Source organism: Streptomyces sp. NPDC104367 (assembly GCF_055583825.1).
Map to the genome: position 1 here is coordinate 1 of NZ_JBVJND010000020.1, position 57671 is coordinate 57671.

The following is a 57671-nucleotide window of genomic DNA, read 5'->3' on the forward strand; positions in this document are numbered from 1 at the left end:
CACCCCCCAGGTCATCCGTTCGACAGGGGGACACAGTCATGCCGGGCCCGGAGGCCAGCGGCCCCATTGCGGAGCCGCGAAGAACATAACGGGGGCGGGGGGCGGGCGCGGGCCGGACTCCGGCCGGGCCTGTGCCGGGGTCAGCCGAGGACGCGGACCGGGTCGCCGACGCGGATGGTGCCCGTGGAGCGGGGGACCAGGTTCTGGCCGAACACGAGCTGCCTGCCGAACCTGCGGTGGCGCGCCAGCGTCCGCAGCGGCTCCTTGCCGCGTGCGGCGGTGGCCTGGTCGGTCGTGGTCACGACGCACCGGCCGCACATCTTCGTGACCCGGAACTCGACCTCGCCGATGGCGATGCGCGTCCAGTCGTCCTCGGCCCAGGGCTCGGTGCCGCGCACGACCACGTTCGGCCGGAACCGGTTCATGGGCAGCGGCCCCTCGTGGGGGTGGCCGCCCTGGGCGACGAGCCCGTTCAGGGCGTCGAGGGAGGCCTGCGTGGTGACCAGCAGGGGATAGCCGTCGGCGAAGCTCACGGTCTCACCCGGCAGCGCGTGCTCCGGGTCGATCGGGCGACGGGTGGCGGGCTCGTCCATGTGCGCGAGACGGACCTCGGCCCCCAGATAGCCGCCGCACCACACATGCGCGGCCTCCGCCGCGAGCACCGCCTCCACCTTCGTGCCGAAGATCTCCACCGGGACCGTGTCCGCCGAGTCCGGGACCGGCACGGTCAGCGGCGCGCGCCCGGGCGCGGACAGGCGGACACCGCCGCCGGGCAGCAACTCGGCGGCGGCCAGCGCGAGACGCGGCTCCTCCCGCTGGGTGACGGCCCTTCCCCCGCCGTCGATCAGTACCCAGCGCCGGTCCCCGGCCAGCCCCCAGGGCTCCACGACGGCCTCCGGCGGCGTGAAGCCCCGGAACGCCTTGACCGGGTGGATGTGGATCGACTGCAGTTCGGTACGCCCCATACAGCCATCGTGCCAGGCCGCACGGACATCCCGGGCAGTCGGTCAGTAGCCGCGGTACTGCTGCTGCTGGTTGTTGTACGGGTCCTGGTACGGCGCGGCCTGCGCGGGGCGCGGCGCCGCCGGGCGCATCGCCTCGTAACCCGTGCCGCCCATCATCGGACGGGGCTGCTGCTGGGGCTGCTGGCCGGGGTAGCCCCGGGGAGCCGTCGCCTGCTGCGGGATGTACGCCGAGGGCGCCTGCTGGAGCGGCGCGGGCTGCTGCGCCTGCGGGTAGCCGTAGCCCGGGGCCTGCTGGGAGGGGCCCGCGGGGAGGGCGGGCAGCGCCGACGGCAGGGCGGGCAGGTTGCTGAGGCTGCCGCCCGTGTCGTAGGCGGGCGGTACCCGGATCGGGGCGATCTGCGGGGTGCCCCGCTCGGCCACGAGCGAGTCGTAGATCGGAGTGTCCGGGAAGGAGGCGGAGTAGTAGCCGCCGCCATAGGTGGAGCGGGGGGAGGTCATGGCACCTAAGTTAAGCCCACGATGTGCTGGTTGGGGAGACCGATAAGACGGTTGTTTTCCGTGTCGGCGGTGATGCCGGATCCCCAATCCGAGCGAACTCGGCAAAAAAGGACGGCAATCAACGTTCTGATCGTGTAAAGGCCGAGTTCCCTGCTGGTTACCGGCGGTTGTACGGCGATCTTCCTGTGCCGCTCATGGGAGTTGGCTGTCCCCGGGAATAGGTTGTGCGGGTAGGGATGACCTGGGACTGCCGGGCGCACCCGGCTCGTCGACTCGCGATGGGGGCGGACATGACAATGCCGAAAGGATCGAATGCGCCGGTGCCGACGACGGCGCTGCGCGTCGAATTGGGCTGGCGCTCCGGCCCCGGTGTCCCCGACGCGGACGCCTCGGCGCTGCTGCTGGTCGCCGGAAAAGTGCGCTCGGACGGCGACTTCGTCTTCTACAACCAGCCCGCGCACGCCTCCGGTGCGGTGCGGCACGAGGGCAAGCGGCCGTCCGGCGGCCAGGTGACCGACACCCTGTTCGTTGACCTCGCGCGCGTGGAGGCCCCGATCGAGCGGATCGTCCTCGCCGCCTCCGCCGACGGCGGTGCGTTCGGGCAGGTCCCCGGCCTGTACATCGAGGTCCGGGACGCGGCGCGGGGGGACGTGGTGGCCCGGTTCGACAGTACGGGCGCCACCGTGGAAACCGCTTTCGTCCTGGGTGAGTTGTACCGCCGCCAGGGCGGCTGGAAGTTCCGCGCGGTGGGCCAGGGCTACAGCAGCGGCCTCGAAGGCCTCGCGACGGACTTCGGGATCACGGTGGACGAACCGCAGCATCCGGCGGCCTCCGCCTCCGCCTCCGCCCAGGCGCCGGCCCCGGTCGCCCCGGCCCCGGCGGCGCCTCCGGCGGCCCCGCCGCCGCCCACGGCCCCGCCGTTCCCGCAGCCCCTGCCGCAGACCTCGGCCGGTCTCCCCGTTCCGCCCGTTCCGCCCGTCCCGGCCGCGCCGCCGGCCGCTCCCGTGCGGCTGTCCAAGGTGACGCTCACCAAGGCGGCGCCCTCCGTCTCGCTGGCCAAACAGGGCGGCACCTCGGGCGTCCTGCGCGTCAACCTGAACTGGCAGGTCCGCAAGCAGTTCGCCACCTGGGGCGGCCGGCGCGGCGCGGCCGACCTCGACCTCGACCTGTGCGCCCTGTACGAACTCGCCGACGGCCGCAAGGGCGTCGTCCAGGCACTGGGCAACGCCTTCGGCTCCCTGAACCGGCCGCCGTACCTCCACCTCGACGGCGACGACCGGACCGGGGCGGTGGCGAGCGGCGAGAACCTCACCGTCAACCTCGACCACAAGGAGGACTTCCGGCGCATCCTGGTCTTCGTGACGATCTACCAGGGCGCCCAGTCCTTCGCCGACCTGCACGCCACCGTCACCCTCCAGCCCCAGCACGGCGCCCCGATCGACTTCTCCCTGGACGAGTGCACGGTCCCCTCGACCGTGTGCGCGCTCGCCCTGCTCACCAACAACGGCGGCGACCTGGTCGTACAGCGGGAGGCGCGCTATCTGGTCCCGGAGCGCGGGGTGAGCCCGCAGCGGACGGTCGACCGCGCCTACGGCTGGGGGATGAACTGGACGCCCGGCCGCAAGTGACCGTGCGCGCGGCGGGTCAGCCCTCGTCGGCCACGGCGTCGGGACGCGCGTACGTGCGGCCCTTCCAGGCGGCCCCGCGCCCCCGGTAGTGCTGCACCGCCGAGTCGACCGTCATCAGGAGATAGAGGAAGGCGGTGAACGGCAGCAGGGGAGCGAGCCACAGCGGCTGGCCGTAGTAGCGGAGCATCGGCACGTACGTCGCGGTCATCACCAGCCAGGCCGCCGCGCCCAGGAGCGCCGCCGCCGTGTCTCCGTTGACCGCTCCCGCCGGCACCGCGGCCGGGGGCACCAGGTACACCAGCGCGAGACCGGCCACCGTACCGAGCAGCAGCAGCGGGTTGTGCCGCAGTTGCGCGTACGCGCTGCGGGAGACCATCCGCCACAGGTCGTGCAGCCGGGGATAGGGGCGCACGCTGTCCACGCGGTCGGCGAGACCCAGCCAGACCCGGCCCCCGGCGCCCTTCACCGCGCGGGCCAGCGCCACGTCGTCGATCACGGCGTGCCGGATCGCGTCCGGGATCCGCGCCCGCTCCGCCGTGCCGGCGCGCAGCAGGACGCAGCCGCCCGCCGCGGCCGCCGTCCGCGAACCCTTCCGCCCGATCCGGCGGAACGGGTAGAGCTGCGCGAAGAAGTAGACGAAGGCGGGCACCACGAGCCGTTCCCACAGGCTCTCCACCCGCAGCCGGGCCATCTGCGACACCACGTCGAAGCCGCCGGTGCGCGCCGCCGACACCAGCAGCCGCAGACTGTCCGGCCGGTGCGCGATGTCCGCGTCCGTCAGCAGCAGGTACTCGGGGCCACGCGCGCGTGCCAGGCCGACACCGTGCCGCACCGCCCACAGCTTGCCGGTCCAGCCCGCCGGCGGCTCACCGGGGGAGGCCACGGTCAGCGGCAGTCCGCCGTGGCGCGCCGCCAGCTCCCGGGCCAGCTCCCCGGTGCCGTCCGTACTGCCGTCGTCGACGAGGAACACCTCCGCCCGCCCCGGATAGTCCTGCGCCAGCAACGACGGCAGACTCAGCGGCAGGACGGCGGCCTCGTCCCGGGCCGGGACCACCACGCACACGTCCGGCCACCGTCCGGGATCGCGCCGGGGCGGCAGCCGGACGTCGGTGCGCCAGAAGAAGCCCTGACAGAGCAGCAGCCACAGCCAGGCGGCGAGGGATACGGCGGCGGTCCACGCGATGGCGCTCACGCGCGCAGTCTGCCCCACCGGACCGGCTCCCGACGGCCCATCGTCTATCGTGGCCGGGTGAAGATCGCGCTCATGGACTCCGGAATCGGCCTGCTGGCGGCCTCCGCCGCGGTACGGCGGCTTCGCCCCGACGCGGACCTGGTGCTCTCCTTCGACCCCGAGGGCATGCCCTGGGGACCGCGCACCCCCGAGGACGTCACCGCGCGCGCCCTGGCCGTCGCCGACGCCGCGGCCGCCCGCCGGCCCGAGGCGCTCATCATCGGCTGCAACACGGCGACTGTGAACTCGCTGCCCGCCCTGCGCGCGCACCTGGAGCCCGGCATCCCGGTCATCGGCACGGTCCCGGCGATCAAGCCGGCCGCGGCCGGCGGCGGTCCCGTCGCGATCTGGGCGACCCCCGCCACCACCGGCAGCGCCTACCAGCGGGGCCTGATCGAGGACTTCGCCGGCGGCGTGCCGGTCACCGAGGTGCCCTGCTGGGGCCTGGCCGAGGCCGTCGAGCACGCCGACCAGGCGGCCATCGCCGCCGCCGTGAGCGCCGCCGCCGACCTCACACCCGACGACGTGACGACCGTCGTCCTCGGCTGCACCCACTACGAACTCCTGGCGGAGCGCATCCTGGCCGCGGTGCAGCGCCCCGGCGCCGCGCCCCTCGTCCTGCACGGCTCCGCCGGCGCGGTGGCCGCCCAGGCGCTGCGCCGGATCGGCGCCCGGCCCGCCCCCGGCGCACCGGCCACCGGCACGGTGACGGTGCTCCTCAACGGCCGCGAGGGCGAACTGCCCGAGGCCGCGCTGAGCTACGCGGAGGGCCGCCTGCTGCGGGCCGCCAGTCCCACCGCGTCGCAGTGAACCCGCCGGGGCCGGGGATACCCCCGATGTGAGCAGTCACCCTCCGCGACTCGGTACCCGCGCAGCGAAACCTGAGTAATCTCGTAGTCATGAGGGACCACCCCCATGACCTCTTCCCGGACCAGGACGCCCCGCACCCGGACGTCTGGACCGGGCGTGCCACCAACCGGGTCCAGTGGCTGCTGGCCCTGGTCGGCGCGGCCTGCATGGCGCTGGGCGTCGAGCTGGCCGTGGACTCCGCCTGGACCTCGGGCATCGCCCCGCTGGTGATGTCCGTCGTGGGCTGTATCGCCGCCGGTCTGCTGGTGCTCTTCGGCACGCTCGCCTTCGTGCACGTCGACCTGAGGCTCGACAAGGAGTGCCTCGAGATCCGCTGCGGCCACATAGGGGTGCCGCGCCGGCGCATTCCCCTCTCCCAGGTGGTGGGAGCCGACTTCTCCCCGCAGATCACGCCGCGCCACTGGGGCGGCTGGGGCTACCGCTGGCGCCCCGAGAAGGGCACGGCCGTGGTCGTCCGCCGCGGTGAGGGAATCGTCCTGAGCCTGTGGGACGGCCACACCTTCACGATCACCGTGGACAACGCCGAGTCGGCGGTGCGGGTCATCAGGGAGCGGCTGCGGACGATCACACCGGGCACGGCTCACTGACGCGGACGGCGGGGCGCGGGTGCGATCCAGGCGCGCTCGGTCCGCCTGTCTATCCGCGCGGGACGTCCGCCGCCCACGGCCGGGCCGTCGCGAGGCCCGCCAGCAGGCCCGCGCCCGCCGACACCGTCGTGAAACTCAGCGCGTCGCCGATCGCCGCGACGGCGGCCAGCGCCGTCAGCGCGGCGCCCGCGGTGAGGACGACCGGGGTGGAGCGGGGCGAGCGCCACAGGGCGTAGAGGATCCAGCAGAACGCGACGGCCAGCAGCACCACCCCCACCAGGCCCTGTTCGGCCGCCTGCTGGAGGGGCGCGGAGTGCGGCTTGCCGCCGGGTGGCAGCGACTCGGACGCGGCGCCGCTCAGCTCCCCGAAGCGGCCCGGCCCGACGCCCAGGGCCGGGTTCCGCTGGGCCAGGTGCAGGGCGTCCCGCCACAGCGAGACCCGAGAGGACGCGAGCGGGCCTTCGAGGGCGGCGGCGAGCCCCGGGGGCAGGGCGTTCGCGGCGACCGCCCAGAGCGCGCCGGTCACCAGCGCGGCGGCCAGGACCAGCCCCGCGAGCCCCGGACCCCGGTGCCGCATCCGGCCGGCGGCGAGGGAACACAGCAGGACGGCGGCGCTCGCGGCGCAGCCGGCCGCCGAGCCCACGGCCGCCCCGGCCAGTACGATCACGGCGGCCAGGGCCCGCAGCCCGAAGCGCAGCGCCGGTACCGGCGTCGCCCACGCGGCACAGCAGGCGCCGCCCGTCGCGAGGGCGAGGAGCGCGGCCACGGCGCCCGCGTGGCCGAGCGGGGTCGTGAACTGGGGGCCGAGCGCCACACGGGGCATCGCCACCGCCAGCCCCAGGCCGGCCACCGCCCCGGCACAGGGCGCCGCCACCGGCACCAGCGAGCCGGACATCCGGCCGGCGGCGTAGCCCGCGGCCACGGCGAGCACCGCCAGCAGCACACCCTCGGGCCGGCCGTCGCGCCCGGCCGCCGAGATCAGCGGCCACACGGCGCACGCCCCGAGCACCACGACGCCCACCGCGTCAGAAACGTTTCGTCTGTCGATGTCCGCATCCGTACCGGCAGCGGACGTCATCCCGGTCGACCCCACCGTCGCCCCCCGTACCAGGCCCCCGACCCGTGACGGGCCCCGTTGCTTGCCTCGCCTCACCGTAACCGGTGATGCCCGCTTTGTGGACGACTTGAGCGGGAACGATGGCATTCCTGCATGACGAGACCTTGCTGTCGGCCGCAAGGCCGACCGCCGTACACTCCCGGAGTGACCGTCACCGCAACTTCCGTGGACCAGTCGGACCAGCTCACACCGCGCCCCGCGCTCCGCGCCCGCGGTATGCGGTTGCTCCACCGCCTGGTCCCGGCCGCCGCCTCCGCGCTCAGTGGAGTGCTGCTGTACGTCAGCTTCCCGCCCCGCACCCTGTGGTGGCTGGCCCTGCCCGCCTTCGCCGGATTCGGGTGGGTGCTGCGCGGCCGCACCTGGAAGGCGGCGCTCGGCCTCGGCTACGTCTTCGGGCTCGGCTTCCTGCTGCCCCTGCTGGTGTGGACCGGCGTCGAGGTGGGCCCCGGCCCCTGGCTCGCGCTGGTGGCCATCGAGGCGGTCTTCGTCGCGCTGGTCGGCGTCGGCGTGGCCGCCGTCTCCAGGCTGCCGGCCTGGCCCGTGTGGGCGGCGGCCCTGTGGATCGCCGGGGAGGCGGCACGCGCGCGTGTGCCCTTCCGCGGCTTCCCCTGGGGCAAGATCGCCTTCGGCCAGGCGGACGGCGTCTTCCTGCCGCTCGCCGCACTGGGCGGCACCCCGGTGCTCGGCTTCGCGGTCGTGCTCTGCGGCTTCGGTCTGTACGAGGCCGGCCGCCTCGCCGTCGAGGGGCGCCGGACGCGTGAGATCCGGCGCGGGGCGGCGGCCGCCGCCCTGCTGAGCGTGGCCGTCCCGGTGGTGGGCGCGGTCGCCGCGCGGACGCTGGTGAGCGACAAGGCGGAGAACGGCTCCGTCACCGTCGCCGTCATCCAGGGCAACGTGCCGCGCGCCGGTCTGGACTTCGCGGCGCAGCGGCAGGCCGTGCTCAACTACCACGTCAAGGAGACGCTCAAGCTCGCCGCCGACGTCAAGGCGGGCAAGGCCGCCAAGCCTGACTTCGTGCTGTGGCCGGAGAACTCCTCCGACGTCGACCCGTTCGAGGACGCCGACGCGGCCGCCGTGATCGACCAGGCGGCCAAGGCGATGGGCGTCCCCATCTCGGTCGGCGGCGTCGTCGAACGCGACGGCAAGCTGCTCAACGAGCAGATCCTGTGGGACCCGGTCAAGGGACCGACGTCGACCTACGACAAGCGGCAGATCCAGCCCTTCGGCGAGTACCTCCCGCTGCGCGGCCTGGTCGGCGCGATCAACAAGGACTGGACCGGCATGGTCCGCCAGGACTTCAGCCGGGGCACCGAGCCCGGCGTGTTCGACATCGACGGCACCAAGGTCGGCCTGGCCACCTGCTACGAGGCGGCCTTCGACTGGGACGTGCGGGACACGGTCACGCACGGCGCCGAGATGATCTCCGTGCCGAGCAACAACGCCACCTTCGACCGCAGCGAGATGACCTACCAGCAGCTCGCCATGTCCCGCATCCGCGCCGTCGAGCACAGCCGGACCGTGACCGTGCCGGTGACCAGCGGGGTCAGCGCGGTCATCATGCCGGACGGGCGGATCACCCAGAAGACCGGCATGTTCGTGCCCGCCTACCTGGTCCAGAAGGTCCCGCTGCGCACTTCCGAGACGCCCGCGACCAAGCTGGGCATCCTGCCCGAGATCGCGCTGGTGCTGGTCGCCGCGGGCGGCGTGGGCTGGGCGATCGGAGCCGGACTGCGCCGTCGGCGCGCCGGTGGCGCGTAGCCGTACACCCGCCGTACGCCCCGTGCCGTCGGCCGGTGCGGGGGAACCGGGCGGCTAGGGTCGCGGTATGGCTACTCCTGACTTCATCAGCGCGCTCCGGGCCTCCGCGGGCCGCCAACTGCTGTGGCTGCCCGGGGTCACCGCCGTCGTCTTCGACGACGAGGGCAGAGTGCTGCTCGGCCGCCGCACCGACACCGGGAAGTGGTCCGTCGTCGGAGGCATCCCGGAGCCGGGGGAGCAGCCGGCGGTCTGCGCCGTGCGGGAGGTCTTCGAGGAGACGGCGGTGCGCTGCGTCGCCGAGCGGGTCGTCCTGGTCCAGGCACTGAGCCCGGTCACCTACCCGAACGGCGACGTCTGCCAGTACATGGACATCACCTTCCGCTGCCGGGCCGTCGGCGGCGAGGCGCGCGTCAACGACGACGAGTCGCTGGAGGTCGGCTGGTTCGACGTGGACGCCCTGCCCGAGCTGCACGAGTTCGGCGTCTTCCGGATCAAGCAGGCCATGTCCGACGCCCCCACCTGGTTCGACCCCGCGGCCTTCGGCTGAAGCGCCCGGGCGGCCCCGGCCCGCGCCGAGGGCGGACTCCACGTCCACGTCAGTACGGCGGCCCGGCGCCCGGAGCGCGTGGGCCGTCTCCTCGACGGCGGCCGGCCCGTGCCCCGGGGATCCCGACCGGTCCTGCGTCCGGACCGGTCGGCGGCAGTGCCGGAGCGCCGTCGCAGCCGGCTCCGGACGGTCAGCCGAAGCCAGGTTCCGGGTTGTCCAGCGGTGACCAGCGCAGGGCGGGCGCTTCGCGCAGCCTGACGAAGGTGAGGATCAGGGCGGCGGCCTGAACCAGCGCGCAGACCATCACGACCCCGTCGAGCCGCGAGGGCGGGGTGAGCGCGACGAGGACGCCCGCCACGGGGAACGGCAGCAGCAGGAGCAGCATGGTCACCGAGAGCGTGGCACCGAGCGCCGTGGGCGGGATGACCAGCGAGCGCACCGTGCGCAGCACGACCGTCAGGCCGCCGTCCCCGGCCATGAAGATCGCCACCAGGACGGTGTAGGAGGCGTAGGACGGAGCCTGGGTGACGGCCAGACACGCGGCGGCGGCGAGTGTCGCGGACACCACGCCCACCGCCCACAGGTCGAGCCGGGCCAGCGCCAGCCGGCAGCAGGTGATCGCCAGCAGCGTCGCCAGGGCGGCGGCGGACCACATGGTGCCGACGTCGGCGGTGGAGCGGCCGAACGTCTCCACCACGATCACCGGGCTGGCGGACTGCAACAGACCGAGGGCGAGGTTGGAACAGGCGAGACCGGCCACCAGCCAGGCCAGGACGGGCAGTTGCCGCAGCGTCCGCATTCCCAGACGCAGCGCGCCGTCCTGGCCCGCCTCGTCGTTGCGCCCGGCCCGCAGCGGCGTCGGCGGCGTCTGGAGCCCGAGCACGGCGGCGATCAGGGACACCGCGCTGAGACAGCCGAGCATCCATCCGGGTCCCGCGAGGAGGAGGAAACCGGCGAGCAGCGGACCGGCGACGGTGGCGGTCTGGTCGATGCCGACGAGGACCGTCTGCACCCCGTGGGGCCGGACCTGGTCCCGCCGGGCGACGATCGCTCCCACGGCCTCGTTCGCGACGAATCCGAACTGGGAGAGGGTGCCGGTGACCGCCGCCAGGGCCAGCATCACGGCGGTCTCCGCGCTGCCCGGCGGAAGCACGGCCAGGGCGACCGCCGAGACCGCCACCACCGTGGCCCGGGCGAGCGAGGCGATGAAACAGACGATCGCCGCACCACGCCGGTCCACGACATTGCCGGCGAGGACGAACGCGGCGATCCGCGGTGTCCACTCCAGCGCGAACGCCAGCCCGGTCAAGGACGCGGAACTGGTGACGGTCAGCACCAGCAGCGGCATCGCGTACGTCGCCATGGAAAAGGCCAGCGCGTCGCTCGCGCGGGGTGCGTAGATTCGCCGAAAGAGACTGCCGGCCGGAACGGCGGCATGCCGGCCGGCGGGCCGGTTCTCGTGAACGGTGATGGCCACGGAAAGGTGAAGCTTTCGGTGAGATGTATCGAGGGGGGTGGGGAGAGAACCCGGTCGCCCGTGCGGGAAAAAGTACGTGGGTGAATGAACCGGGCGGCCACGGGTTCTCATGACGGCTGTTCAGGACGGTCCTCGGTGGCCCTGGGCCTGCGGGGACCGGCCTGCCAGCACTGGCAGTTGACGGCTGAACTATAGCGTCATTCAGGCGGAGTTGACGTATCCGGTTCAGCCGTCTTCCGGCGGAAAGCACGGTGCCCCATCTCCGGCCTGAAAGACGCTGGCCTAAACGGGCGCGGTGTATCGGGGTGATACCGGTCCGCGCTCCTGCAATTCGACGCGGCGATTGCCGGCCGGCGTAAATGCCCCGCGTGGAGTCGACGGGACCGGCCCGGTGCGGCCCGTACGCGTCGAGGGCGGTGCGGCCGTGGACGTACGCGGACTCGGCCCGGCGTGCGATGTACGTCCGGTCCCCCTGCGAACTCGCGAGCCGTGGCGGCCACTTGGGGTGTCGGCGGGCTCGGAGCGCACGGGATCGCCAAGGTGGTCGCCGTCCGGAGCCGAGCGGCCACCTTCGGTCGTGGTCCGGCGGGCCCTCGCCCGGGTGCTGCGATATCCTTGGAGCGGAGTGTCTGTGCCCGACGACTCCGACAACGCGACAGCCGGACAACGCGAGGGTCCGACCACGTGTGAGCGCCGACGGGCGCACCGAGGCGGCTGTCCTCCCGCAGGTCCGTTCTCCCATGGGTCGGTTTCCATGGACCTCAACACCATCACCGAAGTGATCCGGCGACCGTCCGAGCGGCCGGGCCGGGACTGGCGCGAGGGCGACGCCTGGCTCGCCGGCGGCACGTGGCTCTACTCCACGGACCAGCCGGACCTGCGACGGCTGATCGACCTCACCGCGCTGGGCTGGGCGCCCCTGGCCCCGGCGGACGGCGGACTGGAGATCGGCGCCACCTGCACCGTCCGCGACCTGTACGGCTTCCCGTGGCCCGAGGAGTGGACCGCCGCAGACCTCTTCCGGAAGAGCTGTGAGGCGTTCCTGTCCTCGTTCAAGGTCTGGAACGCGGCGACCGTCGGCGGCAACATCTGCATGTCCCTGCCCGCCGGCCCGATGATCACGCTGACGGTCGCGCTGGAGGCACGGTACGAACTGTGGGCGCCCGACGGCTCCGTCCGCTTCGTCGACGCCGCCGACTTCGTCACGGGCGACCACCGCAACGTCCTGGCCCCCGGGGAGATCCTCCGGCGCGTCACCGTCCCCGGGCCCGCGCTGCGCGGACGTTCGGCGCACCGGCGCTTCTCCCTGACCCGGCTCGGCCGCTCGACCGTGTTCCTCGTCGGCACGCAACGCCCGGGAGCGGACGGCCTGTTGCTCACCGTCACGGCCGGCACCACGCGGCCCGTCCGTCTCGCCTTCGATACCCTGCCCGACGCCCGGACCCTGCGGCGGAGCGTCGACGCGATACCGGCCGACGTCTGGTTCGACGATCCCAACGGGACCCCCGACCACCGCAGGCACCTGACCCGGCACTTCGCCGAGGAGATCCGCCGCGAACTCATGGCTGGGGGCCCGGCATGAACTACTCCGTGAACGGCAGGGAATTCGACCGGGAGCCCGCCCCCGGCCAGTGCCTGCGCACCTTCCTGCGGGAACTCGGCCACTTCGGCGTCAAGAAGGGCTGCGACGCGGGCGACTGCGGCGCCTGCACGGTATGGCTCGACGGCGCCCCGGTGCACAGCTGCATCACCCCCGCGTTCCGCGCGGACGGCCGCGAGGTGACCACGATCGAGGGCCTCGGACGGCCCGGCGCCCCGCACCCCGTGCAGCGGCGGTTCGAGGAGGCCCCGGGCTTCCAGTGCGGCTTCTGCACCGCGGGGATGATCATGACGTCGGCCGCCTTCACCGAGGAGCAGAAGGCGGATCTGCCGAGGGCGCTGAAGGGCAACCTGTGCCGCTGCACCGGGTACCGGGCCATCGAGGACGCCGTGCAGGGCGTCGGTGCGGTGGAGACGGCGGCACCGGGCAAGGCCGTCGGGACGAGCGTCGGCGCGCCCGCCGGCCGCGACGTGGTGACCGGCCGCGCCGAGTTCACCATGGACACCCGGATCGAGGGGATGCTGCACCTCAAGGTGCTGCACTCACCGCACGCGCACGCCCGGATCCTCTCGGTCGACAGCAGCGCCGCCCTCGCGGTGCCGGGCGTGCACCGGGTCTACACCTGGCAGGACGTGCCCCGCAGACGCTTCACCACGGCGATCCACACCGATCACCTGGTCGATCCGGACGACACCTATGTCCTCGACGACACCGTCCGCTTCGCCGGCCAGCGCGTCGCCGCCGTCCTGGCCGACACGGTCGGGGCGGCCGAGGAGGGCTGCCGGCGTCTCGTGGTCCGGTACGAAGTGCTGCCCGCGGTCTTCGAACCCGAGGCGGCGATGGCCGACGGAGCCCCCCAACTGCACGGATCCGACGACCCGTTCGTCCGCGACCCGGTCCACAACGTCCTGCTCGAACTCCACGCGCACACGGGCGACGTCGACGCGGGGTTCCGGGCGGCCGACGTGATCCACGAGGGCACCTACTTCTCACCGCGGGTGCAGCACGCGCACCTGGAGACCCACGGATCCATCGCCTGGCTGCGGGACGGCCGGCTGCACGTGCGCACCAGCTCGCAGTCGCCGTCCATCGCCAAGGTCAAACTGGAGTACCTGTTCGCGCTCCGTCCCGACCAGGTGCGGGTGTTCTGCAAGCGCGTCGGCGGCGGGTTCGGCGGCAAGCAGGAGGTGATCACGGAGGACCTGGTGGCGCTCGCCACCCTGGACACCGGGCGGCCCACCTGCCTGGAGTTCACCCGCGAGGAGGAGTTCACCACCGCCTCGCCCCGGCACCCGATGGCCCTGACGGTGCGGCTCGGCGCGAAGGCCGACGGCACGCTCACCGCCTTCCAGGTGCGCAACGTGTCCAACACCGGCGCCTACGGCAACCACGGCGGCGAGACGCTCTGCGCGGGCGGGGCCGCCGTCATGATCTACCGCTGTCCCAACAAGAAGTACGACGCGTACTCCGTCTACACGAACACCGTGCCCAGCGGGGCGCTGCGCGGCTACGGCATGACCCAGCCCGCGTTCGCCGTGGAGTCGGCGATGGACGAACTGGCCCGCGCCCTGCACCTCGACCCGCTGGAACTGCGCCGGCGCAACATCGTGCGGCCGGGCGAGCCGCTGGTCGCCCTGCACGACGGCCCCGACGACGTCGTCTTCGCCGAGGACGGACTCGCCCGGTGCATCGACCTGGTCGGCGAGGCCCTGGCCGCCGCCGCGGACCGGCCGGACCCCGGCCCCGACTGGCTGGTCGGAGCAGGGGTGGGCAGCTCCCTGCACGAGACGGCGCCCCCGACCGAGCACATCTCCGAGGCCTGGGTCACGCTCGGCGACGACCTCGTCTACGAACTGGCCGTCGGAACCGTGGAGTTCGGGGAGGGCACCTCCACGGCCCATGTCCAGATCGCCGCGAACCAGCTGGGCACGACCCCCTCCCGGATCCGCCTGGTGCAGTCCGACACCGACCGCACCGGGTTCGACACCGGCGCCTTCGCCAGCGCCGGCCTCTTCGTCGCGGGCAACGCCGTGCTGCGCGCCGCCAACGCCGTACGCGACCGCATCCTGGAGTTCGCCGCCGCGCACACGGGCGTCCACGTCGTGATGTGCACGATGGACGACGACGGAGTCCGGTGCGGGGACCGGCGGGTGCCGCTCGCCGAACTCGTCGCGCTGGCGCGTGCGCGGGGCATCCGCTTCACGGCCGCGCGCAAGGCGTACGGCTCGCCCCGGAGCGTCACCTCCAACACCCACGGGTTCCGGGTCGCCGTGCACCGGGTGACCGGCGAGATCCGGATCCTGTACAGCGTGCAGGCGGCCGACGCCGGAGTGGTCATCAACCCGGCGCAGGTCCGGGGACAGATCGAGGGCGGTGTCGCGCAGGGGATCGGGTTCGCGCTGACCGAGAACCACCAGGTCGACGGCGACGGCGTCATGGTCAACCCGAACCTGCGGAACTACCGCATCCCGACCTTCGCCGACGTCCCCCGCACCGAGGTGCTCCTGGTCGGCTCGGCGGACTCGGTGGGGCCCATGCGGGCGAAGGGCATGGCGGAGTGCTGCATCAACCCGGTCGCCCCCGCGCTCGCCAACGCGGTGCAGGACGCCACGGGCGTCCGCTACCGGGCGCTGCCGCTGACCCCGGAACGCGTCTACGGCCGGCTCCCCGCGGCACGGCCGGTGTCGGCGGGCTGAGCCGCCATGAGCACCGCACGGAACGTGGCCGCGGCGGCGACGGCGATCATCGGCCAGAAGGTCCTGCCCGGGCGGGAGCGGGAGTTCGAGTCGTGGCAGGAGGACCTCAACACCGCGGCCGCCTACTACCCCGGTTTCCTCGGCGCCGAGATCTCCCCGCCGACGCCCCTGCAACCCGACTGGGTCGTCGTGTACCGGTTCGACTCGGTGGCGCATCTCCAGGCGTGGATCAACAGCGGTACCCGGCAGACGTATCTCGACGTCGGCGCCAAGTACTTCGACGGCCCGGCGACCCAGCAGGTGGTCAGCAGCGGCACCCGGTCGCTGGACCCGCTGGTCACCGTGGTCGTCACCCACCGCGTCCCCCCGAACCGGGTCGACGACTTCCTCGACTGGCAGCGGCGGATGGTCCAGGAGGAGAGCCGGTTCGAGGGTTTCCGCGGCACCGAGCTGTTCCGCCCCATCGAGGGACTCCAGGAGGAGTGGACCACGCTCTACCGCTACGACAGCGCCGAGCACCTCGAAGCCTGGCTGACCTCGCCCGAGCGGCAGCGGATGCTGGCCGAGGGCGAGCGGTTCAGCGACTTCGAACTGCGGACGATCGACAACTCGTTCGGCAGCTGGTTCGCCTTCGAGGGCAACGCGAAGGAGGCTCCGCCGCCGCCCTCCGAGACCCGGACCTCGCTCGCCATCTGGGTCGGCCTGTACCCGACCGTCGTCCTGCTGACACTGGCCCTGTCCCCGCTGCACCTGAAGCTCTGGATCGGCCTGCTCGTGGGCAACCTGCTGTCCAGCTTCCTGATGAGCTTCCTGACCATGCCCTACTACGTGAACCCGCTGCTCGGCCGGTGGCTGCGGCCGCCACCGGACGAGCCCGCGGTACGGAGCAACCTCCGCGGCCTCGGGATCGTCGCGGTGGCGATGGTCTTCTGGGCCGTCGTCTTCTACCTCGTCACGGTCCGGTTCTGGACGCTGCCCTGACCTACAGCGGGGCCGGCGAGGACGCGCCCGCGATCAGCAGCCGGGGCTTGCCGGTGCCGTCGGCGGGCACGCTCCACAGGTCGGTGCTCTTGACGTCGCCGCTGGTGGGCAGCGCGTAGGCGACCGTGTCGTCGTCGAGCCATGTGGCCTGGTCGTCGACGCTGTGGCGCTCGGCGAGCGGTGTCTCGCGCAGGGTGCGCAGGTCGAGGACGTACTCGTGCCACAGGTCGGTGCGGGACAGCACCCGCTTCTTGAAGGCGACCCGGGTGCCGTCCGGCGAGAGCGAGGGGCACTCCACGTTCTCGACCAGCGTGGTGACCGTGCGCCGGGACAGCGAACCGCGCACCAGGTACGTCTTGTTGGCGGTGTTGAGGGTCGCGTAGAAGGTGTCGTCGTCGGTGGCGAAGGTGACGCCCCAGAAATTGACGTCCGAGGCGTGGTAGGGCTTGCCGTCCTTGACGATGGAGAAGGTCTCCAGGCTGGGCGTCAGCCGCATGGTGCGGGTGTCCAGGACCGAGGTCCGGGTGGAGAAGAAGGCGGACGCGTACGACTCGCCGGAGACGAAGACCGTCCAGGCGGCGAAGCGGCCGCTGGGCGAGACCCGGGCCCGGCTCGGGGTGCCCGCGAGCGGGAAGGCGCGCCTGGTGCGCAGGTCCGCGTCCACGAGCACGGCGCGGTTGCTCTGCTTGAGGACACCGGGGTCGGACTGGAGGCAGATGCCGGTGCCGGCCGCCGCGTAGAACCGGACGCACTTGAGGCCGGAGGCGGTCCGGTCGCCCCCGGGATCGGCGGAGGGGACCGAGGCGACGGCGGTGCGGTGCGGTCCGGCGGCCGCGTTGACGAACATCAGACGGCTCTTCTGGCCGAGGGTGAGCCGGCCCGCGCTGACCGTGGGGTCGCCCGCCCGCGGCCGGTTCTCCTCGTCGGCGCGGTCGGCGGCGTGCAGGACCACGCCGGTGCCCACCGCGGCGAGCACCAGGACCGCCGCGACGAGTACGAGCAGACGGCGGCGCATGGAAGTCATCTTGTTCCCCTGGTTCCCCGTGGCGTTCGGTGTGCGGTGCCGGGCGTGGCCGCCGGTACGGCCGTGCTGGTCATCGGGCGCCGCCGGCCGGCCGCAGCACCAGGCCCGCGACGGCCGCGCAGCACAGCAGGCCGACCGCCGAGCCGGCCAGCGCCGGGCCGTCGCCCCACACCGTCCAGGCCGCGCCGAACGCGAGCGAGCAGCAGAACCGGGCCAGCGCCTGGCTGGTGCCGACGATGGCGAGCCCGCTGGCGCGCAGTTCCTCGGGCACGAGGCCGGCCAGGGCGGCCGGGAGCACCCCGTCGGTCGCCGAGTAGAACGTGCCGTGCAGGGCGAGGACGAGCGGGACCAGGACCGGGGTGGCCGGGGCCCAGAGCAGGAGGGCGTAGGCGGTGAGCAGGGCCGCGTGTCCGGCGAGGAACACCGTGCGCCGTCCGACGCGGTCGGCGAGCGCGCCGACGGGCACGGCCAGCAGCAGGAACACCACGGCGGTGCCCAGCGGCAGCAGCGTGAACCACTGCTCGCCGACACCGGCCCGCCGCTGGAGCAGCAGGTAGACGAAGGCGTCGCTGACGGTGGTCAGGCCGAGCAGCGCCGCACAGCCGGCGAGGGCGCGGAGCCGGGGGACGCGCAGCAGCGCGAGGGCTTCGCGCAGCCGGACGGGCGGCCCGGGATCCGGGGCGCTCCGCGCGCCGGTCCCGGGCTCCTTCCTCCTGGCGGGCACGAACAGCACCAGCACCAGCACGCCCAGCGCGGCGACGCACGCGCTCACGCCGAACACCGCGTCGTAACCGTCGGCCGCCGCGCGCAGGATGAGGAAGGCGGCCAGCGGGCCGAGCATCGCGCCGGTGGTGTCCATCGCGCGGTGCACGCCGAAGGCGCGGCCCTGCCGCTCGGCCGGGGTGGACAGGGAGATCATCGCGTCGCGCGGGGCGGTGCGCAGACCTTTGCCGGTGCGCTCCAGGGCGAGGACCGTGCCGAGGGTGCCGATGCTGCCGGCGAGCAGCAGCAGCGGCTTGCACAGCGCGGACAGGCCGTAGCCGAGCCCGGCCAGCAGCTTGTGGTTGCGGACCCGGTCGGCGAGGTGGCCGCCGGTGAGCTGGACCAGGGCGCTGACCCCGTTGTAGACGCCGTCCAGGGTGCCGAACCCCAGCGGGCTGAAGCCGAGCGTGGTGACCAGGTAGAGCGGTAGGACGGCGGTGACCATCTCCGAGGAGATGTCGGTGATCAGGCTGACCGTGCCGAGCACCAGCACCACCGGGGCGACCCCGCGCCCCGGCCCGTGTCTTCGGTCCCGGTCGGTGTCCGCCCGGGCGGGCCGGGAGCGGTCGGTGAGATACAAGGAAAGAACTCCAGGTGCGGTGCGGAGGAGGAACTCCGGGTGCGGTGCGGTCAGTTCCGCCGGCTGCTCTCGTCGCGCAGCCAGGTGCCGAAGTCCTCGGCCCGGATGGCCTTTTCGGCCTTTCTGCGCGCGACGACCGCCGCCGCGACGAAGACCACGACGGCCACGAGCAGCCTCGGCTCCCGGCGCAGCAGCGTCTTCAGGTCGGCCTTGCTGGTGCGTGCCGAGGCTCCTTCCGGACCCTGGTGCCGCTCGACCTGGGCGGTGGACACGGCGGCCCGGACCCGCCGTCTGATCAAGTCCCGCCAGGTGCGCGGCGGTTGGATGACGACCCCGGCCGCGCCGACCACGAGCCGTTCCTCCGGGGCGAACGCGAGGGACGCGGCGAGGTCGTCCGCCATCAGCGGCGGCAGCGCGGCGATCCGGGCGTGCCCGGCCCTGGAGACCGCGATGACGCCCCGGCCGAACAACCCTTCGCGTACGACGGGGAGTTGCTGCCACACCCGGTAGTAGGCGCGCACCCGCCAGGCGCAGGAGGCCAGCGGGATCCGGCGTTCCGGGGCGGTGGCGAGGATGCCCGAGGCGTCGTCGGCGAGGGGCTCGGTCAGCGCCCGTACGTCGGCGCCCGCGATCACGACGTCGGCGTCCACGTAGAGGCGCGGGAAGCCGCGCGCGTGGTCGTCGCCGGCCCGCAGCGCCGCGTGCTTGGAGGGCACCGGGATCTCCACCACCCTTACGCGCGGCCCGCGTTGGGACGCGACGCGGGCGGTGTCGTCCGTGCAGCCATTGCACACGACCACGATGTCGGCGTCGCCCTCGGGTGAGGAATCGGCCAACAGCGAATCGAGGAGTCGGCCGATGACTCGGGCCTCGTTGTGGGCCGGGATCACGATGCTCGTCACGTGGGCAGTATGCCGTCGGCGTCACTATTGCGACATGTGTTTCGTCCAACTGTTCCCGAGAGTGCGGCGCGTGGTCTAGATTGATGGCCGCCGGACCGGTTTGGGTGGGGAACTCGTTCTTGACTGCACGTCACGGACCGGCAGTTGAACGGATCTGAACAATCAGAACAACCAGTACGTACCAGCATGCCGGGGGCATGAGGCGGTTGGGGAACCGCCGAAGCTCCCTCTCTTTCCAGTGCCGCCCTGACCGGGGGCACATCGGCCAGAGCTAGCCGCGCATGTGGTGGGGGGCGCATGACCATTGAGGTCACGCATGAGCAATCGGTCGTGGAGCGCAGGAGTCCACTTGGCCGCCGAAGACGCTGGGAACGGAAGTACCGCATTGTCCTGTTGGTCGCGGACGGCCTCGCGGCCGTCGCCGCGGCCTTTCTGATCCACGCGGCCTACGGCCGCTGGGCGGTGGCCCTGGTGCTGCCCCCGACCTGGATCGTGGCCATGCTGGCCCACCGTTCCTACGACCGCGGCACGCTCGGTCTGGGGACCGAGGAGTACCGACGGGTGCTCCGCGGGGCCGTCGCGCTGCCGGCGCTCGCCGCCGCCGCGTACTGGCTGTTCACCCGGGATTCGGACCTCCTCCATGACATGATCATGGCTGCGGTGCCGGCCGCCGGGCTGGCGCTCGCGGGCCGGTACACACTGCGCCGCCGGCTGCACCGGCGCTGGGCGCGCAGCCGCGACGGCAGCGCGACGCTCCTGGTCGGGCCGTCGCACGGCATCGTGGAACTGGTCGCGGTGCTCAGGCGCGGCGGCACCCCGAAGCTCCAGGCCGCCGGCGTCTGCCTCACCGATCCCGAGAACGCCCGGGAGATACGCAAGCTGGGGCTTCCCGCCCTCGGCGGCGTCGGCGGCATGAACGACGTCGTCCGGGCCCTCGGCATCAACACCGTGGTGGTGCTGCCCGCACCCGAGTTCGACTCCTCCGTGCTGCGCCGGATGTCCTGGACCGCGGCCGTGCAGGGCGTCGACTTCCTGCTCGCCCCGGTGCTGACCGACGTGTCCGCCGCCCGGCTGGCGGTACGGCCCACCAACGGGGTGCCGCTGGTACGGATCAAGCCGCCGAACCTCTCCCGGCTCTCCCGGCTGCCCAAGGAACTCCTGGATCGTTTTCTCGCGTCCGCGCTGCTGGCGCTCCTCGCGCTGCCGATGCTGGCGATCGCCCTGGTCGTCCGGCTGGACAGCACCGGCCCCGCCCTGTTCCGCCAGCAGCGGGTGGGCCGGTACGGCGACCACTTCACCATGCTGAAGTTCCGCACCATGCGGCCCGACTCGGAGGCACTGCGCGCCGAACTGGAGCACCTCAACGAGAACAGCGACGGACTGCTGTTCAAGGTGAAGGAGGACCCGCGGATCACCCGCGTCGGCTCCTTCCTGCGCCGCAGCTCGCTCGACGAACTCCCGCAGCTCTTCAACGTCGTCAAGGGCCAGATGTCGCTCGTCGGGCCCCGGCCGCCGCTGCCCGAGGAGGTCGAGGAGTACTCGCCGGACATCAAGCGCCGGCTGCTGGTGAAGCCCGGCCTCACCGGACTGTGGCAGGTCAGCGGACGCTCCGACCTGCCCTGGGACGAGGCGGTCCGGCTCGATCTCGGATACGTGGACAACTGGTCGATGGGCCTGGACCTGTCGATCCTGGCGCGCACCGGTGCCGTCGTGGTGCGCGGAACGGGGGCCTACTGATGGACCACAGGAAGAGGAAGACAGTGACGCAGGAGCCGTTGGGGGTCGCGGTCGTCGGAGCCGGCTACTGGGGGCCCAACCTGGTACGCAACTTCCAGGCCTGCGAGGGCTTCCGGCTGCGCTGGCTGTGCGACCTCGACGTGGACCGGGCCCGCCGGGTCCTCGGCGGCTACTCGACGGTCGAGGCCACCTCGGACTACGCGGCCGTCCTCGCCGACCCGACCGTCTCCGCGGTCGCCGTGGCCACGCCCGCCGGCACCCATCTCGACATCGCGCTGGCCGCCCTGCGCGCCGGGAAGCACGTCCTCGTGGAGAAGCCGCTCGCGGCGACCTACGCCGACGGGATGCGCCTGGTGACCGAGGCCGAGGAACGCGGCCTCACCCTGATGTGCGACCACACCTACTGCTACACGCCCGCGGTGGGCCGGATCCGCGAACTGGTCCGCTCCGGCGAACTCGGCGAGGTCCACTTCGTCGACTCGGTCCGCATCAACCTCGGACTCGTCCAGAAGGACATCGACGTGCTGTGGGACCTCGCCCCGCACGACCTGTCGATCCTGGACTTCATCCTGCCGGCCGGCGTGGAGCCCGTCGCCGTCGCCGCCCACGGTGCCGACCCGATCGGCGCCGGACAGGCCTGCGTCGCCTATCTGACGCTCCAGCTCAGCACGGGGGCCATCGCCCACGTGCACGTCAACTGGCTCTCCCCGACCAAGGTGCGCACCACCATGGTCGGCGGCTCCAAGCGCACCCTGATCTGGGACGACCTCAACCCCGCCCAGCGGGTGGCGGTCTTCGACCGGGGCGTGGACCTCGCCTCGCCCCAGGAGATCGGCGCGGACGAACGCCGGGACATGCTCGTCTCCTACCGCTCCGGGGACATGGTCGCGCCCGCCATCGGGGAGAAGGAGGCGCTGCGCAGCATGGTCGACGAGTTCGGCGACGCGATCCGGCAGGGCCGTGCGCCGCTCACCGACGGCCGGGCCGGCCTCAGGGTGCTGGACATTCTCGAGGCGGCCTCGCGCAGCCTCGACTTCAAGGGCGCGGTCGTCGGCCTGCGCGCCGGGCGTTGAGCAAGCAATCCACCGAGAGGGCACAGCAGTTGAGCAGCGTACGCGGCAAGAAGATCCTGGTCACCGGGGGAGCGGGCACCATCGGCTCCAACCTCGTCGACCTGCTGGCCGAGGGCGGCGCCCGCGAGGTCGTCGTACTCGACAACTTCGTGCGCGGGCGGCGGGCCAACCTCGCCCAGGCCCTGCCCAGCGGTGTCGTGGAGATCGTCGAGGGCGACGTCCGGGACGCCGGCACCGTACGGAAGGTCACCGAGGGCGCCGACCTGGTGTTCCACCTCGCCGCGATCCGCATCACACAGTGCGCGGAGGAGCCCCGGCTCGCCAACGAGGTACTGGTCGACGGCACCTTCAACGTCCTGGAGGCGGCGGCCGCGGCCGGGGTCGCCAAGGTGGTCGCCTCGTCCTCGGCGTCCGTCTACGGCATGGCCGAGACCTTCCCGACGACCGAGCGCCACCACCCGTACAACAACGACACCTTCTACGGCGCCGCGAAGGCCTTCAACGAGGGCATGCTGCGCAGCTTCCACGCCATGTACGGGCTGGACTACGTGGCCCTGCGCTACTTCAACGTCTACGGCCCCCGGATGGACATCCACGGCCTCTACACCGAGGTGCTCATCCGCTGGATGGAGCGCATCGAGGCGGGCGAGCCGCCGCTGATCCTCGGCGACGGCACCCAGACCATGGACTTCGTCGACGTCCGCGACATCGCCAGGGCCAACGTCCTGGCCGCCGGGGCCGATCTGACCGACGAGGTCTTCAACATCGCGAGCGGCACGGAGACTTCGCTGAAGGAGCTGGCCGAGGGGCTGCTGGAGGCCATGGGGGCCGAGGGCATGGAGCCGGTGCACGGACCCGCCCGCTCGGTGAACTCGGTGGTCCGTCGGCTCGCCGACACCTCGCAGGCCGCCGACCGGCTCGGCTTCACGGCCGGGATCGACCTGCGCACCGGGCTGCGCGACCTGGTCCAGTGGTGGCGCGCGGAGCGGGAGGGCGCCCGGTGAGCACCGACCGCATCCCGGTGATGGTCCCCTGGCTCGGCGAGGAGGAGGCCAGGGCCGCCTCCGACGCGGTGCTGTCCGGGTGGGTCGCCCAGGGCCCCCGGGTCGCCGCCTTCGAGAAGGCCTTCGCCGAGCGGGTGGGCGCCGAGCACGGCATCGCCGTCAGCTCCTGCACCACCGCCCTGCACCTCTGCCTCGTCGCCCTCGGCATCGGCCCGGGCGACGAGGTCGTGGTGCCCTCGCTCTCCTTCATCGCCACCGCCAACGCCGTACGGTACGTCGGCGCCGAGCCGGTGTTCGCCGACGTCGACCCGGCCACCGGCAACCTCACCCCGGACACCGTGCACGTGGTCCGCACCGCGCGCACCAAGGCCGTCCTCGCCGTCCACCAGGGCGGCGTCCCGGCCGACGTGCACGCCCTGCGCGCCGCCTGCGCCGACCTGGACCTGCCCCTGGTCGAGGACGCGGCCTGCGCCATCGGCTCCACCGTCGGCGGCAAGCCCGTCGGCCACGGCGCGCTGCTCGCCGCCTGGTCCTTCCACCCGCGCAAGCTCGTCACCACCGGCGAGGGCGGCATGGTCACCACCGACGACGCCGAGTGGGCGGCCCGGCTGCGGCGGCTGCGCGAGCACGGCATGAACGCCTCGGCCGCGGACCGCCACGCCAGCGACAAGCCGGTCCTGGAGAGCTACCTGGAAGTCGGCTTCAACTACCGGATGACGGACGTCCAGGCCGCCATCGGACTCGTCCAGCTCGGCAAGCTCGACGCGATGATCGCCCGACGCCGCGAACTGGCCGCCCGCTACGACACGTTGCTGCACGACGTGCCCGGCCTCACCCCGGTGCGCGACCCCGCGCACGGGCAGAGCAACTTCCAGTCCTACTGGGTGCTGCTGGACGGGGACTTCCCGGCCGGCCGGGACGACCTGCTCGCGGCACTCTCCGGGGCCGGCGTCTCCGCCCGGCGCGGGATCATGGCCGCGCACCTCGAACCCGCCTACGCGGACCACCCCCGCGCACCGCTGCCGGTCACCGAGCGCCTCACCCGCGACTCGCTGATCCTGCCCCTGTTCCACACGATGACCGAGGCCCAGCAGGACCGTGTCGTGGCAGCGCTGCGCGAACAGGCCCGAAGATGAACGGACTCGTGATCGTCGGTGCGGGCGGCTTCGCCCGGGAGACCGCGCGGGCCGCGGCCGACTCGGGCGAGTTCAAGCTGCTCGGCCACCTCGACGACAACCCCGCCCTGCACGGCACCGAGGTGGACGGCGTTCCGGTCCTCGGCGGCTGCGAGCTGGTGCACGAGCTGCCCGGGGCACGGGTGGTCGTCTGTGTGGGCAACCCCCGGGACTACGCGGCCCGCGCCCGGCTGGTCCGCCGCCTCGGACTGCCCGCCGACCGCTACGCCACCGTCGTCCACCCGACGGCGGCGGTGTCCTCGACCTGCGAGGTCGGCCCCGGCACGGTCCTGCTCGCGCACTGCGCGCTGACCGCCGCCGTCCGGGTGGGCGCGCATGTCGCCGTGATGCCGCAGACCGTCCTCACCCACGACGACGTGGTCGAGGACTGCGCGACGCTCGCCTCCGGCGTCCGGCTGGGCGGCGGGGCACGGCTGGAGCGGGGCGCCTACGTGGGCTCCGGGGCCCTGGTCAGGGAGGGCACGACGGTCGGCGCCTGGTCGCTGGTCGGGATGGGGAGTGCCGTGCTCGGCGACATACCGCCGGGCGAGGTCTGGGTGGGGAGCCCGGCCCGGCGGCTGCGCGCGGCGGACGCGCCCGCGCTGGAAGAACTGCGGACACGGACAGTGGGGGGACCGCTGACATGAACCGGATACCACTCGTGGACCTCCGAGCGGCCCACGAGGAGGTCGCCGACGAGGTGCGGGCCGGATTCGACCGGATCCTGGCGGGCACCGCCTTCGTCGGCGGCGACGAGGTGCGCCGATTCGAGCACGAGTACGCGGAGTTCGGCGGCGTCGCGCACTGCGTGGGCGTCGCCAACGGCACCGACGCCGTCGAACTCGCCCTGCGGGCCGGCGGTGTCGGCGTCGGCGACGAGGTCGTCGTACCCGCCAACACCTTCATCGCCACCGCCGGCGCGGTGGCCAGGATCGGGGCCCGCCCGGTCCTCGCGGACTGCCTGCCCGGCAGCCACCTGCTCGACCCGCGGGCCGCGCTGGACGCGGTCGGCCCGGCGACGCGTGCCGTCGTCCCCGTCCATCTCTACGGGCAGATGGCCGACGTGGCGGCGCTGCACGGACAGCTCCCGGATCGCGTAAGGGTCGTCGAGGACGCCGCCCAGTGCCAGGGCGCGACCCGCGACGGACGCGCCCCGGGCGGCGCGGGCATCGCCGCCACCAGCTTCTACCCGGGCAAGAACCTCGGCGCCTACGGCGACGCCGGCGCGGTGCTCACCGACGACGAGGAACGCGCGGGCCTGGTGCGCGCGATCGCCAACCACGGCGGAGTCGCGAAGTACCGGCACGACGTGCCCGGCTTCAACAGCCGCCTGGACGGCCTCCAGGCCGTCGTCCTGCGCGCCAAACTGGCGCGGCTGGCGGAGGGTAACGCGGCCCGCCGGGCGGCCGCCGCCCGCTACGACGAACTCCTCGCCGGCCTCGCGGCCGACGGCCGGGTCGTCCTCCCGGTCACGGACCCCGGCAACCTCCACGTCTGGCACCTGTACGTCGTCCAGGTCGCCGGCGCCGACCGCGACGACGTCGTCGGCAAGCTGGGCGCCGAGGGCATCGGCGCCGGGGTGCACTATCCCGCGCCCGTCCACCTGACACCGGCGTACCGCCATCTCGGGTACGTCCGGGGCGACTTCCCGAACGCCGAGAAGGCGGCGGACCGGATCCTGTCGCTGCCGCTGTACCCGCAGATCACCCCCGACCAGCAGCAGCGCGTCGTCGACGCGTTCGCCGACGCGCTCGGCAGCTGACCGGTCCCCGAGTTTCACGCTCCACTCCGGCCCCCCGGCCGGCCCAGCACAGCACCGCTGAGAGGTACACATGAGAAAATGGAGCAGACGGATCCGGGGCGGGCGCCTCGCCGTCGTAGTGGCACTGATCCTCGCGGTGCTCCCGCTGGCCGGGTCCGCCCAGGCGGCGTCCGATCCGTGCGGGTCGGGCTCCAACCCGATCGTCTGCGAGAACTCCAAGACGGGCAGCCCGACGTCCGACTGGTTCTCGCCCAACGCCTACGGGGACATCAAGGGGTTCACGACCAAGGAGAGCGTCCAGGCCGGGGACACCGTCCAGTTCAAGGTCCAGTCGAAGACCTCGTACACCATCCAGATCTACCGGCTGGGCTGGTACGGCGGCGACGGCGCCCGCCAGATGTCGACCGCGGCCCAGGCCGCCGTGACCTACCCGGCCAACTTCACCTCCAGCCCGGCCAGTTGCACGACCAAGAGCAGCACGGGGCTGGTGGACTGCGGCAACTGGCCGGTGACCGCGACCTGGGCGGTGCCCAGCGACGCCGTGTCCGGCCTGTACATCGCGAACATCACGCAGACCGACGGCGACGGCCTGATGCCGTACCCGTTCGTCGTCCGTGACGACTCCAGCACCGCCGACATGGTCGTGCAGACCAGCGACCAGACCTGGCAGGCGTACAACGACTACGGCGGCCAGGACCTGTACGACGGCGCCGGGCCCGCGCCGGACGGCCGCGCCTACGAGGTCAGCTACAACCGCCCGCTGGACATCGGCGGCGACAACGGCATCTACGGCTCCGAGTACATGATGCTGTCCTGGCTGGAGCGCAACGGCTACGACGTCACCTACACCTCCGGCGTGGACGTGTCGCAGTCGAACGGCGCCGCCCAGCTGGAGAAGCACAAGGTGTACATGTCCTCCGGCCACGACGAGTACTGGACCCAGACCCAGTACTCCAACGTCCTCGCGGCCCGCAAGGCCGGAGTGCGGGAGGCCTTCTTCAGCGGCAACGAGGTCTTCTGGAAGACCAGGCTCGCCCCCAGCATCGACGGCACCAGCACCGCGGACCGCACCCTGGTCTGCTACAAGATGACCAAGATGGCCCAGAGCAACGGCATCGCCGACCCCAGCGGCGTCTGGACCGGCACCTGGATGGACCCGACCAGCACCGACTACGGCCAGTCCTACCAGCCGCCGAACATCCTCACCGGCTCCATGTTCACCGTCAACGGCTACCGCAGCGACGCCATCACGGTCCCCGGCTCCTACGGCAAGAACCGCATCTGGCGCAACACCTCCGTCGCGAACCTCACCGCCGGTCAGACGGCGACCTTCCCGACCGGGACGCTCGGCTACGAGTGGGACAGCGACATCGACAACGCCACCAGACCCGTCGGCGCCATCGACGTGTCGTCCACCACCGTCGACATCCAGGACGGCAAGCTCCGCACGGACTGGGGCAACGTCTACGGCAACGGCACGGCCACCCACAACCTCGTGGAGTTCCGCGACCAGGACTCCGGAGCCCTGGTCTTCGGGTCCGGAACCGTGCAGTGGTCGTGGGGCCTGACCAACGTGCCCACCTACAACCCCGACGACACCGTGGTCACCGAGGACTCCCGGATGCAGCAGGCGACGGTGAACATCCTCGCCGACATGGGCATCCAGCCGCTGACCCTGCAGAGCGGCCTCGTCTCGGCCTCGGCCTCCACCGACACCACCGGCCCCGCGGTCACCGTGACCAGCCCCGAGTCCGGGATCACCGTCCCGGCGCTGAAGCCGGTCACCGTCAAGGGCACCGCCAGCGACAGCGGCGGCGTGGTCGCCCGCGTCGAGGTGTCCACCGACGGCGGCTCGACCTGGCAGGCCGCCACCGGCCTGACCTCGTGGAGCTACACCTGGACCCCGACCACCCCGGGCACGGTGTCCGTCAAGGTCCGGGCGGTCGACGACAGCGTCAACATCGGATCGGTCACCACCATCCCGCTGACCGTCGGACCGCAGGCCTGCCCGTGCACCATCTGGGCCGCCTCGGCGGTGCCCGGCACCGTCAACGCGGGCGACGGCAGCTCGCTGGAGCTCGGCGTCAAGTTCCGGACCACCGTGGCCGGTTCGATCACCGGCGTGCGCTTCTACAAGTCGCCGGCCAACACCGGCACCCACACCGGCAGCCTGTGGACCGCCTCCGGCACCCGCCTGGCCACCGGCACCTTCACCGACGAGACCGCCTCCGGCTGGCAGCAGCTGAACTTCTCCTCCCCGGTGACCGTCAAGGCCAACACCACCTACGTCGCCTCGTACTTCGCGCCCAACGGCGGCTACTCCTTCGACACCACCCTCGCGAGCAGCGATGCCGGCCTGGCCCCGCTGACCGCGCTCAAGTCGGGCGTCGACGGCGGCAACGGCGTCTTCCACTACGGCTCCACCAGCGCCTTCCCGTCCTCGCAGGCCTCGGGCAGCAACTACTGGGTCGACGTGGTGCTCGACACCTCCACGGCCGGCACGACCCCGCCCACCGTCAGCTCGACCTCCCCGACCTCCGGGGCGACCGACGCGTCGATCACGGCACCGGTCTCGGCCACCTTCAGCGCGGCCGTCGACACCGACAGCGTGACCTTCACCGTGAAGGACGCGAACGGCGACACCGTGCCCGGTGCCGTCACCTTCCCCGCGTCGAACAAGGCGACCTTCACGCCGTCGACGGAACTGGACCTGAGCAGCACGTACACCGCTTCCGTACAGGCCTCGGACGTCTGGGGCAACGCCATGACGGACCCGGTGACCTGGTCGTTCAACACCAGTTCCACCCCGCCCGCGGTCACCTGCCCCTGCTCGCTGTGGAGTTCCTCGGCCGTCCCGGCCACCACCGACATGACCGCCGACTCCAACTCCGTGGAGCTGGGCACCCGGTTCACCTCGTCGGCGGCCGGCTGGGTCACCGGCGTCACCTTCTACAAGGGCACCGGCAACACCGGCACCCACACCGGCAGCCTGTGGACCGACGACGGCACCCTGCTCGCCAGCGGCACCTTCACCGGCGAGACCGCCTCCGGCTGGCAGACGCTGACCTTCGCCACCCCGGTGGCGATCACCGCGGACACCGCGTACGTGGCCTCGTACCACGCGCCCAACGGCAACTACGCCGTGGACGGCGGGTACTTCGCGGCGGCCCACAAGTCCTATCCGCTGACGGCCACGGCCGACACCACCGCACACCACAACGGGCTCTACAAGTACGGCAGCGACCCGGCCTTCCCCAACGGTTCCTACGGATCGTCGAACTACTGGGTGGGCCCGGTCTTCACCGCCGACGACCCGACCACGTCGCTGGCCGCCTCGGTCGCCGCCTCGGAGGTCGGCGCCGCCACCGTGGCGCACACCGCCGACGCGGCGAGCCCCCTGGTCCTGGCCCTGCCGGCCACGACCGGGGTGGCCTCCGTCAAGGCGACCGTGACCGTCCTGCGCGGCTCCAGGGCCGCGCGCGAGCTCCACGTCACGGCCGTCGTCTCCTACGACCGCAAGACGCACAGGGCGACCGTCCACCTGTCGGCCCCGCTGCCGGACGGCACCCGGTTCCGGGTCACCGTCACGGCCGGGGACAGCCACCGTCACACGGTGAAGTCCCGCAGCTGGACGCTCACCGGCAAGACCACCTACAAGAAGAAAAAGAACTGACCCGTCCCCACACACCGCCGGTGGCCCGCGCCCGCAACGGCGCGGGCCACCGACGGGGATTGGCTTCCCCCAACCGATGAGCAGCGTCAGTGTTGTCATCCCCTGCTACAAGTACGGCCACTTCCTCGCCGACTGCGTGAGCAGCGTCCTGGACGAGCAGGACGGCGTCGACGTCCGGGTGCTCATCATCGACGACGCCTCGCCCGACGACTCGGCGGAGGTCGCCCACAAGCTGGCCGCCGCCGACCCGCGGATCGAGGTCCGGGTCCACGAGACCAACAAGCGCCACATCGCCACCTACAACGAAGGCCTCCTGGACTGGGCCGACGGGGACTACGTCGCCCTGCTGTCGGCCGACGACCGGCTGGTGCCGGGCGCGCTGGTGCGCGCCGCGGCCCTCCTGGACGCCCACCCCGAGGCGGGCTTCGCCTACGGGCGCCCGCTGCGCTTCCAGCACGGCGGCCCGCTGCCCAAGGCCCGTACCCACAGCACCGGTTCGGTCGTCTACCCCGGCCACTGGTGGCTGGAGCGCCGCTTCCGCGAGGGCACCGGCTGCATCACCTCGCCGGAGGTCGTCGTGCGCACCGGACTCCAGCGCAAGGTCGGCGGCTACGACCCCGCCCTGCCGCACGCCGGCGACATCGAGATGTGGATGCGGCTCGCCGCCCACGCCGACGTCGGCTACGTCCGCGGCGCCGACCAGGCCTTCTACCGCGTGCACGGCAAGAACATGTCCACCGTCGACTTCGGCGGCCAGCTCGACGACCTGCGCCAGCGCCTGGTCGCCTTCGACTCGGTGCTCACCAAGTGCGGCGACCGGCTGCCGCACGCCGGCCGGCTGGCCGAGCAGGTCCACACCCGCCTCGCCCGCCACGCCCTGCGCCGCGCCTACCGGGCCTACGACCGGGGCCGCACCGGCGTCGTACCGGTCGAGGAGTGCGTGGCGTTCGCCGCCCAGTGCCTGCCGGAGTACCGGGCGCTGCCCGAGTACCGGGCGCTGCGGCTGCGCCGGCGGATCGGGCCGAAGGCGATGCCGTACCTGCAGCCCCTGGTGTGGTCGGCCGTGGCCGAGCGCGGCCGGGAGGCGCTGTGGTGGGAGTCCTGGAAGCGCCGCGGCATCTGATGCGCGATCAGTTCGGTTCAGCCCGCCACCGGCAGCCCGCCGGCGGGGCGCACCGCCTTCGGCAGGCCGCCCCCGCCGGTCCTGCGGCGCAGCGCGTACCGGTCCCACCACAGCGCGCCCAGGACGCCCCCGATCCCGCCCAGCAGGGCCGTACCGGCCAGCGCCCGGGTCCTGTTGCCCTGCACCGGGGTGGCGCTGGCGGCGACCAGGACGGAGGCGCTGATCCGCGCCTGAGGGGCCACGCCCTGCGCGTCCTGCAACGCCGTCACGTGCTCGGTGTACACCTCGATGACCCGGCCGACCGCGGTGTCGGCGTCCACCGCCCCGGAGCGCTTCGCCTGCACCTGGACCGAGGGGATCAGATAGCGCGGTGTCGCGCTGGTGCCGCTGTTGCGCGGGATCAGCTGGTACGTCCCGCGCACCCCGGCGGCGGCCAGCTCCCTGCGCCCGGCCGGCGACTCCAGCTGCTGGATGACCCCGTACGACAGGGTGGCCAGCGGCGGCTGGAGGTTGGTGAGCTGGTTGGGCTGGTTGCCGGTCACGGGCGGTTTGAGCACGACCACCGCCGAACTCAGGTACTGCGGTGCGGGATGCAGCACCCGGTAGGCACCGGCGGCCGTCAGCACGAGCGCGAACAGCAGTACGTACCACCGGCGGAGCAGCGCTTCGGCGACGTCACGAGGCGACACGGGGATTCCTTCCGTCGCCACAGATCCTCGCAGGCGCCGGGGCGAACCGCCACCAAAAGGGAGATCTCATGAGCCTCGCCGACCTCTTGGCGATCATGCGCAGGCGGTGGTACTTCATGGTGCCCCTCACCCTGCTCAGCCTGCTCGCGGGCGGATACCTGTACCGCACCATCCCGGTGTCCTACGAGTCGCAGAGCTCGGTCACGCTCCTCGACTCCTCGGCGATCGCCGACATGGCTCCCACCTTCGGCAACCCCCTCTCGAACGCGGGCGGTTCACTGGTCGTCACCGCCGACGTGCTGATCAGGACGCTCCAGTCCGGCGACTCGGCGAAGGAGCTGCGCTCGCGCGGCGTCACGGACCCGTACACGGTCGGGTTCGCGGCGCAGTCCGACAGCCCGCTGCTCACCCTCGGCGTCACCGGCACCGACCGGGCGAAGGTGCTCCGCGAGACCACCACCCTGACCGCCTTCACCGGCGAACAGCTCAAGGCGCTCCAGGCCGCCTCCAAGGTGCCGGCGGTGTACACGGTGCAGAGCGCGCCGGTCGTACTGCCGCAGACCCCCGTCTCGGAGTCGAAGAGCCGCTACCAGAACATCGCGGCGGTCCTCATCGCCGGGACGGTCGCCGCCTTCCTGCTGTCCATCCTCGCCGAGGGCGTCGCGGTGGTGCGCCGCCGCGGACGCGCCCTCGCCGGGTACGTGCCCCGGCGCCACCGCGCCAGCCCGCCGGAGCGGCCCAAGGGGCTGCTGGTGCGCAGGCTGGACGCCACGACGGTCCTCACCGGCTACCTGGTGCTGGCCTTCTTCGTCCCCTCGAACCTCACCCTGCCCGCGCTCGGCGGCGTCGGCACCCCGGCCAACGTCTTCGCCCTGCTGGGACTGCTCTGGTACCTGGCCACCTGGCTCGGCGGCCGCATCCTGCCGGCCCGCGACACCAGACTGCCGCGCGTGGTCATGTGCCTGCTCGCGGCGGCGGTGCTGCTCTCCTACCTCGCCGACGCGACCCGCGAGAGCTCGCACGAGGAGGTCCTGGGAGCCGACCGGGGCCTCATCGGCCTCGGGGTGTGGACGGCGCTGGTGGTGCTCACCTCGGCCGGCATCCAGGAGCGCAGCCGCCTGGACACCCTGATGCGCCGGCTCGTCGTGCTGGGCACGGTCGTCGCCCTGATCGGCTACTACGACTTCTTCGCCGCCACCAACATCGCCGACTCCATCCACATCCCCGGTCTCCAGTCGAGCACCGCCGGGATCAGCACCATGGACCGCGGCTCGTTCACCCGGCCCCGCTCCACCACCGCCCATCCGCTGGAGTTCGGCGGCATGCTCGCCATCCTGGTCCCCTTCGCCGTCCACCAGGCCTTCGACCCGGTACGCCGCCACGCGGGCCCGCTGCGCCGCTGGGGACCCGTGGCGGTCATGGCGGGCGCGCTGCCGCTCACGGTGTCCCGCACCTCCATCATCGGCGCCTTCATCGTGATCCTGGTGATGGTGCCGCGCTGGAAGCCGGAGCGCCGCTGGGCCGCCATCGGGCTGGTCCTCGGCTCGGTGGCCGTCTTCAAGGTGATCATCCCGGGTCTGATCGGGACCATCACCGGCCTGTTCGCCAGCTTCCTGTCCAACTCCGACAGCAGCACCCAGGCACGCACCGTGAAGTACAGCGCGATCGTTCCCTACCTGGAGGAACACCCCTGGTTCGGAAGGGGGTTCGGCACCTTCACCCCCGACCTCTACTTCTTCACGGACAACCAGTACATGCTGACCCTGGCCGAGACGGGCGCCCTGGGACTGCTCGCGCTGCTCGCCCTGTTCGTCACCGGCATCCACCAGGGCGGCGCCGTCCGCAGGCTCGCCCGCACCGAGTCGGACCGGGAACTGGGCCAGGCGTTCCTCGCCTCGGCCCTGGTCGCCCTCGTCATCAGCGCCACCTTCGACGCGCTGAGCTTCCCCATGTACGCCGGGATGTTCTTCCTGACCCTGGGGGCCGGCGGCAGCTACCTCGGCTTCATCCGCCGGGAGGCGGCCGGCCCCGCCGCGCCCGCGCCCCGCGACACCTCCGCAGCACCCGAACCCGAACTGCCCCCACTCGTGGAGTCCCGATGAGCACCGTCGCCGTCATCGTCGTCACCTGGAACAGCGCCTCGGTGCTCCCCGGGTTCCTCGCCGCGCTGCCCGACGGGATGGCCGGCCTCGACTGGCGGCTGGTCGTCGCGGACAACGACTCCGCCGACGACACCGTCGAGGTGCTGCGGACCCTCGCGCCGGACGCCACGGTGGTCGAGACCGGCCGCAACGCCGGGTACGCGGCCGGGATCAACGCGGCGCTGCGGGCCGCCGGGGACCACGACGCCGTGCTGGTCTGCAACCCCGACGTGCGGATGCGGCAGGGCTGCGCCAAACGCCTCGTCGACAGCCTGGGAGACGGGGTCGGGATCGCCGTACCGCTGCTCTACGAGGAGGGCTCGGACACCCCGCACCGCTCGCTGCGCCGGGAGTCGACCGTGTTGCGGGCGCTCGGCGAGGCGGTGATCGGCAACACCCGGGCGGGACGCTTCCCGGCGCTGAGCGAGCTGGTCACCGACCCCGGCGCCTACCGGAACACCACCCGCGCGGACTGGGCGACCGGCGCGCTGATGGCCGTCTCCGCGCCGTGCCTGGCCGCCTGCGGCCCCTGGGACGAGTCCTTCTTCCTCTACTCGGAGGAGACCGAGTTCTGCCTGCGCGCCCGGGACCTGGGGTTCGCCACCCAGCTGGAGCCCACCGCGGACGCCGTCCACCTGGGCGGCGACTCCCAGGTGTCGCCCAGGCTCTGGAGCCTGCTCACCCTCAACCGGGTCCGGCTGTACCGCCGTCGGCACGGCGCACCGGCAACGGCCCTGTTCCACGCCGCCGTTCTGCTCCGCGAGACCTCCCGCGCGGCCCTGGGCCGCCCGGCCAGCCGGGCGGCCGCGGCCGAACTGGTCCGGCCGGGAGCCCTGCGCAGGACGCCGGGCCCGTGAGCGCGCCCGGTCAGCCGGCCTCCTGCGACCGCACGGCCATCAGCGACTTCGGTACGCCCAGCACCCGTTCGCTCAGCAGCTCGGAGCGGGGGAACAGGTAGCGCATCTCGGCCCGGGTCAGCAGCTCGATGTTGACGACGGCGTCCATCGCCGACTCGGGGCTGTCGGGGCGGCTGTGCACCAGCGGCCAGCGCCGCACCAGCCGCGCCCGCGCGGCCAGCGGCAGGAACTGGAAGCCGGGGGCCACGAAGTGCGGCTCGACGGGGAAGTAGCGGTACGGCGTCTGGATCCAGTGCAGCGGCGCCAGCCGCTCGACGGCGGCCACGAACCTCCGCCGCTGGCTGTGGCCGCCGACGTGCTCGATGGTCGAGTTGGAGAACACCAGGTCGTAGCCGCCGTCGGCGCTGAGCGCGGCGGCCGTCTGCGGGTCGGTGACGTCGGCGTTCTCGGCGGTGATCCAGTCGGGCAGCCCGGCCGGGTGCGCCTCCAGGTTGATCAGGTGGACGTGCTTGGCGCGCACGGGGGCACGCAGCCACATCTCGGCCGTCCCGCCCAGGTCGACCACGCTCATGTTCTCGATACCGGGGAAGCAGCGCCGCAAGCGTTCCCAGCGGGCGATGCGCAGTCTCTCGCCGAGTGAGCCGGGGGCGTCGACGAACTTGTTCCTGAGGGCGCGGGACGGTGCCACGGGATCAACCACCTGTGGTCGGAGCGGACGGGGAGCGGAGGGCCTCAACTGGGCTGCCGCCATTGGGTGTAGAAGCTGGCGGGGTTCATCAGGTACCGGACGGTGGGGTGCGGCAGATGACGCACCCGGTGTCTGCGGCCGTAGCGGCGGATCAGCTCCCAGTCCTCCCGGGGCAGCACCTCCGGGGTCCGGCGCAGTCGGCTGAAGTGCAGGGCCCGGGTGCGCCGGGCGACGAAGGCGTTGGTGTCCAGGAAGGCCTCGCGGGCGGCCCGGCGCCGGTCGTAGGGCACCGAGAGGACGTCGTTCTCGCTGCCGTCGGGCCGGACCCTGCGCAGCGCCGTGTACACGGCGTCGGGCCCGCCGGGGGCCTGAAGGGCCGCCAGCGCCCGCTCCAGGTGGTCGGGTTCCCACAGGTTGTCGTCGTCCAGGAAGGCCACGTACCGCGAGCGGGTGAGCCGGATGCCCACGTTGCGCACCACGCCCGCCACCCCGGTGTTGCGTGCCAGCGAGACGGCGAACAGGCGTGGATCGTCCGGCAGTTCGGGCAGCCCGGCGCCGTCGTCGACGACGATGACGACCTGGTCGCTCACGGTCTGGTCCAGGGCCGAGCGCACGGCGGCCCGCAGCGCCAGGGGCCGCCGGTGGGTGGCGATCACCGTGGCGACCAGTGCCGTGGGCGGCGCCGGCAGAGTGGCGGCCAGCCGGCGGGTCTCGGCGGCCTCCGTCCGCCGCAGGCGCACCGCGCCCGGCGCGAGCAGGACCTTGTTCCTGGCCTCGAAGAGCACCAGCCAGCCGAACAGCGCCTTCAGCAGCGTCCAGGGCGCCCGTGCGGCACGGCGTGCCGCTCCGCCGGTCACGAGGCCGGCTCCGGGCGCACCGGGCGGCCGTCGGACAGCCGGTTGCCGCGCCAGACGTTCCCGGCACCGTCCGCGTTCCAGTGGGCGACGGTGCCGTAGCCGCCGGAGGCGGGGTGGTACTGGGTGGAGAACACGTTGTCCGTGACCTTGATCCCGGTGGCGCCCGTGGAGCCGCCGTAGAGGGCGTAGGCCCCGCCGGCGATCCAGTTGTGGTCGACGGTGACGTTGCGGACCACCCCGGTGTCCGCGAACAGGCCGATGCTGCCCGAGGCGCCCTCCTTGATTCCCGTCGGGTTGAGCAGGGTGTTGTGCCGGATGACCAGGTGCCCGGTGTTGCCGCCGCCGCTGATCACCGCGTTGGTGTGCTGCCACTCGCCGCTCTGGTTCACGAACGGCTCGATGTCGTGGACGTAGTTGTCGTGGATGTCGCCCTGGCCCATGGACAGGGCGTCGCCGAACACGGAGACGTCGCACCAGCCGACCTCGACGGAGCTGCCCCCCATGTTGGAGACCGCGTAGTCGACGCCGCCGTTGTCCGGTCCCTTGCCGGGCACGGCGGTGATGGTGGAGTGCAGGACGCGCAGTCCGTGGTAGCCGGGGCGCAGGTTGACGCCCCACCAGTTGGTGGAGGTGATCTTCGTGTCGATCACGGTGACGTCGTCGGCGTAGATGTCGAGCGAGCCGGTGATGTCCCAGCCCCGGATGACGGTGCCGTTCTCGCGCACGGACATGTCGCCGGTCCGGTGCGGGGTGAGCGGGATGCGGGGCCCGGTGGTGCGGGCGTCGGGGAACCCGCAGGCGGCGGGGGAGGCGCAGGCGTCGCGGGACACCGGTTTCCCGGAGCCGCCGCCACCGCCCGTCGCGGTGGGGGCGGCCGTGGTGGCCGGTACGGAGGTGGCGCTCGGGGACGCCGCGGTGGCCGGCGTGGCCGGCGAGGAGGCGTCCGTGGTCGCGGGGCGTCCGCTCGCCGGGCAGGTCAGCGCGGAGTCCGGGCAGGCCGGCAGGGCGGACCCGTCCGAGTCCGAGCAGGCCGTGCCCGCGACCGTGAGCAGTACCGCGAGCAGCAGTCCCGCGAGGGCGTCGGTGCCGGTACGTCGTGACATGGACTCACCTCGTGCCCTGGGGGGAGGAGCCGGCGGGAGCGGCCCTGCGGGGCCGCTCGACCCCACGCAGGAAGTCACGGCTGGGCAGCACGCAGACCGCGTAGCCGGCCAGTGCGACGGACCCGGTGATGAGGAGCGCGAGCCGCCCGTCGCCGAGCGGGGCCCGCAGGCCGAGGACGATCACGGTCATCACGGCGCCGCCCAGGAAGGGCCACGCGCAGGCCCGGGCGATCCGGCCGATGCCGATGCCGCCCCGGTGCAGGGCGATCAGGAACACGGGCACCACCAGGCCGCCGGCGACCAGGACATGGCCCTGGGAGACACCGACGATGCCGTTGAGGCGGGCGCAGGCCAGGAGCACCGGGACCAGCGCCACCAGCCACAGGCCCTGCACCAGGAAGAGCGAGCGGCGCTGTCCGATCGCGACCAGGCAGTCGTAGGCCAGTTCGCCGCCGATGCGGATCAGGCCGAGGGCCATCAGCCAGGGCAGGGCGGCCGCGGCGGGGGTCCACCGGCCGCCGTAGATCAGGCGGACGACCGGTTCGGCGAGTCCGCCCAGCAGCACGCAGAGCGGCACCGTACCGGTGATCAGCACGCCCAGGGCACGGCTGAAGCCCTGGGCGAGCGCCTGCGGCGAGGCGGCCAGCCGGGAGAACCCCGCGAAGGAGACCCGGCGGGCGGCCTCGGAGATGATGCGCACGGGCCAGCCGGAGATGTTGAACGCGAGCACGTAGAACCCCAGCGAGACGTTGCCCAGGGTCGCGCCCACCACCATGGTGTCGACGTTGACCACCGCCAGGGCCAGCATGCTCGCCCCCGCCAGCGGCAGCCCGAACCGCAGCAGCGCCCGGGCCTGTGCGGAGTCCCAGCCGAACCTCAGGGTGCCCGGCGCCGCCAGCGCGCAGCCGATCAGCGTGACGACGTTCCCGGCCACCGAGCCCCAGGCGAAGCTCATCGCGCCCCAGCCCTCGAAGGCCAGCCAGAGTGTGACGGCGGTGCCGAGCACGAAGTTGAGCGCGTCGATGACCATCCGCCGGCCCTGGGCGAACTCCCGGGTGAGGAAGCCGGCCGGGACCTGGGCCACCCCGTCGATCACCACGCACAGGCACATCACCCGCAGCACGCCCGCGGCGTGCGGCGAGCCCAGCAGCCCGGCCACCGCCGGCGCGGTCGCGAACAGCGCCACGTACAGCAGGCCGCTGGAGAGGGTGCTCAGGGTCAGCACGGTCGGCGCGAACCGCTTCGCGTCCCCCTCCCAGCGCACGATGGCCAGGCCCACGCCCAGCTCGTTCGCGGAGAGCAGCACGAGCAGCACGGTCTGGGCGATGCCGTACACACCCCACTCCGCCGGGCCGAGCGCGAAGCGGGCCAGCAGGATGCCGGTCGCGAAGTTGCCCAGGCGCATCACGACGGTGTTGATCAGGCTCCACCGCGCCGCCGAGCGGACCTTGCGGCCCAGCGACGGAGCGGCGGCGGGTGCGGCGGGTGTCACCGGTGCGGCAGGAGCGGGCGCGTCGCTCGTCTCACCGGTCCCGCTGTCCGGTGCGCGGGCGATGTCCATGAGTCGACTCCTCGTCGAGCGGCTCGGCGGCGGACGCCACGGCCATGGCGGGCTGTGGCGCGTCGGGCTCTGTGCCGGCCGGACCGCCCGCGGCGGACTGCGACCAGCTGGGCGGCTGCCGGATGGCGAGCGTCTCCTCCACCGGCGACTCCCCGCCCGGGGCGGGGGCGGCGGCCGGCCGCTCCCGCGGTCCGGCGGGTCCGCCGGGTCCGGCCTGCGGCGACGGCCGGTGCGGCCGCCTGCGCGCCTCCAGGTAGAAGGCGGTGGCGAGGGTGAGCACCAGGCCCAGTGCCCCGGCCATGACCATGTACTCGAGCCGGGTCTTGGTCTGCGCCACGGGATTCTGCGGCGGCACGATGGTCGTCATCCGGATCATGGCCTTCGGGGCGACCGACTGGTCCTTCTGGAACTGGTCCAGCCGCTCCTTGGCGTACCCGGTGAGGATCTTGTCCGAGGCCAGGACGGAGTCCCGGTCGGTGCCGGTGACGGTGAGCCACATCAGCGGCCCCTGGGCGTTGTCGGCGAGCTTGGCGTCGAACGTGCCCTTCGCGCCACGGGCCTTGAGATCCCGCAGCGAGTCGTCGGAGTTGAGGTTGCGGGCCAGGCTGTCGGCCATGCCGGTGAGCGAGGTCTGGGTGCTGAGGAACGGATTTCCGTCGTAAGCCTGGGTGGCCTTCTGGGAGTTCAGCAGTACCACCGTGCTCTGCGACTGGTACGTGACCGGGACCAGCACGGTCACCGCGACGATCAGGCCGGCGGTGACCAGCAGTCCCGGCAGCAGGACGTACCAGCGCCTGCGCATGACCCGGAAGATCTCAGCGAGATCCATGACGGTTCCCCCTAGCGACCAGACGTTCGAAATGCGTGAGTTGCAAGCGGATCATATGGGGAACGTTCGGTCCTCGGTCGTACGGTCGGTCGGTCTCGGCCGGGTGTCCGCGGTGCCTCCGGTCAGAAGCACCTCGGCGATGCGGTCGCTCGCGCGGCCGTCCCAGAGTTCGGGCCGGCGCGGCGCCGGCGGCCGGTCGAGCACCGCGGTCACGGTGGCCGTGATCCGCGCCGGGTCCCGCCCGGCCAGCACGTTGGTGCCCTGCTCGACGGTGACCGGCCGCTCGGTGTTGTCCCGCAGGGTCACGCACGGCACGCCCAGCGCGGTGGTCTCCTCCTGCACACCGCCGGAGTCGGTGAGCACGATCCGCGCGGCGTCCTGGAGGGCGATGAAGTCCAGGTACCCGGCGGGCGGTACGAGCCGGACGCCCCCGGGGACGCCGATCTCGGCCAGCCGCCCGGCCGCGCGCGGGTGCACGGGCAGCACGAGCGGCAGCCGGCCGGAGATCTCGCCGAGCGCCTTCAGCAGGCCGGTGAGGACCTCCGGGTCGTCCACGTTGGCCGGCCGGTGCAGGGTGACCAGGCCGAACTCGCCCCGGGCCAGCCCGTACCGGTCCAGGACGTCCGAGGCCCGGGCCCGTTCCAGGCTGGCCAGCAGGGTGTCGATCATGACGTTGCCGACCAGGTGGATCTGGTCCTCCCGGTACCCCTCGGCGCGCAGGTTGTCGACGGCGTCGGGGGAGGGGGCCAGCAGATAGTCGCTGACCCGGTCGGTGGCGACCCGGTTGACCTCCTCCGGCATGCTCCAGTCCCGGCTGCGCAGCCCGGCCTCCACATGGGCGAGCAGCGGCCCCGACTTGGCGGTGACCAGGGCGCAGGCCAGCGTGGAGTTGATGTCGCCGACCACCACGACGACGTCCGGGGCCACCTCGGCGAGGAGCGGCTCGAACGCGGTCATCACCCGCCCGGTCTGCTCGGCGTGGCTGCCGGAGCCGACCCCGAGGAAGCGGTCCGGCGGACGGATGCCGAGGTCGGCGAAGAACACGTCGTTCATCGCCGGGTCGTAGTGCTGGCCGGTGTGGAAGAGGAGCACCTCGGCGCCCCGGCGCTCCAGGGCGTCCATCACCGGTTTGATCTTCATGTAGTTGGGGCGGGCCCCGGCCACACAGACGACTCGCATGGTTCAGAGCACCTCGATGGTGGGTCCGGACGGCAGCCTGCGGCGGCAGTCCAGGACGAAGGGGGCGTGTTCGGCGACGCGTTCGTAGTCGAAGCCGTCGTGGTCGGTGAGCAGGACCACCACGTCGGCGTCCGCCAGCTCCCGCTGGGTCGGCTCGACCCGCACCAGCCGGGAGTCCATCGGCAGGCTCTCGACGACATGCGGGTCCGCCGCCCTGACCTGCGCCCCCATGTCCAGCAGCAGTTGGGAGATGCGCAGGGCGGGCGACTCGCGGGCGTCGCCGGTGTTCTTCTTGTACGCGAGGCCGAGCAGCAGGATCCGCGAGCCGTTCACCGACCGGCGCCGCTCGTTGAAGTGGTCGCCGATGCGGCGCGTCACGTACTCGGGCATGTGGCTGTTGATGTCGTTGGCCAGCTCCACGAACCGGAAGTTCTGGCCCAGTTCGCGCTGCACCCGCCAGGACAGGTAGGAGGGGTCGATCGGCAGGCAGTGGCCGCCGACCCCCGGTCCGGGCGTGAACTTCATGAAACCGAAGGGCTTGGAGGAGGCGGCGTCGATGGCCTGCCAGACGTCGATGTCCAGGTGGTGGGCGAACATCGCGATCTCGTTGACCAGCGCGATGTTCACGTGCCGGAAGGTGTTCTCCAGCAGCTTGGCGAGCTCGGCCTCCTTGGGCGAGCTCACCGGCACGGTGGTGTCGACGAGTTGGGCGTAGAAGTCCTGAACCGCCTTGAGGGAGGCCTCGTTGACGCCGGAGACGACCTTCGGCGTCTCCTTGAAGCCCCACACCGCGTTGCCGGGGTCGATCCGCTCCGGGCTGTAGCCCAGGTGGAAGTCCGAACCCGCGGTGAGTCCCGAACCCTCCTCCAGGATCGGGGCGAACAGCTCCTGGGTGGTGCCCGGATACGTCGTCGACTCCAGCACGACCGTCGCCCCGGGCCGCAGATAGCGGGCGAGGGTGACCGCCGACTCCTTGATGTAGCGGAGGTCGGGGGTGCCCTCGTGCAGCGGGGTCGGGACCGTCACCACGGCGATGTCGAACCCGCCGCAGTCGCGGGCCGACTCGGTCGGGCGGTACGAGCCGTCGTCCAGCGCCGCCCTGATCCGCTCGGAGGAGACGTCCTCGACGAAGGACTCACCGGCGGCGAGGCTCTTGATCCGCCGGGAGTCGACGTCGTAGCCGATCACCTCGTGGCCGACCTCGGCGGCGCGCACGGCCAGCGGCAGCCCGACGTATCCCTGTCCGACCACGACGACACGCATCAGCGGCTCCTGTTCGCGCAGGCGGCGGGCGACGGGGTGAGCCGGACCAGCTCGCGTGCCGTCATGAGGACGAAGGAGACGTTGGTGGTCAGGTAGCGGCGGCCCAGCCGGCGCGGCTCCTGGAGCGCGCGGTAGAGCCACTCCAGGCCCAGCCGCTGCCAGGAGGCGGGGGCCCGCTTGGTGACCCCGGCCAGGATGTCGAAGGAGCCGCCGACCCCGTGCACGACACGGGCGCCGGTGCGGGTGCCGTACGCGGCGGTGAAGATCTCCTTCTTCGGGGAGGTCATGCCGAGGAACAGCATCTGCGCGCCGCTCCGGGCGATGGCGTCGGCGATGTCCGGCTGCTCGGAGTCGTCGAAGTAGCCGTTGCGGCTGCCGGCCACCTTCAGCCCGGGGAAGCGGTCGGCGACCCGGTCCAGCATCCGGTCCAGCACCTCCTCCCTGGCGCCGAGGAAGTACACCGGGATGCCCGAGGTCTCCGCCTCCGCCAGCAGCCGCAGGAACAGGTCGATCCCGGCGACCCGTTCCGGCAGCGGGGCCCGCAGCACCCGGCCCGCCCACACCACGGCCTGGCCGTCGGCGAGCACCAGGTCGCAGCCGGCGACGGCCTCGGCGAGCCGCCGGTCCCGCCGCATGTTCACCAGCTTCGCGGCGTTGACCACGCCGATCTCCAGCTGCTCGCCGTCGCGTACCGCGGCCAGGCAGCGCGCCACGGTCTGGTCCATGGTCAGCGGGTCCAGCTCGACCCCGAACAGCGTCCGTCTTCCGCTCATATCCGGCCCCCCTGCCAGGCGTGCAGCATCCAGCCGAACTCGTACGGCCGGCATTCGCGGTCCACGGACAGCGGGCGCCAGACCCGGTCCAGGGACTTCAGCCGCAGGCCCGGGACGGCCCGGGTGGACAGGCCGCGGGCGGCCCGTACGGCCTTCTTCGGGTCACCCCGGTGGACCTTGCGCCAGGTGGCGCCGAGGTCGTCGAGGATCATCGGCTCCCGGTGCCGGGAGTCCGCCAGTTCGGGTACGTCGGTCATCCAGCGCAGGCCCTTGCGGATCGCCGCGCCGAAGTCGCCGCCGCCCGCGTCGGTGAGGTCGAACAGGGCGGTCGGCGCCATCGCGTGCTGGTGGACGCTGTAGACCGGGTAGCCCTCCACGACGGCGCCGGTGCGCGCGTCGTAGTGCCACCACCACTGCCCGCCCTCGCCCTGGAGCTCGCAGATGCGGGTCGCGCAGGCCTGGGCCGCGGCCAGTGCCTCCGGGTCGCCGTCACCGCAGGCGTGGGCGCGGGCCAGGGCCTGGAGCGGGTACGTCTGGTCGGCGAAGCAGCTGATGTGCGCCCGGTACCAGGGCACCAGGCCCGGTGCGGTGGCGTGCGGGAAGAGCGGGCTGTCGCCGACACGGGACCGCAGCAGCCGGTCACGGGCCGCGGTGAAACGTCTCTCCACGTCGACCGTGGCGCGGGCCGCGGCGAGGGCGGACAGCACCCAGGCGGCCTCGACGGTGAACTGCGGTCCGTCCGGCGCGTCCAGCGCGTCGAGCCGCTCCAACGCGTCGGTGAGCTTGGGGTGCTCGGTGTCGGCGGCGGCCCAGGCGATGAGCGCCGCGTCACCGAGGTTGGCCACCGCGGGCAGCGACTCGACCAGCAGCCCCGCGAACTCCTCGGCGCTGCGCCCGCCGAGCACCGCGCGCTGCCGGTCCTCGGGGAGGTGGCGGGCGCCCAGCACGGTGATGGCCGCGTACCGGGTACTGATCCCGCGCCGTTCGAGGGACCAGGAACCGTCGGGCGCCTGGTGTCCGGCCATGGTGAAGGCGAAGGCCTCGCCCCCCGGCAACAGCATCGACGGAAGCCCCGACTCGGCCACCGCCAGGAGCCGTTGGGCGAGCGCGAACAGCGACGGGTCCTCATGACCGAGCGCCGCCAGACGTGTGGTGGTCATCTTCTGGGCACACCAACCCCCCTGTGGGTCCTTTTCGTGCGCATGACTGAGAACGCCTCGGCATCGACGGCCGGGCGGAACCGGGCAAGGCAGACGTCAGCCGTCAGCCATCGGAGTCGTCGTCGCTCCTGGCCGCGGGCACAGGTGTCCCCACCACCCCGTAACCCCCCCTGGGCACTCATGGCTTGTGTGCTCATTGTGCTTGGTCTGCACAGTTCAAGCACATGTTATGCCGATAGATGTTCGACGAATGGCCTATTGAGGGAAACAGCTGAAAACAACTGTCATGCGCGTTCGGTGAGTTCCCCGTCCTTCTCCTCGTACAGCGCACCCGTCCCGGGGCACTCCCAGGTGCCCGGTTCGTCCTCCCGCTCGGCCAGCCGTACGCCGGCCCGGCCCACCCAGCCGATCCTGCGGGCCGGCACCCCGGCCACGAGCGCGAAGTCCGGCACGTCCCGGGTCACCACGGCGCCCGCCGCCACCAGCGCCCAGCGCCCCACGCGCACCGGCGCCACGCACACCGAGCGGGCGCCCAGCGACGCCCCCTCGGCCACCACCACGGCGACGGCCTCCCAGTCGCCGCCGCGCTTCAGCCTGCCCTCCGGGTCCACCGAGCGCGGGAAGTAGTCGTTGGTGAGGACCGCCGCCGGGCCGACGAACACCCCGTCCCCGAGCACCGCGGGTTCGTAGACCAGCGCGTAGTTCTGGAGCTTGACGTTGTCACCGATCCGCACCCCGGGGCCGACGTACGCCCCCCGGCCGATGATGCAGCCGCCGCCCAGCCGGGCGTCCTCGCGTATCTGGGCCAGGTCCCAGACCGTGGTGCCGTCGCCGACCGTGGCCGTCTCGTCGACCTGGGCGGTCGGCTGCGCCTTGAAGTTCAACTGGGTGAACCCTTCTTCTCGTTGGGGGACGGCTTCGCGGGGCCCGACTGCGGACCGGCACCGCCGGTCACCGCGGTCCTGGGCGTCATGACGAGATCTGCACCTTGCTGTGGTCGCCGAGGACGAACCGGTGGGCGGCGGGCTTGCGGGGGGCCGGGGTGACCTCGACGTTGCGGCCGATGAGCGAGGCCTCCACCCGGCGCGCACCGCTCATGGAGGAGTCGCGCAGCATGATCGAGTACTCGATCTCGCTGTCCTCGATCCGGCAGTTGCCGGCGATCGAGGTGAAGGGGCCGATGTACGAGTCGGTGATCAGGGTGTCGGCGCCGACGACCACCGGGCCGACGATCCGGCTGCCGGTGACCTTCGCCCCGGCCTCGATCCGCACCCGGCCGATGATCTCGCTGCCGTCGTCGACCGTGCCGTCGATCCGGGGCTCCAGGGTCTCCAGCACCGACCGGTTGACCTCCAGCATGTCGGCGACGTTGCCGGTGTCCTTCCAGTACCCGGTGATCGTCGTGGAGCGCACGTCGCGTCCGGTGTCGATCAGCCACTGGATGGCGTCCGTGATCTCCAACTCGCCGCGCCGGGAAGGCCCGATCGCCCGTACGGCCTCGTGGATCGCCGGGCCGAACAGGTACACGCCCACCAGCGCCAGTTCGCTCTTCGGGTGCTCCGGCTTCTCCTCCAGGCCGATCACCCGCCCCGCCGCGTCGAGTTCGGCCACGCCGAACGCGGCCGGGTTCGGCACCTTCGTCAACAGGATGCGTGCGTGCGGCCGTTCGGCACGGAAGGCGTCCACCAGGTCCGTGATGCCACCGACCACGAAGTTGTCGCCGAGGTACATCACGAAGTCGTCGTCGCCCAGGAACTCGCGGGCGATCAGCACCGCGTGGGCCAGCCCCAGCGGCGCGGGCTGCGGGATGTAGGTGACGTCGAGGCCGAACGCGGAGCCGTCGGCCACCGCCTCGCGGATCTCCTGCGCGGTGTCCCCGACGATGATCCCGACCTGGGTGATGCCCGCCTCGGCGATCGCTTCCAGACCGTAGAACAGAACGGGCTTGTTCGCCACGGGGACGAGTTGTTTCGCGGATGTGTGGGTAATGGGGCGCAATCGGGTGCCTGAGCCACCAGACAACAAAAGTGCCTTCATGCGTATCACCCTACTTATGCCGGACTCTTCGGCGGGGGGATTCCGCACAGCGCGGAGGCCGCCTTGCCCGGGCCGGGTGTCCGGCGCACGCTGGTGGGATGAGCGAGCGAGAGAACCCCACGCTCATCATGTCGGTGCGGCGCGCCTTCCGGCTGCTGGAGGCGGTCAGCGCGCACGAGAACGGCGCCCCGGCCAAGCTGCTGGCGCGTGAGACGGGGCTGCCCCTGGCCACCTCCTACCACCTGCTGCGGACCCTCGTGCACGACGGCTACCTGCGCAAACTGGGCGACGGCGGCTTCGTCCTGGGCGAGCGGCTGCGGACGCTGCACACCGCGGGGCACGCGCAGACACTGCTCAGCCGGGTCCGGCCGGCCCTCGTCGCGCTCCGTGACGAGCTGGACGCCGCCGCCTACCTCACGTTCTACGAGGAGGGCGAGATCAGCGTCGCCGAGATCGTCGACGGCCCCCGCGCGCCCCGGGTCGACCTCTGGGTGGGGTTCGAGGACGCGGGGCACGCCACCGCGCTGGGCAAGACCGTGCTGCGCGAACTCGACGAGGAGGCCCGCCGCGACTACCTCTCCCGGCACCATCTCGCCGACCTCACGCCCCGCACCATCACCAGCCGCCCGGAACTGCTCCGCAGGCTGGAGGAGTCCCCGCTGGCCCCGGCCGTCACCGACCTCGAGGAATACGCGCTCGGCACGGTGTGCGTCGCCGTGCCGATCTACCGCGGCGACGTCCTCGGCTCGCTCGGCGTCTCCCTCCCGGTGGAGCGGCTCGCCCGGCTTCCCGGGATCCGGGACCGGCTGCTCCCGACCGCCGACCGCGTGACCAGAGGTCTCTCGCTCACTATCTGAAAATCCTCTCCTTGTGGTGTACCGGCGACGCCCCTTTTCCTGGATGAAGCGGACAAACAGGTAATAACACCCGTGCAGGTGAGGATTGCGGACAGTAATGAGCCAGGCCCGAGACCACGGCGGCGACCACCGGCCCGCGCGGCTCCTGCGGGCGCGGACGCGTGCGGCCGCCCCGGGAGCCACGGCGGCCCGGCGCGCCGCCGCACCGCTGGCCGCCGGGGTCCATGTCGTGCCCGTGCTGTTCGTCACCGGCATCGTGTTCGCGGACGTGCTGGGCGGATCGGGCATGTTCTGGCTGCCGATGCTCTCGGCCGGGCCCGCGCTGGCCGCCAGCACCAACGGCCCCCGGGGCGTCCTGTGCGTCGGCTTCCTCGCCGCCGTGCTCGGCGCGACGCTCGGCACCCGGTACGGGGTCCCCGGGCGCGAGCTGACGGTCCTCCTCTCCGCCCTGCTGGCCGTCACCCTCGCCAGCACCCTGGCCAGCGCGCTGCGCTCCCGCCGGGAACGCGTGCTCGCCGCCGTCCGCTCGGTCGCGGAGGCCGCCCAGCACGCGGTCCTCAAGCCCATCCCGCGGACGGTGGGCCCCTTCCGGGTGGCGGTGCGCTACAGCGCGGCCGCCGCGGAGGCCCGTATCGGCGGCGACCTCTACGCCCTGGTGCCCACCCCGCACGGCGTACGGCTGATCGTCGGCGACGTGCGCGGCAAGGGGCTCACCGCCGTCGGGACCGCCGCGCTCGTCCTCGGCGTGTTCCGCGAGGCCGCTTACGACGAGCCCGACCTCCTCGCCGTCGTCGGCAGGATCGAGCGGAGCCTGGAGCGCAACCTCGGAGCGGACGACTTCGTCACCGCGGTCGTCGTCGGACACCCGCGCCCGGGGGAGCTGGAAGTGGTCAACTGCGGACACGCGCCGCCCCTGCTGCTCTCCGCGGCCGGCGGTGTCGTCCCGGTCGAACCCGCCCACCCGGCGCCGCCGCTCGGCCTGCGCGCCCTGGTCGGCGAGGAGCCCTGCCTGGAGATCCTGCCGTTCGCCGACGGGGACCAGCTGCTGCTCTACACCGACGGGGTCATCGAGGCACGCGACCGGGCGCGCGAGTTCTACCCGCTGGCCGACCGCGTGGGGCACCATGTGTGCGACGAGCCGGAACACGTCCTCACGGCGGTCCACGGCGAACTGCTCGCGCACGTGGGCGGCAGGCTGCACGACGACGCGGCGCTGCTCCTGCTGCGCATGGACACCACCGCGACCGCGGGTGCCGGAACTACCGGGGCCGGGACCGCCGGGGCCGGGATCGCGGGTGCCGGAACTACCGGGGCTGGGACCGCCGGGGCCGGGATCGCGGGTGCCGGAACTACGGGTGCCGGAACTACGGAGGCCGGAACCGCCGGGGCCGGAACTACCGGGGCCGGAACTACCGGGGTCGGAACCGCCGGGGCCGGGACCGCAGGGGCTGCAACCGCGCCTCCGCCGCCCGTCGCGGAACCGGGCACCGGTGTGCGGGCCGGGACCGAGGCCGGATAGCCGCCCCGAGCGCCCTGGACCGGTCACGCACGGTCCAGGGCGCTCGCCGGGAATCTCCGTGGAGGCCTGTCACGTATCCCTGTGGGAGGGGGGAACGGCGTCCGGCGCGTGTCCTCGGTGCACGACGAGGGTGCGTACCGGGCGTCGCGCCGCCGTGGAGCTCCGTCAGCAGGGCTCCGTCAGCAGGGCTCCGAAGCATGATGCCGACCGGTCAGCCGCGGGGCGGCGGTGTCACACCGCGACGAGATCGGCCCACCGGGTCACCATGCCCCGGCGGGTCCGGATGCCGTAGCGGGTCGCCAGCGCGTGGACGATCTCCTCGCCCCGGCCGTGCTCGTCCGGGTCGATCCCCGCGGCCTGCCGGCCCGGCGCACGCGCGGGGCCGCAGTCGGTGACCTCGACGCGCAGCGTGCCGAGCCCCGCCTCGTGCACCCAGGAGAGCCGCAGCTCCGCCGGGGGCAGGGCGTGGACGATCGCGTTGGTGAGCAGTTCCGACACCACCAGCAGCGCGTCCTCGACGATCTCGGGGGACACCCGCCAGGCGGCCATGGCCGCACCCGCCCGCCGGCGCACGTCGGAGACGGCACCGGGTACGGGAGGCATCGGGAAAACGCGTTCGCATGCCCCCCGTACCAGGGTGTTGAGCTGTACCGCCATCGTGTCTCCAGAGGTGAGCGCCATCGGCCCCGCTTCGGTGGCCTCGGCAGGTCGCCGGGCCTCATAGCAAGCTAAGGAGCCACGCCGGGGTGGTCAATGAACGGCGGTCGGCATTACCGAACGCCGCGGGTCCGTCCCGTGCGCCGCAACGCATTTCGGGCCCTGTGGTGTTTTCCGCCCGTACGGCGAACCTCCCGCGGCGGTAATAAGCTCGCTGCATGGCCGGTCCGGTCCAGTCGATCGAACGGGCGGCCGCGATACTGCGGCTGCTCGCCGGTGGGCCTCGCCGACTCGGGCTCGGCGAGGTGGCGGCCTCCCTGGGCCTGGCCAAGGGGACCGCCCACGGCATCCTGCGCACACTCCAGCACGTGGACTTCGTGGAGCAGGACGCGACCACCGGGAAGTACCAGCTCGGCGCCGCCCTGCTGCACCTCGGCACGAGCTATCTCGACGTCAACGAACTGCGGTCGCGGTCGATCAACTGGGCCGACGCGCTGGCCGCCCGCAGCGGGGAGGCGGTGCGCCTGGGCACCCCGCTGGAGGGCCGGGTCCTGGTCGTCCACCACGTCTTCCGGCCGGACGACACGCTCCAGACCCTGGACGTGGGCTCGCTGCTGCCCCTGCACGCCTCCTCGCTGGGCAAGGTGCTGCTGGCCTACGGCACCGCGCCCGTCGAGTCCGCCCTGGAAACGGGGCTGGAGGCCTACACCCGGCACACCCTGGTCGCCCCGGACCAGCTCACCCGGGCGCTCGCCGAGGTCAGGGAGACGGGCTGGGCCGCCGAGATCCAGGAGATGAGCATGGGCGAGGCCGGGATCGCCGTGCCGATCCGGGGACACGGCGGACTCGTCGTCGGCGCGCTGGGGCTGTCCGGCCCGGTGGAACGGATCTGCGACAGCCAGGGCCGTCCCCGGCCCGGCCTGGTCACGCTGATCCGCGAGGCCGCCCGGGCGATCTCCAGAGACCTGGGCGCCGCCCGCTGGTGAGCCCCCGGCCCCGGCCCCGACCCCCGGCTCCCTCAGCGACCCATCGGAAGGCGGACCCGATCATGGTGGAACGGTATGTGATGTCCATCGATCAGGGCACCAATTCCACCCGCTGCATCCTGTTCGACCGGGGCGGACGGCTGGTCTCCGTCGCGCAGCGGGAGCACCACCAGCACTTCCCCAGACCCGGCTGGGTCGAGCACGACGCCGTGGAGATCTGGCAGAACCTGCGCCGCGTGATGTCCGAGGCCCTGTCCGGAGCCGGTACGGCCGTCGACGCCGGTCAGATCGCCGCCATCGGCCTGGCCAACCAGCGCGAGACCACCGTGCTCTGGGACCCGCGCACGGGCGCCCCGCAGGGCCGGGCGATCGTCTGGCAGGACACCCGCACCGCGCCGCTGGTCGAGGAGCTCAGAGAGCGGCCCGGCGAGGAGTTCTTCCTCGACCGGTGCGGTCTGCCGCCCTCCACCTACTTCTCCGCGCTGCGGATCCGCTGGCTGTTCGACCACGTCAAGGGCCTGGAGCAGCGCGCCAAGGACGGCGAGGTGCTGTTCGGCACCATGGAGAGCTGGCTGATCTGGAACCTCACCGGCGGTGCCGACGGCGGTCTGCACATCACCGACGCCACCAACGCCAGCCGCACCATGCTGATGAACATCCGCACCCTCACCTGGGACGAGGAACTGCTGTCGTTCTTCGGGGTGCCCCGCCCGATGCTGCCCGAGATCAGGTCCTCCGCGGAGACCTACGGCGAGGCAGGCGCGGTGCTCGCCGGCGTTCCCATCACCGCCGCGCTCGGCGACCAGCAGGCCGCCCTCTTCGGCCAGACCTGCTTCTCCCCGGGCGAGGCCAAGTGCACCTACGGGACGGGCAGCTTTCTGCTGCTCAACACCGGTACCGACGTCGTGCGCTCCCGGCACGGACTGCTCACCACGGTCGCCTACCGCATCGGCGACCGGCCGCCCGTCTACGCCCTGGAGGGGTCGATCGCCGTCACCGGCGCACTGGTCCAGTGGTTCCGCGACCGGCTGGGACTGATCAGCAGCGCGCCGGAGATCGAGACGCTCGCGCGGACCGTCGAGGACAACGGCGGCTGCTACATCGTCCCCGCCTTCTCCGGTCTGTTCGCACCCCGCTGGCGCAGCGACGCGCGCGGGGTCGTCGTCGGCCTCACCTCCTACATCACCAGCGGGCACCTGGCCCGGGCCGTCCTGGAGGCCACGGGCTGGCAGACGCGGGAGGTCGTCGACGCCATGAACGCCGACTCCTCGGTGGCGCTGAAGGAGCTGAAGGTGGACGGCGGCATGACGGCCGACAACCTGCTCATGCAGTTCGTCGCCGACGTCCTCGACGTGCCCGTCGTACGGCCCATGGTCTCCGAGACGGTCTCGCTCGGCGCCGCCTATGCCGCCGGGCTCGCCGCCGGCTACTGGCCGGACCTGGAGGTGCTGCGCCGCAACTGGCACCCGGCCGCCCGCTGGCTGCCCGCCATGGACCCCGGCCACCGGGAGACGGAGTACGACAACTGGCTGCGGGCCGTCGAGCGCTCCCTGGGCTGGATCAGACCCCCGCGCCCGTCCTGACCGGCCCCGCTCAGGCCGTCCGGCGCAGCGCGGGGACGTCGTCGATGACGGCCGAGGTCCGGCCCGCGGCGCCGGTGTGGCGGTGCGCCGGGGCGCCGGCGGTCTCCTCCGGCGGGAGGAGGCCGCCCTTCGGCGCGTACCGCCGTTTCAGTAGGCCCTCGTCCCGGTCCGGTAGGGCGAACCACCCGCACCGGCAGGACGCCCCGACCGGTGCGATGGGGGCAGCCTGGGCGTCGTCCACCATGGACGCAGCACCCCGATCCGGAGACGAGATGACCACCAGCCTGGAGCGCTACACCGAGCACCACCTGCGGGCCGTGCTCGCGGGCGGGTTCGCGGCGCTGTTCGCCTGCGCCCTCTTCGGCGCGCAGATCAGCACGACCGACGCACCGGCACCGCAGAACGCCTGGCCCGCCAGGATCGTCGCCGTCGTCTCCTGCGCGGCCCTCCTGAAGTGCCGCAGCCACCCGCGCACCGTGCTCCTCGTCAACACCGCCGGCGCCGCCCTGGCCGCCGCGCTCGGCTTCCTGCCCAGCCCGCTGCTGCTGGCGCCGCTGATGGCCGCGCTCTTCGTGCTCGCCGACCGCACCGACGGCGCGACCGCCGGGCGCTACGGCTGCCTGTCGATGGCCGTCGTGGTGGCCGCGGCCGTGTCCGGGGCCCCGCTCGGGGACCTGTTCCTGCTCAGGACGGTCGGCGTCGTCCTGTGGCTGCTGCTGCCGCTGGCGGGCGGCAGCCGGGCCCGGCTGCGCCGTGCCTACCTGGAGTCCGTCCAGGCCCGAGCCGCCCACGCCGAACGCACCCGCGAGGAGGAGGCCCGGCTGCGGGTCGCCGAGGAGCGGATGCGCATCGCCCGCGAACTCCACGACGTCGTCGCCCACCACATGGCCGTCGCCAACGCCCAGGCCGGCACCGCCGCCCACCTCGCCGGCAGCCGGCCCGAACAGGCCCGGCAGATCCTGGCCGACCTCACCGGCACCACCTCCGCGGCCCTGCTCGAACTCCGCGCCACCGTCGGCATCCTGCGCCAGGCCGACGATCCCGGCTCCGACCCCCTGGAACCGTCCCCCGGTCTCGGCCGCCTCCCCGAACTGATCGCCGGCTGCCGGTCGGCCGGCCTCGACGTCACCGTCAGCACCGAGGGCAGCCCCCGGCCCCTGCTGCCCGGCGTCGACCTCACGGCGTACCGGATCGTCCAGGAGGCCCTCACCAACGTCACCAAGCACGCCCGCGGCCACCCGGCCGCGGTCCGCCTCGCCTACACGGACGTCCGCCTGGTCGTCACCGTCACCAACGACGGCGGCCCGGCCCTGCCCGACACCTCGGGCGGCTTCGGTCTGATGGGCATGCGCGAACGCGCCCACTCCGTCGGCGGCGACCTGCGCGCCGGCCCCCGCCCCGACGGCGGCTACGAGGTCACCACCGCACTCCCGCTGCATCCCAGCGCCCTGCACGAAGACGAGGCACTCCGGTGACCATCCACGTCCTGCTCGCCGACGACCAGGCCCTGCTGCGCGGCACCTTCCGGCTGCTCATCGACTCCTGCCCGGACATGACGGTGGTCGCCGAGGCCGCCTGCGGCCAGGAGGCGGTCGGCCTCACCCGGGAGCACCGCCCCGACGTCGTCCTCATGGACATCCGCATGCCCGGCACCGACGGCCTCGCCGCCACCGCCGCCATCTGCGCCGACCCGGACCTGTCCGGCACCCGGGTCCTGATCCTCACCATGTACGAGACCGAGGAGTACGTCGCCCGGGCACTGCGCGTCGGCGCCAGCGGCTTCCTCGGCAAGTACGTCACCACCGACACCCTCCTCGCCGGCATCCGCACCGTCGCCGACGGCGAGGCCCTCCTCTCGCCCGGCGCCACCCGGGCCCTCATCACCCGCTTCCTCACCGCGCCGACCGCGCCCGGCACCCTCCTCACCCCGCCGGAGCGCCTCGGCGACCTCACGCCCCGCGAACGCGAGGTGACCGTCCTGGCCGCCGAGGGCAGGTCCAACGACGAGATCGCCGCGGCGCTGACCCTCAGCGTGCTCACCGTGCGTACCCACATCCACCGCGCCATGACCAAGCTCGGCGCCTGCGACCGCGCCCAGCTGGTCGTCATCGCCTACCAGACCGGCCTGGTCCGGCCCAAGGAGGCACGGAGCTGAGCCGGGCCCCGTCCTACCCCGGCAGGACCCGCGCCGCCCCGGACGTACCGCGGTTCCGGTAGCGGCTGCTCCGGTTTCAGCAGCCGCAACTGCCCGCAGCGGGACGACGACCCGGCGGCCCCTTCCGGGACAGCCTGGGCGGGAACCCGAGTTCCGACCTGGAGTCCTGCCTTGGCTACGTTTCTCTACCGACTGGGCCGTCTGGCCTTCCGGCGACGCTGGTACGTCGCTCTGATCTGGGCGGCCGTCCTGGCCTGCGCGGGGCTCGGCGCCCTCAAGGCGCCGGGCACGACCGACGAGGAGTTCTCGATGCCGGGCATCGAGTCCCAGAAGGCCTACGACCTGATCCAGCGGCGCTTCCCCGGCACGGCCGCCGACGGCGCCACCGCCCGCGTGGTCTTCGTCGCCCCGGACGGCCGGAAGGTCACCGCCACCGCGTACCGCGAGGCGATCGAGGAGACGGTGGCCGAACTCGGCGACGGCTCCCAGGTCGCCGCCGTCGCCGACCCGTTCCGCACCGGGGCCGTCAGCGACGACGGCGGGACGGCCTACGCCACCGTCACCTACGCGGTGAAGTCCGCCGAGGTCACCGACGCCGCCCGGACCGCGCTGGAGAGGGCCGCCGGCCACGCGCGCGACGCGGGCCTGACCGTGGAGGCCGGCGGCGGCGCGATGGACAGCGGCGGCGGACCCGGCGGGGGCGCCGAGATCGTCGGCATCGCGGTGGCCGCCGTGGTCCTGCTCGTCACCTTCGGCTCGCTGGTCGCCGCCGGACTCCCGCTGCTGACCGCGATCCTCGGCGTCGCCGTCACCACGGCCACCGTCACCCTGCTCGGCGACGCCCTCGGCCTGTCCACCAGCACCGGCACCCTGGCCATGATGCTGGGCCTCGCCGTCGGCATCGACTACGCCCTCTTCGTCGTCTCGCGCTACCGCGAGGAGCGCGCGCGGGGGCGGGCGGCGCAGGAGGCGGTCGGCCTCGCCGTCGGCACGGCCGGCTCGGCCGTCGTCTTCGCCGGCCTGACCGTGGTCATCGCACTGGCGGGCCTGGCGGTCGCCGGCGTCCCGATGCTGACGAAGATGGGGCTGACCGCGGCCGGGGCGGTGGTCGTCGCGGTGCTGGTCGCCCTGACCCTCGTACCCGCCCTGCTCGGCTTCTGGCCGAACGCCGTGCTGCGGCGCGCCGCGCGCCGGGACCCGGCGCCCGGGCAGGCCGCCGCCGACAACGCGGGCACCCGCTGGGCCCGCTTCGTGCTGCGCCGTCCGCTCGCCGTGCTCCTGCTCGGCGTGCTGGGCCTCGGCGCCCTCGCGATCCCGATGACGGGACTGGAGCTGGGCATGCCGGGCGACGAGGCCAGGCCCGCCTCCAGCACCGAACGCCGTGCCTACGACGCCCTCGCCGACGGCTTCGGCCCCGGCTTCAACGGACCGCTGACCGTCGTCGTGGACGCGAAGGGCGCGGCGGACCCCAAGTCCCTGGTGAGCGAGGTCGGTTCGACCGTCGCCGCGACCAAGGGCATCGTCTCCGTCACCACGCCCCGCTTCAACGGGGCCGGTGACACGGCGGTGTTCACCGCCACCCCGGCCACCAGCCCCACCGACGAACGGACCAAGACCCTCGTCAGGACCATCCGCGCCGAGCGCACCGCACCCTTCGAGGTCACCGGCACCACCGCGCTGAACATCGACATCGCCACCAAGGTGCAGGGCGCCCTGGTCCCCTATCTGGTGACCGTCGTCGGCCTGGCCGTGATCCTGCTCCTGGTCGTCTTCCGCTCGCTGCTCGTCCCGCTGAAGGCGGCCCTCGGCTTCCTGCTCTCCGTCCTCGCCGCGCTCGGCGCGGTCGTGGTGGTCTTCCAGGAGGGCCACGGCGCGAGCCTGTTCGGGGTGGAGCAGACCGGGCCGATCATGAGCCTGATGCCGATCTTCCTGGTCGGGATCGTCTTCGGCCTCGCCATGGACTACGAGGTCTTCCTCGTCTCACGGATGCGGGAGGCCCACGTCCACGGCGAGCCGGCGAAGGAGGCCGTGGTCTCGGGGTTCCGGCACAGCGCGCGGGTCGTGGTGGCCGCCGCGCTCATCATGATCGCGGTCTTCGCCGGCTTCGTCGGCGAGGACGACTCGATGATCAAGATGATCGGCTTCGGTCTGGCCGTGGCCGTGCTCCTCGACGCCTTCGTGGTCCGCATGGCCCTCGTCCCGGCGGTCCTGGCCCTGCTGGGCGACCGGGCCTGGTGGCTGCCGCGCCGGCTGGACCGGATCCTGCCCCGGGGGGACGTCGAGGGCGAGGCCCTGGCACGGGAGCCCGCCGAAACCCCCGGGGAACCGGTGAAGTCCCCGCTCTGAGGGAACCGGTGAAGCCCTCGTGCGACGACCGGGTTCCTCCGGGCCCGGAGGATGCGCCCGCCCGCCCTGACGGCGGGCGGGTCAGCCCTCGATCCAGCCGTGGTTCTTCGCGAACTGGGCCAACGACCCCCGCACCCGCACGATCTGCTCGCCGGTGAGCGTGGGCGCCGCCGCCAGCAGCGTCTCGGTGACCTCCCGGTTGAACTCCTCCGCGCTGAGCAGATCGCACAGCGAGTCGTCGTCCGGGCCGAGCGTCCTGACGTCGCCTCCCCGGGCGAGCCGCACACCGGACGCCTTCGGCCCGCGCTCACCGGCCTCGATCTCGAACTCCACGGCGACACCCGGGCGGACGTACGACTCGGCCATCTGCATGTCGTTCACGTGCAGGAAGACGTCTTCCCCGCCACCGTCCGGAGCGATGAACCCGTACCCGCGCGAGCTGTCGAACCGCACCACACGACCGGAAACCATGAGAAACCCCCAACCAAACCGGGCCACCTGCCCGGACACCTTGGCCCGATGGTAGTCACATCCGCCCGGATCGGGCGACTCCCTCGGTCCCACCGTGTTCCGGAGATCTCCGGACCGGCCTGCTCGGAGGGGGAACTCGGTGCACCGGCACAGAAGTTGATATGGAAAGCTGTCGCCAGCCGTCGATGTGCCAATTGGGGGGCCGGGACGGTCGTTGAGAGGAGCGCTCGTGACGCAGGACGGCATCGGGTCCGTGGAGATCGACACCAGCAAGCCGCACCCCGCGCGGATCTACGACTATCTGCTGGGCGGCAAGGACAACTACGAGGTGGACCGCAAGGCGGGCGACCAGCTCGCCGGTGTCGCTCCCGAGGTGTGGAAGTCCGTCAAGGCCAACCGCGCGTTCCTCCAGCGCGCCGTGCGCCACGTCGTGCGCGAGGGCGTCCGGCAGATCCTCGACATCGGCACCGGGCTGCCCACCTCGCCGAACATCCACGAGGTCGCCGCCGCCGAGGCCCCGGACGTGCGCGTCGCCTACATCGACAACGACCCGATCGTGAAGGCGCACGGCGACGCGCTGCTCAGCCGGTCCGGCAGCACCAGCATCGTCCTCGCCGACCTGCGCGACCCGCAGTCGATCGTGGACCACCCCGAGGTCCGCCGGATCATCGACTTCGGCGAGCCGGTCGCGCTGTTCCTCGTCGCGATCATCCACTTCATCAGCGACGCGGACGACCCCGAGCGGATCGTCGCCACCCTGCGCGACGCCCTCCCGGACGGCAGCTACCTCGTCCTCTCGCACGCCACCGGCGACTTCGCCGACCGCAGCGACGCCGAGGCCGTCTACCGGGGCGCGACCGCCAGCATGAACCTGCGCTCCCGCGAACGCGTCGAGAAGCTCTTCGACGGCTTCGACCTGCTCGAACCCGGCCTGACCCAGGTCCCGTTCTGGCGCCCCGAGAGCACCCCGCCGGCCGGCTCCGAGGAGATCGGCTTCTACGGCGCGGTGGCCGTCAAGCGGAGCTGACGGCAGGAGCGGAAACGGGCACGGCACTCCGAGCTCGAACCGGGCGTACCCCGGGGACGAGCCGGAGGCCGGCCCGCCGCACTGTCCGGGCCGACCCGCGCGACGCCGGACACCAGGACCACGGAAAGGCCCTGGGACCCGTGCAGCGCAGCACCCGGCCGGG

48 protein-coding genes and 1 pseudogene are annotated in these 57671 nt (G+C 72.8%); 26 read left to right on the plus strand and 23 right to left on the minus strand.

The window, feature by feature from the left end; all coding sequences use genetic code 11:
* Positions 1-140: 140 nt before the first annotated feature.
* Positions 141-965: an MOSC domain-containing protein gene (locus ACZ619_RS27465; RefSeq protein WP_469604165.1), complete on the minus strand. Its 825-nt coding sequence runs from the start codon at positions 963-965 to the stop codon at positions 141-143.
* Positions 966-1007: 42 nt separating this feature from the next.
* On the minus strand, positions 1008-1463 hold the full coding sequence (locus ACZ619_RS27470) for a DUF6643 family protein (RefSeq protein ID WP_469604168.1): 456 nt from the start codon (positions 1461-1463) through the stop codon (positions 1008-1010).
* Positions 1464-1741: 278 nt separating this feature from the next.
* Between ACZ619_RS27470 and ACZ619_RS27475 the strand changes: the two genes are divergently transcribed.
* Positions 1742-3091 carry a TerD family protein gene (locus ACZ619_RS27475; RefSeq protein ID WP_469604587.1) on the plus strand — a complete coding sequence of 450 codons (1350 nt, stop codon included), beginning with the start codon at positions 1742-1744 and terminating at the stop codon, positions 3089-3091.
* A 16-nt stretch (positions 3092-3107) separates the two neighbouring features.
* Here the strand turns inward: ACZ619_RS27475 and ACZ619_RS27480 are convergent, their stop codons facing one another.
* On the minus strand, positions 3108-4301 hold the full coding sequence (locus ACZ619_RS27480; protein WP_469604169.1) for a glycosyltransferase: 1194 nt from the start codon (positions 4299-4301) through the stop codon (positions 3108-3110).
* Between the two features lie 39 nt (positions 4302-4340).
* On the opposite strand from ACZ619_RS27480, the gene ACZ619_RS27485 reads away from it, so the two are divergent.
* Both ACZ619_RS27485 and ACZ619_RS27490 read left to right on the plus strand, forming a co-directional pair.
* Entirely contained in the window at positions 4341-5132 is a 792-nt protein-coding gene (locus ACZ619_RS27485) for a glutamate racemase (protein ID WP_469604172.1), read from the plus strand.
* An 89-nt stretch (positions 5133-5221) separates the two neighbouring features.
* Positions 5222-5779 (plus strand): hypothetical protein, encoded by a 558-nt coding sequence (locus ACZ619_RS27490; RefSeq protein WP_469604174.1) that lies wholly within the window; start codon positions 5222-5224, stop codon positions 5777-5779.
* A 49-nt stretch (positions 5780-5828) separates the two neighbouring features.
* Here the strand turns inward: ACZ619_RS27490 and ACZ619_RS27495 are convergent, their stop codons facing one another.
* Positions 5829-6857: an O-antigen ligase family protein gene (locus ACZ619_RS27495; protein ID WP_469604177.1), complete on the minus strand. Its 1029-nt coding sequence runs from the start codon at positions 6855-6857 to the stop codon at positions 5829-5831.
* Positions 6858-7040: 183 nt separating this feature from the next.
* Here ACZ619_RS27495 and lnt point away from each other — a divergent pair, with 183 nt between their 5' ends.
* Both lnt and ACZ619_RS27505 read left to right on the plus strand, forming a co-directional pair.
* The gene (lnt, locus tag ACZ619_RS27500) at positions 7041-8654 is read left to right on the plus strand and encodes an apolipoprotein N-acyltransferase (RefSeq protein ID WP_469604179.1); all 1614 of its coding nucleotides are present in this window, start codon (positions 7041-7043) and stop codon (positions 8652-8654) included.
* Between the two features lie 67 nt (positions 8655-8721).
* Complete coding sequence (locus tag ACZ619_RS27505) at positions 8722-9201, plus strand: NUDIX hydrolase (protein ID WP_469604181.1); 480 nt, start codon at positions 8722-8724, stop codon at positions 9199-9201.
* Positions 9202-9391: 190 nt separating this feature from the next.
* On the opposite strand, the gene ACZ619_RS27510 is transcribed toward ACZ619_RS27505, so the two are convergent.
* A complete protein-coding gene (locus ACZ619_RS27510; RefSeq protein WP_469604184.1) occupies positions 9392-10678 on the minus strand; it encodes an MFS transporter in 1287 nt (428 codons plus the stop codon).
* A gap of 754 nt (positions 10679-11432) precedes the next feature.
* On the opposite strand from ACZ619_RS27510, the gene ACZ619_RS27515 reads away from it, so the two are divergent.
* Genes ACZ619_RS27515 through ACZ619_RS27525 form a run of 3 tightly spaced genes read left to right on the plus strand, consistent with a single transcriptional unit; the run spans position 11433 to position 15955 of the window.
* Complete coding sequence (locus tag ACZ619_RS27515) at positions 11433-12260, plus strand: FAD binding domain-containing protein (protein WP_469604186.1); 828 nt, start codon at positions 11433-11435, stop codon at positions 12258-12260.
* Complete coding sequence (locus ACZ619_RS27520) at positions 12257-14974, plus strand: molybdopterin-dependent oxidoreductase (protein WP_469604189.1); 2718 nt, start codon at positions 12257-12259, stop codon at positions 14972-14974. Before ACZ619_RS27515 ends, ACZ619_RS27520 begins: the two co-directional genes overlap by 4 nt.
* A 6-nt stretch (positions 14975-14980) precedes the next feature.
* Positions 14981-15955 carry an antibiotic biosynthesis monooxygenase gene (locus ACZ619_RS27525; RefSeq protein ID WP_469604191.1) on the plus strand — a complete coding sequence of 325 codons (975 nt, stop codon included), beginning with the start codon at positions 14981-14983 and terminating at the stop codon, positions 15953-15955.
* 1 nt (position 15956) lies between these two features.
* Here the strand turns inward: ACZ619_RS27525 and ACZ619_RS27530 are convergent, their stop codons facing one another.
* The 3 genes from ACZ619_RS27530 to ACZ619_RS27540 form a co-directional block, all read right to left on the minus strand.
* Positions 15957-16979, minus strand: a complete 1023-nt coding sequence (locus ACZ619_RS27530; RefSeq protein ID WP_469604194.1) for a TolB-like translocation protein — start codon at positions 16977-16979, stop codon at positions 15957-15959.
* A gap of 70 nt (positions 16980-17049) precedes the next feature.
* Entirely contained in the window at positions 17050-18321 is a 1272-nt protein-coding gene (locus tag ACZ619_RS27535) for an MFS transporter (RefSeq protein WP_469604197.1), read from the minus strand.
* Positions 18322-18371: 50 nt separating this feature from the next.
* Positions 18372-19223, minus strand: coding sequence for a glycosyltransferase family 2 protein (locus ACZ619_RS27540; protein ID WP_469604199.1), 852 nt, complete (start codon positions 19221-19223; stop codon positions 18372-18374).
* 393 nt (positions 19224-19616) lie between these two features.
* On the opposite strand from ACZ619_RS27540, the gene ACZ619_RS27545 reads away from it, so the two are divergent.
* From ACZ619_RS27545 to ACZ619_RS27580, 8 genes are all read left to right on the plus strand, one after another.
* The gene (locus ACZ619_RS27545) at positions 19617-20960 is read left to right on the plus strand and encodes a sugar transferase (RefSeq protein ID WP_469604202.1); all 1344 of its coding nucleotides are present in this window, start codon (positions 19617-19619) and stop codon (positions 20958-20960) included.
* A 23-nt stretch (positions 20961-20983) separates the two neighbouring features.
* Positions 20984-22033: a Gfo/Idh/MocA family protein gene (locus ACZ619_RS27550; protein ID WP_469604205.1), complete on the plus strand. Its 1050-nt coding sequence runs from the start codon at positions 20984-20986 to the stop codon at positions 22031-22033.
* A gap of 29 nt (positions 22034-22062) precedes the next feature.
* A complete protein-coding gene (locus ACZ619_RS27555; RefSeq protein WP_469604207.1) occupies positions 22063-23037 on the plus strand; it encodes an SDR family NAD(P)-dependent oxidoreductase in 975 nt (324 codons plus the stop codon).
* Entirely contained in the window at positions 23034-24173 is a 1140-nt protein-coding gene (locus ACZ619_RS27560; RefSeq protein ID WP_469604210.1) for a DegT/DnrJ/EryC1/StrS family aminotransferase, read from the plus strand. The genes ACZ619_RS27555 and ACZ619_RS27560 overlap by 4 nt, the downstream gene beginning before the upstream one ends.
* Positions 24170-24859, plus strand: a complete 690-nt coding sequence (locus tag ACZ619_RS27565; protein WP_469604212.1) for an acetyltransferase — start codon at positions 24170-24172, stop codon at positions 24857-24859. Before ACZ619_RS27560 ends, ACZ619_RS27565 begins: the two co-directional genes overlap by 4 nt.
* Positions 24856-25974, plus strand: a complete 1119-nt coding sequence (locus tag ACZ619_RS27570) for a DegT/DnrJ/EryC1/StrS family aminotransferase (RefSeq protein ID WP_469604215.1) — start codon at positions 24856-24858, stop codon at positions 25972-25974. Before ACZ619_RS27565 ends, ACZ619_RS27570 begins: the two co-directional genes overlap by 4 nt.
* A gap of 70 nt (positions 25975-26044) precedes the next feature.
* Positions 26045-29647 carry a DUF4082 domain-containing protein gene (locus tag ACZ619_RS27575; RefSeq protein ID WP_469604217.1) on the plus strand — a complete coding sequence of 1201 codons (3603 nt, stop codon included), beginning with the start codon at positions 26045-26047 and terminating at the stop codon, positions 29645-29647.
* Positions 29648-29723: 76 nt separating this feature from the next.
* A complete protein-coding gene (locus tag ACZ619_RS27580) occupies positions 29724-30770 on the plus strand; it encodes a glycosyltransferase family 2 protein (RefSeq protein WP_469604220.1) in 1047 nt (348 codons plus the stop codon).
* A 17-nt stretch (positions 30771-30787) separates the two neighbouring features.
* On the opposite strand, the gene ACZ619_RS27585 is transcribed toward ACZ619_RS27580, so the two are convergent.
* The gene (locus tag ACZ619_RS27585) at positions 30788-31459 is read right to left on the minus strand and encodes a hypothetical protein (RefSeq protein ID WP_469604223.1); all 672 of its coding nucleotides are present in this window, start codon (positions 31457-31459) and stop codon (positions 30788-30790) included.
* Positions 31460-31527: 68 nt separating this feature from the next.
* Between ACZ619_RS27585 and ACZ619_RS27590 the strand changes: the two genes are divergently transcribed.
* Positions 31528-33561, plus strand: coding sequence for an O-antigen ligase family protein (locus ACZ619_RS27590; protein WP_469604225.1), 2034 nt, complete (start codon positions 31528-31530; stop codon positions 33559-33561).
* Entirely contained in the window at positions 33558-34457 is a 900-nt protein-coding gene (locus tag ACZ619_RS27595) for a glycosyltransferase family 2 protein (RefSeq protein ID WP_469604228.1), read from the plus strand. The genes ACZ619_RS27590 and ACZ619_RS27595 overlap by 4 nt, the downstream gene beginning before the upstream one ends.
* A gap of 10 nt (positions 34458-34467) precedes the next feature.
* On the opposite strand, the gene ACZ619_RS27600 is transcribed toward ACZ619_RS27595, so the two are convergent.
* From ACZ619_RS27600 to ACZ619_RS27650, 11 genes are all read right to left on the minus strand, one after another.
* Positions 34468-35145, minus strand: a complete 678-nt coding sequence (locus ACZ619_RS27600; RefSeq protein ID WP_469604230.1) for a class I SAM-dependent methyltransferase — start codon at positions 35143-35145, stop codon at positions 34468-34470.
* A gap of 44 nt (positions 35146-35189) precedes the next feature.
* On the minus strand, positions 35190-36002 hold the full coding sequence (locus ACZ619_RS27605; protein WP_469604233.1) for a glycosyltransferase family 2 protein: 813 nt from the start codon (positions 36000-36002) through the stop codon (positions 35190-35192).
* Positions 35999-37105, minus strand: coding sequence for a right-handed parallel beta-helix repeat-containing protein (locus ACZ619_RS27610; RefSeq protein WP_469604236.1), 1107 nt, complete (start codon positions 37103-37105; stop codon positions 35999-36001). The genes ACZ619_RS27605 and ACZ619_RS27610 overlap by 4 nt, the downstream gene beginning before the upstream one ends.
* Before the next feature lie 4 nt (positions 37106-37109).
* On the minus strand, positions 37110-38666 hold the full coding sequence (locus ACZ619_RS27615; RefSeq protein WP_469604239.1) for an oligosaccharide flippase family protein: 1557 nt from the start codon (positions 38664-38666) through the stop codon (positions 37110-37112).
* A complete protein-coding gene (locus ACZ619_RS27620) occupies positions 38629-39495 on the minus strand; it encodes a YveK family protein (protein WP_469604241.1) in 867 nt (288 codons plus the stop codon). The genes ACZ619_RS27615 and ACZ619_RS27620 overlap by 38 nt, the downstream gene beginning before the upstream one ends.
* 51 nt (positions 39496-39546) lie before the next feature.
* A complete protein-coding gene (gene wecB, locus ACZ619_RS27625; RefSeq protein WP_469604243.1) occupies positions 39547-40674 on the minus strand; it encodes a non-hydrolyzing UDP-N-acetylglucosamine 2-epimerase in 1128 nt (375 codons plus the stop codon).
* Positions 40675-40677: 3 nt separating this feature from the next.
* Positions 40678-41937 carry a nucleotide sugar dehydrogenase gene (locus ACZ619_RS27630; RefSeq protein WP_469604246.1) on the minus strand — a complete coding sequence of 420 codons (1260 nt, stop codon included), beginning with the start codon at positions 41935-41937 and terminating at the stop codon, positions 40678-40680.
* Positions 41937-42710 (minus strand): WecB/TagA/CpsF family glycosyltransferase, encoded by a 774-nt coding sequence (locus tag ACZ619_RS27635; RefSeq protein WP_469604247.1) that lies wholly within the window; start codon positions 42708-42710, stop codon positions 41937-41939. Before ACZ619_RS27635 ends, ACZ619_RS27630 begins: the two co-directional genes overlap by 1 nt.
* Positions 42707-43870 carry a hypothetical protein gene (locus tag ACZ619_RS27640; protein ID WP_469604249.1) on the minus strand — a complete coding sequence of 388 codons (1164 nt, stop codon included), beginning with the start codon at positions 43868-43870 and terminating at the stop codon, positions 42707-42709. The genes ACZ619_RS27635 and ACZ619_RS27640 overlap by 4 nt, the downstream gene beginning before the upstream one ends.
* A gap of 284 nt (positions 43871-44154) precedes the next feature.
* Entirely contained in the window at positions 44155-44754 is a 600-nt protein-coding gene (locus ACZ619_RS27645) for an acyltransferase (RefSeq protein ID WP_469604252.1), read from the minus strand.
* An 85-nt stretch (positions 44755-44839) separates the two neighbouring features.
* Complete coding sequence (locus tag ACZ619_RS27650; protein ID WP_469604254.1) at positions 44840-45907, minus strand: glucose-1-phosphate thymidylyltransferase; 1068 nt, start codon at positions 45905-45907, stop codon at positions 44840-44842.
* A 98-nt stretch (positions 45908-46005) separates the two neighbouring features.
* Between ACZ619_RS27650 and ACZ619_RS27655 the strand changes: the two genes are divergently transcribed.
* Together ACZ619_RS27655 and ACZ619_RS27660 are read left to right on the plus strand one after the other, a co-directional pair.
* A complete protein-coding gene (locus ACZ619_RS27655; RefSeq protein WP_469604257.1) occupies positions 46006-46764 on the plus strand; it encodes an IclR family transcriptional regulator in 759 nt (252 codons plus the stop codon).
* Between the two features lie 97 nt (positions 46765-46861).
* Positions 46862-48016 (plus strand): annotated as a pseudogene (locus ACZ619_RS27660) (PP2C family protein-serine/threonine phosphatase); the annotation flags it as partial.
* 498 nt (positions 48017-48514) lie between these two features.
* On the opposite strand, the gene ACZ619_RS27665 reads toward ACZ619_RS27660, so the two are convergent.
* Positions 48515-48886 carry an ATP-binding protein gene (locus ACZ619_RS27665; protein ID WP_469604259.1) on the minus strand — a complete coding sequence of 124 codons (372 nt, stop codon included), beginning with the start codon at positions 48884-48886 and terminating at the stop codon, positions 48515-48517.
* A gap of 272 nt (positions 48887-49158) precedes the next feature.
* On the opposite strand from ACZ619_RS27665, the gene ACZ619_RS27670 reads away from it, so the two are divergent.
* Positions 49159-49926, plus strand: a complete 768-nt coding sequence (locus ACZ619_RS27670) for an IclR family transcriptional regulator (RefSeq protein WP_469604262.1) — start codon at positions 49159-49161, stop codon at positions 49924-49926.
* A 62-nt stretch (positions 49927-49988) separates the two neighbouring features.
* Positions 49989-51509 carry a glycerol kinase GlpK gene (gene glpK / locus ACZ619_RS27675; protein ID WP_469604265.1) on the plus strand — a complete coding sequence of 507 codons (1521 nt, stop codon included), beginning with the start codon at positions 49989-49991 and terminating at the stop codon, positions 51507-51509.
* A 10-nt stretch (positions 51510-51519) separates the two neighbouring features.
* Here the strand turns inward: glpK and ACZ619_RS27680 are convergent, their stop codons facing one another.
* Positions 51520-51753, minus strand: coding sequence for a hypothetical protein (locus tag ACZ619_RS27680; RefSeq protein ID WP_469604268.1), 234 nt, complete (start codon positions 51751-51753; stop codon positions 51520-51522).
* Positions 51754-51781: 28 nt separating this feature from the next.
* On the opposite strand from ACZ619_RS27680, the gene ACZ619_RS27685 reads away from it, so the two are divergent.
* The 3 genes from ACZ619_RS27685 to ACZ619_RS27695 all read left to right on the plus strand — a co-directional run bounded on the left by ACZ619_RS27685 (position 51782) and on the right by ACZ619_RS27695 (position 56010).
* The gene (locus ACZ619_RS27685) at positions 51782-52984 is read left to right on the plus strand and encodes a sensor histidine kinase (protein ID WP_469604270.1); all 1203 of its coding nucleotides are present in this window, start codon (positions 51782-51784) and stop codon (positions 52982-52984) included.
* Positions 52981-53664, plus strand: a complete 684-nt coding sequence (locus tag ACZ619_RS27690; RefSeq protein WP_469604273.1) for a response regulator transcription factor — start codon at positions 52981-52983, stop codon at positions 53662-53664. The genes ACZ619_RS27685 and ACZ619_RS27690 overlap by 4 nt, the downstream gene beginning before the upstream one ends.
* Before the next feature lie 171 nt (positions 53665-53835).
* The gene (locus ACZ619_RS27695; protein ID WP_469604276.1) at positions 53836-56010 is read left to right on the plus strand and encodes an MMPL family transporter; all 2175 of its coding nucleotides are present in this window, start codon (positions 53836-53838) and stop codon (positions 56008-56010) included.
* An 81-nt stretch (positions 56011-56091) separates the two neighbouring features.
* Here the strand turns inward: ACZ619_RS27695 and ACZ619_RS27700 are convergent, their stop codons facing one another.
* Positions 56092-56481 carry a cold-shock protein gene (locus ACZ619_RS27700; protein ID WP_469604278.1) on the minus strand — a complete coding sequence of 130 codons (390 nt, stop codon included), beginning with the start codon at positions 56479-56481 and terminating at the stop codon, positions 56092-56094.
* Between the two features lie 229 nt (positions 56482-56710).
* On the opposite strand from ACZ619_RS27700, the gene ACZ619_RS27705 reads away from it, so the two are divergent.
* Entirely contained in the window at positions 56711-57508 is a 798-nt protein-coding gene (locus ACZ619_RS27705) for an SAM-dependent methyltransferase (RefSeq protein ID WP_469604281.1), read from the plus strand.
* Positions 57509-57671 lie beyond the last annotated feature (163 nt).

What these genes read in the sequence shown, in the direction of transcription:
- ACZ619_RS27475 (WP_469604587.1), top strand. Translation starts at nt 1,742, where the DNA reads ATGGGGGCGGACATGACAATGCCGAAAGGATCGAATGCGCCGGTGCCG.
- ACZ619_RS27610 (WP_469604236.1), bottom strand. Translation starts at nt 37,105, where the DNA reads ATGTCACGACGTACCGGCACCGACGCCCTCGCGGGACTGCTGCTCGCG.
- ACZ619_RS27490 (WP_469604174.1), top strand. Translation starts at nt 5,222, where the DNA reads ATGAGGGACCACCCCCATGACCTCTTCCCGGACCAGGACGCCCCGCAC.
- ACZ619_RS27570 (WP_469604215.1), top strand. Translation starts at nt 24,856, where the DNA reads ATGAACCGGATACCACTCGTGGACCTCCGAGCGGCCCACGAGGAGGTC.
- ACZ619_RS27495 (WP_469604177.1), bottom strand. Translation starts at nt 6,857, where the DNA reads ATGACGTCCGCTGCCGGTACGGATGCGGACATCGACAGACGAAACGTT.
- ACZ619_RS27595 (WP_469604228.1), top strand. Translation starts at nt 33,558, where the DNA reads ATGAGCACCGTCGCCGTCATCGTCGTCACCTGGAACAGCGCCTCGGTG.
- ACZ619_RS27670 (WP_469604262.1), top strand. Translation starts at nt 49,159, where the DNA reads ATGGCCGGTCCGGTCCAGTCGATCGAACGGGCGGCCGCGATACTGCGG.
- glpK (WP_469604265.1), top strand. Translation starts at nt 49,989, where the DNA reads ATGGTGGAACGGTATGTGATGTCCATCGATCAGGGCACCAATTCCACC.
- ACZ619_RS27655 (WP_469604257.1), top strand. Translation starts at nt 46,006, where the DNA reads ATGAGCGAGCGAGAGAACCCCACGCTCATCATGTCGGTGCGGCGCGCC.
- ACZ619_RS27580 (WP_469604220.1), top strand. Translation starts at nt 29,724, where the DNA reads ATGAGCAGCGTCAGTGTTGTCATCCCCTGCTACAAGTACGGCCACTTC.
- ACZ619_RS27505 (WP_469604181.1), top strand. Translation starts at nt 8,722, where the DNA reads ATGGCTACTCCTGACTTCATCAGCGCGCTCCGGGCCTCCGCGGGCCGC.
- ACZ619_RS27565 (WP_469604212.1), top strand. Translation starts at nt 24,170, where the DNA reads ATGAACGGACTCGTGATCGTCGGTGCGGGCGGCTTCGCCCGGGAGACC.
- ACZ619_RS27615 (WP_469604239.1), bottom strand. Translation starts at nt 38,666, where the DNA reads ATGGACATCGCCCGCGCACCGGACAGCGGGACCGGTGAGACGAGCGAC.
- ACZ619_RS27520 (WP_469604189.1), top strand. Translation starts at nt 12,257, where the DNA reads ATGAACTACTCCGTGAACGGCAGGGAATTCGACCGGGAGCCCGCCCCC.
- ACZ619_RS27575 (WP_469604217.1), top strand. Translation starts at nt 26,045, where the DNA reads ATGAGAAAATGGAGCAGACGGATCCGGGGCGGGCGCCTCGCCGTCGTA.
- ACZ619_RS27665 (WP_469604259.1), bottom strand. Translation starts at nt 48,886, where the DNA reads ATGCCTCCCGTACCCGGTGCCGTCTCCGACGTGCGCCGGCGGGCGGGT.
- wecB (WP_469604243.1), bottom strand. Translation starts at nt 40,674, where the DNA reads ATGCGAGTCGTCTGTGTGGCCGGGGCCCGCCCCAACTACATGAAGATC.
- ACZ619_RS27700 (WP_469604278.1), bottom strand. Translation starts at nt 56,481, where the DNA reads ATGGTTTCCGGTCGTGTGGTGCGGTTCGACAGCTCGCGCGGGTACGGG.
- ACZ619_RS27680 (WP_469604268.1), bottom strand. Translation starts at nt 51,753, where the DNA reads ATGGTGGACGACGCCCAGGCTGCCCCCATCGCACCGGTCGGGGCGTCC.
- ACZ619_RS27465 (WP_469604165.1), bottom strand. Translation starts at nt 965, where the DNA reads ATGGGGCGTACCGAACTGCAGTCGATCCACATCCACCCGGTCAAGGCG.
- ACZ619_RS27630 (WP_469604246.1), bottom strand. Translation starts at nt 41,937, where the DNA reads ATGCGTGTCGTCGTGGTCGGACAGGGATACGTCGGGCTGCCGCTGGCC.
- ACZ619_RS27515 (WP_469604186.1), top strand. Translation starts at nt 11,433, where the DNA reads ATGGACCTCAACACCATCACCGAAGTGATCCGGCGACCGTCCGAGCGG.
- ACZ619_RS27685 (WP_469604270.1), top strand. Translation starts at nt 51,782, where the DNA reads ATGACCACCAGCCTGGAGCGCTACACCGAGCACCACCTGCGGGCCGTG.
- ACZ619_RS27620 (WP_469604241.1), bottom strand. Translation starts at nt 39,495, where the DNA reads ATGGATCTCGCTGAGATCTTCCGGGTCATGCGCAGGCGCTGGTACGTC.
- ACZ619_RS27635 (WP_469604247.1), bottom strand. Translation starts at nt 42,710, where the DNA reads ATGAGCGGAAGACGGACGCTGTTCGGGGTCGAGCTGGACCCGCTGACC.
- ACZ619_RS27470 (WP_469604168.1), bottom strand. Translation starts at nt 1,463, where the DNA reads ATGACCTCCCCCCGCTCCACCTATGGCGGCGGCTACTACTCCGCCTCC.
- ACZ619_RS27530 (WP_469604194.1), bottom strand. Translation starts at nt 16,979, where the DNA reads ATGACTTCCATGCGCCGCCGTCTGCTCGTACTCGTCGCGGCGGTCCTG.
- ACZ619_RS27640 (WP_469604249.1), bottom strand. Translation starts at nt 43,870, where the DNA reads ATGACCACCACACGTCTGGCGGCGCTCGGTCATGAGGACCCGTCGCTG.
- ACZ619_RS27525 (WP_469604191.1), top strand. Translation starts at nt 14,981, where the DNA reads ATGAGCACCGCACGGAACGTGGCCGCGGCGGCGACGGCGATCATCGGC.
- ACZ619_RS27650 (WP_469604254.1), bottom strand. Translation starts at nt 45,907, where the DNA reads ATGAAGGCACTTTTGTTGTCTGGTGGCTCAGGCACCCGATTGCGCCCC.
- ACZ619_RS27590 (WP_469604225.1), top strand. Translation starts at nt 31,528, where the DNA reads ATGAGCCTCGCCGACCTCTTGGCGATCATGCGCAGGCGGTGGTACTTC.